This is a genomic window from Pandoraea soli (assembly GCF_902459595.1).
Lineage (GTDB): Bacteria > Pseudomonadota > Gammaproteobacteria > Burkholderiales > Burkholderiaceae > Pandoraea > Pandoraea cepalis.
On sequence record NZ_CABPSG010000005.1, the window covers coordinates 56,784 to 113,149 of the forward strand.

The 56,366-nt window shown below is 62.4% G+C and carries 54 protein-coding genes (2 of these 54 cut by a window edge); 30 read left to right on the forward strand and 24 right to left on the reverse strand.

What is annotated here, in order from left to right; translation table 11 throughout:
* The 5 genes from ubiE to PSO31014_RS10615 form a co-directional block, all read right to left on the reverse strand.
* Positions 1 to 126, reverse strand: partial view of a bifunctional demethylmenaquinone methyltransferase/2-methoxy-6-polyprenyl-1,4-benzoquinol methylase UbiE gene (gene ubiE / locus PSO31014_RS10595; protein WP_150551591.1) — the beginning only. 609 nt of this gene lie to the left of the window's left edge; only the first 126 of its 735 coding nucleotides appear in the window; it begins with the start codon at positions 124 to 126; the stop codon falls past the left edge of the window.
* 58 nt (positions 127 to 184) lie between these two features.
* The gene (locus tag PSO31014_RS10600) at positions 185 to 598 is read right to left on the reverse strand and encodes a gamma-butyrobetaine hydroxylase family protein (RefSeq protein ID WP_150551592.1); all 414 of its coding nucleotides are present in this window, start codon (positions 596 to 598) and stop codon (positions 185 to 187) included.
* Positions 599 to 677: 79 nt separating this feature from the next.
* On the reverse strand, positions 678 to 1,115 hold the full coding sequence (locus PSO31014_RS10605) for an HIT family protein (protein ID WP_246176601.1): 438 nt from the start codon (positions 1,113 to 1,115) through the stop codon (positions 678 to 680).
* 74 nt (positions 1,116 to 1,189) lie between these two features.
* The gene (locus tag PSO31014_RS10610) at positions 1,190 to 2,881 is read right to left on the reverse strand and encodes a Na+/H+ antiporter (RefSeq protein ID WP_150551594.1); all 1,692 of its coding nucleotides are present in this window, start codon (positions 2,879 to 2,881) and stop codon (positions 1,190 to 1,192) included.
* A 52-nt stretch (positions 2,882 to 2,933) separates the two neighbouring features.
* Positions 2,934 to 6,929: a DUF3683 domain-containing protein gene (locus tag PSO31014_RS10615; RefSeq protein WP_150551595.1), complete on the reverse strand. Its 3,996-nt coding sequence runs from the start codon at positions 6,927 to 6,929 to the stop codon at positions 2,934 to 2,936.
* Between the two features lie 574 nt (positions 6,930 to 7,503).
* Here PSO31014_RS10615 and PSO31014_RS10620 point away from each other — a divergent pair.
* Together PSO31014_RS10620 and PSO31014_RS10625 are read left to right on the forward strand one after the other, a co-directional pair.
* Positions 7,504 to 7,962, forward strand: a complete 459-nt coding sequence (locus tag PSO31014_RS10620) for a (2Fe-2S)-binding protein (protein ID WP_130024938.1) — start codon at positions 7,504 to 7,506, stop codon at positions 7,960 to 7,962.
* Positions 7,963 to 7,977: 15 nt separating this feature from the next.
* Entirely contained in the window at positions 7,978 to 10,200 is a 2,223-nt protein-coding gene (locus tag PSO31014_RS10625; protein WP_246176584.1) for a xanthine dehydrogenase family protein molybdopterin-binding subunit, read from the forward strand.
* Between the two features lie 215 nt (positions 10,201 to 10,415).
* Here the strand turns inward: PSO31014_RS10625 and PSO31014_RS10630 are convergent, their stop codons facing one another.
* On the reverse strand, positions 10,416 to 11,015 hold the full coding sequence (locus tag PSO31014_RS10630; protein WP_150551596.1) for a YqaA family protein: 600 nt from the start codon (positions 11,013 to 11,015) through the stop codon (positions 10,416 to 10,418).
* 143 nt (positions 11,016 to 11,158) lie between these two features.
* Here PSO31014_RS10630 and PSO31014_RS10635 point away from each other — a divergent pair, with 143 nt between their 5' ends.
* The 4 genes from PSO31014_RS10635 (at position 11,159) to queF (ending at position 15,233) form a co-directional block, all read left to right on the forward strand.
* The gene (locus PSO31014_RS10635) at positions 11,159 to 11,779 is read left to right on the forward strand and encodes a nucleotidyltransferase family protein (RefSeq protein ID WP_150551597.1); all 621 of its coding nucleotides are present in this window, start codon (positions 11,159 to 11,161) and stop codon (positions 11,777 to 11,779) included.
* Between the two features lie 121 nt (positions 11,780 to 11,900).
* On the forward strand, positions 11,901 to 13,430 hold the full coding sequence (ilvA, locus tag PSO31014_RS10640) for a threonine ammonia-lyase, biosynthetic (RefSeq protein WP_150551598.1): 1,530 nt from the start codon (positions 11,901 to 11,903) through the stop codon (positions 13,428 to 13,430).
* 56 nt (positions 13,431 to 13,486) lie between these two features.
* Positions 13,487 to 14,419, forward strand: coding sequence for a 5'-nucleotidase (locus PSO31014_RS10645; RefSeq protein WP_130024935.1), 933 nt, complete (start codon positions 13,487 to 13,489; stop codon positions 14,417 to 14,419).
* Positions 14,406 to 15,233, forward strand: a complete 828-nt coding sequence (queF, locus tag PSO31014_RS10650) for an NADPH-dependent 7-cyano-7-deazaguanine reductase QueF (RefSeq protein WP_150551599.1) — start codon at positions 14,406 to 14,408, stop codon at positions 15,231 to 15,233. Before PSO31014_RS10645 ends, queF begins: the two co-directional genes overlap by 14 nt.
* 67 nt (positions 15,234 to 15,300) lie before the next feature.
* On the opposite strand, the gene PSO31014_RS10655 is transcribed toward queF, so the two are convergent.
* The 6 genes from PSO31014_RS10655 to PSO31014_RS10680 all read right to left on the reverse strand — a co-directional run bounded on the left by PSO31014_RS10655 (position 15,301) and on the right by PSO31014_RS10680 (position 20,751).
* On the reverse strand, positions 15,301 to 15,822 hold the full coding sequence (locus PSO31014_RS10655) for a CDC27 family protein (RefSeq protein ID WP_150551600.1): 522 nt from the start codon (positions 15,820 to 15,822) through the stop codon (positions 15,301 to 15,303).
* Complete coding sequence (locus tag PSO31014_RS10660) at positions 15,819 to 16,274, reverse strand: hypothetical protein (protein WP_150551601.1); 456 nt, start codon at positions 16,272 to 16,274, stop codon at positions 15,819 to 15,821. Before PSO31014_RS10660 ends, PSO31014_RS10655 begins: the two co-directional genes overlap by 4 nt.
* A 156-nt stretch (positions 16,275 to 16,430) precedes the next feature.
* On the reverse strand, positions 16,431 to 17,123 hold the full coding sequence (locus PSO31014_RS10665) for a pyridoxamine 5'-phosphate oxidase family protein (protein WP_150551602.1): 693 nt from the start codon (positions 17,121 to 17,123) through the stop codon (positions 16,431 to 16,433).
* An 822-nt stretch (positions 17,124 to 17,945) separates the two neighbouring features.
* Complete coding sequence (locus PSO31014_RS10670; RefSeq protein ID WP_150551830.1) at positions 17,946 to 18,332, reverse strand: RidA family protein; 387 nt, start codon at positions 18,330 to 18,332, stop codon at positions 17,946 to 17,948.
* A gap of 45 nt (positions 18,333 to 18,377) precedes the next feature.
* Positions 18,378 to 19,868 (reverse strand): N-acyl-D-amino-acid deacylase family protein, encoded by a 1,491-nt coding sequence (locus PSO31014_RS10675; protein WP_150551603.1) that lies wholly within the window; start codon positions 19,866 to 19,868, stop codon positions 18,378 to 18,380.
* Between the two features lies 1 nt (position 19,869).
* Positions 19,870 to 20,751, reverse strand: coding sequence for a MurR/RpiR family transcriptional regulator (locus tag PSO31014_RS10680; protein ID WP_150551604.1), 882 nt, complete (start codon positions 20,749 to 20,751; stop codon positions 19,870 to 19,872).
* 164 nt (positions 20,752 to 20,915) lie between these two features.
* Between PSO31014_RS10680 and PSO31014_RS10685 the strand changes: the two genes are divergently transcribed.
* Positions 20,916 to 22,187 (forward strand): amino acid deaminase, encoded by a 1,272-nt coding sequence (locus tag PSO31014_RS10685; RefSeq protein ID WP_150551605.1) that lies wholly within the window; start codon positions 20,916 to 20,918, stop codon positions 22,185 to 22,187.
* Between the two features lie 190 nt (positions 22,188 to 22,377).
* Here the strand turns inward: PSO31014_RS10685 and PSO31014_RS10690 are convergent, their stop codons facing one another.
* From PSO31014_RS10690 to PSO31014_RS10700, 3 genes are all read right to left on the reverse strand, one after another.
* Entirely contained in the window at positions 22,378 to 22,926 is a 549-nt protein-coding gene (locus tag PSO31014_RS10690; protein ID WP_150551606.1) for a MarR family winged helix-turn-helix transcriptional regulator, read from the reverse strand.
* Positions 22,927 to 22,930: 4 nt separating this feature from the next.
* Positions 22,931 to 24,526: an MDR family MFS transporter gene (locus tag PSO31014_RS10695; RefSeq protein ID WP_150551607.1), complete on the reverse strand. Its 1,596-nt coding sequence runs from the start codon at positions 24,524 to 24,526 to the stop codon at positions 22,931 to 22,933.
* Positions 24,527 to 24,732: 206 nt separating this feature from the next.
* A complete protein-coding gene (locus PSO31014_RS10700; RefSeq protein WP_150551608.1) occupies positions 24,733 to 25,590 on the reverse strand; it encodes an alpha/beta hydrolase in 858 nt (285 codons plus the stop codon).
* 125 nt (positions 25,591 to 25,715) lie between these two features.
* Between PSO31014_RS10700 and PSO31014_RS10705 the strand changes: the two genes are divergently transcribed.
* The 5 genes from PSO31014_RS10705 to PSO31014_RS10725 all read left to right on the forward strand — a co-directional run bounded on the left by PSO31014_RS10705 (position 25,716) and on the right by PSO31014_RS10725 (position 30,663).
* Positions 25,716 to 26,489: an AraC family transcriptional regulator gene (locus PSO31014_RS10705; protein ID WP_150551609.1), complete on the forward strand. Its 774-nt coding sequence runs from the start codon at positions 25,716 to 25,718 to the stop codon at positions 26,487 to 26,489.
* Positions 26,490 to 26,609: 120 nt separating this feature from the next.
* On the forward strand, positions 26,610 to 27,074 hold the full coding sequence (locus tag PSO31014_RS10710) for a RidA family protein (RefSeq protein ID WP_150551610.1): 465 nt from the start codon (positions 26,610 to 26,612) through the stop codon (positions 27,072 to 27,074).
* Positions 27,071 to 28,462 (forward strand): adenylosuccinate synthetase, encoded by a 1,392-nt coding sequence (locus tag PSO31014_RS10715; RefSeq protein ID WP_150551611.1) that lies wholly within the window; start codon positions 27,071 to 27,073, stop codon positions 28,460 to 28,462. The genes PSO31014_RS10710 and PSO31014_RS10715 overlap by 4 nt, the downstream gene beginning before the upstream one ends.
* Positions 28,452 to 29,072 (forward strand): pyridoxamine 5'-phosphate oxidase family protein, encoded by a 621-nt coding sequence (locus PSO31014_RS10720; RefSeq protein ID WP_174976472.1) that lies wholly within the window; start codon positions 28,452 to 28,454, stop codon positions 29,070 to 29,072. Before PSO31014_RS10715 ends, PSO31014_RS10720 begins: the two co-directional genes overlap by 11 nt.
* Positions 29,073 to 29,289: 217 nt before the next feature.
* Positions 29,290 to 30,663: an MFS transporter gene (locus PSO31014_RS10725; protein ID WP_150551613.1), complete on the forward strand. Its 1,374-nt coding sequence runs from the start codon at positions 29,290 to 29,292 to the stop codon at positions 30,661 to 30,663.
* A 166-nt stretch (positions 30,664 to 30,829) separates the two neighbouring features.
* Here the strand turns inward: PSO31014_RS10725 and PSO31014_RS10730 are convergent, their stop codons facing one another.
* Positions 30,830 to 31,399 (reverse strand): YdeI/OmpD-associated family protein, encoded by a 570-nt coding sequence (locus tag PSO31014_RS10730; RefSeq protein ID WP_150551614.1) that lies wholly within the window; start codon positions 31,397 to 31,399, stop codon positions 30,830 to 30,832.
* Between the two features lie 229 nt (positions 31,400 to 31,628).
* On the opposite strand from PSO31014_RS10730, the gene PSO31014_RS10735 reads away from it, so the two are divergent.
* Entirely contained in the window at positions 31,629 to 32,372 is a 744-nt protein-coding gene (locus PSO31014_RS10735; protein WP_246176602.1) for an SDR family NAD(P)-dependent oxidoreductase, read from the forward strand.
* A gap of 182 nt (positions 32,373 to 32,554) precedes the next feature.
* On the opposite strand, the gene argC is transcribed toward PSO31014_RS10735, so the two are convergent.
* Complete coding sequence (gene argC, locus PSO31014_RS10740; RefSeq protein WP_150551616.1) at positions 32,555 to 33,484, reverse strand: N-acetyl-gamma-glutamyl-phosphate reductase; 930 nt, start codon at positions 33,482 to 33,484, stop codon at positions 32,555 to 32,557.
* Positions 33,485 to 33,620: 136 nt separating this feature from the next.
* Between argC and PSO31014_RS10745 the strand changes: the two genes are divergently transcribed.
* Positions 33,621 to 34,505 carry a LysR family transcriptional regulator gene (locus PSO31014_RS10745; RefSeq protein ID WP_150551617.1) on the forward strand — a complete coding sequence of 295 codons (885 nt, stop codon included), beginning with the start codon at positions 33,621 to 33,623 and terminating at the stop codon, positions 34,503 to 34,505.
* Positions 34,506 to 34,640: 135 nt separating this feature from the next.
* On the opposite strand, the gene PSO31014_RS10750 is transcribed toward PSO31014_RS10745, so the two are convergent.
* On the reverse strand, positions 34,641 to 35,078 hold the full coding sequence (locus tag PSO31014_RS10750; RefSeq protein ID WP_150551618.1) for an Rrf2 family transcriptional regulator: 438 nt from the start codon (positions 35,076 to 35,078) through the stop codon (positions 34,641 to 34,643).
* Positions 35,079 to 35,159: 81 nt separating this feature from the next.
* Between PSO31014_RS10750 and PSO31014_RS10755 the strand changes: the two genes are divergently transcribed.
* From PSO31014_RS10755 to PSO31014_RS10765, 3 genes are all read left to right on the forward strand, one after another.
* On the forward strand, positions 35,160 to 36,137 hold the full coding sequence (locus PSO31014_RS10755; RefSeq protein WP_150551619.1) for an alpha/beta fold hydrolase: 978 nt from the start codon (positions 35,160 to 35,162) through the stop codon (positions 36,135 to 36,137).
* A gap of 892 nt (positions 36,138 to 37,029) precedes the next feature.
* Positions 37,030 to 37,374 (forward strand): ArsR/SmtB family transcription factor, encoded by a 345-nt coding sequence (locus tag PSO31014_RS10760; RefSeq protein WP_150551620.1) that lies wholly within the window; start codon positions 37,030 to 37,032, stop codon positions 37,372 to 37,374.
* On the forward strand, positions 37,364 to 37,882 hold the full coding sequence (locus PSO31014_RS10765; protein WP_150551621.1) for an SRPBCC family protein: 519 nt from the start codon (positions 37,364 to 37,366) through the stop codon (positions 37,880 to 37,882). Before PSO31014_RS10760 ends, PSO31014_RS10765 begins: the two co-directional genes overlap by 11 nt.
* 222 nt (positions 37,883 to 38,104) lie before the next feature.
* Here the strand turns inward: PSO31014_RS10765 and PSO31014_RS10770 are convergent, their stop codons facing one another.
* Positions 38,105 to 38,995: an alpha/beta fold hydrolase gene (locus PSO31014_RS10770; protein ID WP_150551622.1), complete on the reverse strand. Its 891-nt coding sequence runs from the start codon at positions 38,993 to 38,995 to the stop codon at positions 38,105 to 38,107.
* A 176-nt stretch (positions 38,996 to 39,171) separates the two neighbouring features.
* Entirely contained in the window at positions 39,172 to 39,783 is a 612-nt protein-coding gene (locus tag PSO31014_RS10775; protein WP_246176585.1) for a TetR/AcrR family transcriptional regulator, read from the reverse strand.
* 280 nt (positions 39,784 to 40,063) lie between these two features.
* On the opposite strand from PSO31014_RS10775, the gene PSO31014_RS10780 reads away from it, so the two are divergent.
* Complete coding sequence (locus PSO31014_RS10780; RefSeq protein WP_150551623.1) at positions 40,064 to 41,776, forward strand: SulP family inorganic anion transporter; 1,713 nt, start codon at positions 40,064 to 40,066, stop codon at positions 41,774 to 41,776.
* A 187-nt stretch (positions 41,777 to 41,963) separates the two neighbouring features.
* Here the strand turns inward: PSO31014_RS10780 and PSO31014_RS10785 are convergent, their stop codons facing one another.
* From PSO31014_RS10785 to PSO31014_RS10795, 3 genes are all read right to left on the reverse strand, one after another.
* Complete coding sequence (locus PSO31014_RS10785; protein WP_150551624.1) at positions 41,964 to 42,536, reverse strand: NADPH-dependent FMN reductase; 573 nt, start codon at positions 42,534 to 42,536, stop codon at positions 41,964 to 41,966.
* Between the two features lie 188 nt (positions 42,537 to 42,724).
* Positions 42,725 to 43,153, reverse strand: a complete 429-nt coding sequence (locus PSO31014_RS10790) for a GFA family protein (protein WP_150551625.1) — start codon at positions 43,151 to 43,153, stop codon at positions 42,725 to 42,727.
* A 92-nt stretch (positions 43,154 to 43,245) separates the two neighbouring features.
* Complete coding sequence (locus PSO31014_RS10795; protein ID WP_150551626.1) at positions 43,246 to 44,031, reverse strand: IclR family transcriptional regulator; 786 nt, start codon at positions 44,029 to 44,031, stop codon at positions 43,246 to 43,248.
* Between the two features lie 288 nt (positions 44,032 to 44,319).
* Here PSO31014_RS10795 and PSO31014_RS10800 point away from each other — a divergent pair, with 288 nt between their 5' ends.
* Genes PSO31014_RS10800 through PSO31014_RS10810 form a run of 3 tightly spaced genes read left to right on the forward strand, consistent with a single transcriptional unit; the run spans position 44,320 to position 47,844 of the window.
* On the forward strand, positions 44,320 to 45,954 hold the full coding sequence (locus tag PSO31014_RS10800; RefSeq protein WP_150551627.1) for an AMP-binding protein: 1,635 nt from the start codon (positions 44,320 to 44,322) through the stop codon (positions 45,952 to 45,954).
* Complete coding sequence (locus PSO31014_RS10805) at positions 45,947 to 46,726, forward strand: enoyl-CoA hydratase/isomerase family protein (protein ID WP_150551628.1); 780 nt, start codon at positions 45,947 to 45,949, stop codon at positions 46,724 to 46,726. The genes PSO31014_RS10800 and PSO31014_RS10805 overlap by 8 nt, the downstream gene beginning before the upstream one ends.
* A 53-nt stretch (positions 46,727 to 46,779) precedes the next feature.
* Positions 46,780 to 47,844 (forward strand): ABC transporter substrate-binding protein, encoded by a 1,065-nt coding sequence (locus PSO31014_RS10810; RefSeq protein WP_150551629.1) that lies wholly within the window; start codon positions 46,780 to 46,782, stop codon positions 47,842 to 47,844.
* Positions 47,845 to 47,860: 16 nt separating this feature from the next.
* Here PSO31014_RS10810 and PSO31014_RS10815 read toward each other — a convergent pair whose 3' ends face one another.
* Entirely contained in the window at positions 47,861 to 48,763 is a 903-nt protein-coding gene (locus tag PSO31014_RS10815; protein ID WP_150551630.1) for a LysR substrate-binding domain-containing protein, read from the reverse strand.
* Positions 48,764 to 48,913: 150 nt separating this feature from the next.
* Between PSO31014_RS10815 and mdcA the strand changes: the two genes are divergently transcribed.
* The 9 genes from mdcA to mdcH form a co-directional block, all read left to right on the forward strand.
* Entirely contained in the window at positions 48,914 to 50,575 is a 1,662-nt protein-coding gene (gene mdcA / locus PSO31014_RS10820) for a malonate decarboxylase subunit alpha (protein ID WP_150551631.1), read from the forward strand.
* Positions 50,575 to 51,483 carry a triphosphoribosyl-dephospho-CoA synthase gene (locus tag PSO31014_RS10825; RefSeq protein WP_150551632.1) on the forward strand — a complete coding sequence of 303 codons (909 nt, stop codon included), beginning with the start codon at positions 50,575 to 50,577 and terminating at the stop codon, positions 51,481 to 51,483. The genes mdcA and PSO31014_RS10825 overlap by 1 nt, the downstream gene beginning before the upstream one ends.
* Positions 51,484 to 51,494: 11 nt before the next feature.
* A complete protein-coding gene (locus PSO31014_RS10830; RefSeq protein ID WP_150551633.1) occupies positions 51,495 to 51,797 on the forward strand; it encodes a malonate decarboxylase subunit delta in 303 nt (100 codons plus the stop codon).
* Positions 51,798 to 51,809: 12 nt separating this feature from the next.
* Positions 51,810 to 52,664 carry a biotin-independent malonate decarboxylase subunit beta gene (locus tag PSO31014_RS10835; protein ID WP_150551634.1) on the forward strand — a complete coding sequence of 285 codons (855 nt, stop codon included), beginning with the start codon at positions 51,810 to 51,812 and terminating at the stop codon, positions 52,662 to 52,664.
* Positions 52,661 to 53,482, forward strand: a complete 822-nt coding sequence (gene mdcE, locus PSO31014_RS10840) for a biotin-independent malonate decarboxylase subunit gamma (protein ID WP_150551635.1) — start codon at positions 52,661 to 52,663, stop codon at positions 53,480 to 53,482. The genes PSO31014_RS10835 and mdcE overlap by 4 nt, the downstream gene beginning before the upstream one ends.
* Before the next feature lie 179 nt (positions 53,483 to 53,661).
* Positions 53,662 to 54,057 (forward strand): malonate transporter subunit MadL, encoded by a 396-nt coding sequence (gene madL, locus PSO31014_RS10845; RefSeq protein WP_017235504.1) that lies wholly within the window; start codon positions 53,662 to 53,664, stop codon positions 54,055 to 54,057.
* Positions 54,058 to 54,070: 13 nt separating this feature from the next.
* On the forward strand, positions 54,071 to 54,835 hold the full coding sequence (gene madM, locus PSO31014_RS10850) for a malonate transporter subunit MadM (RefSeq protein ID WP_150551636.1): 765 nt from the start codon (positions 54,071 to 54,073) through the stop codon (positions 54,833 to 54,835).
* Entirely contained in the window at positions 54,832 to 55,491 is a 660-nt protein-coding gene (locus tag PSO31014_RS10855; protein WP_174976473.1) for a malonate decarboxylase holo-ACP synthase, read from the forward strand. Before madM ends, PSO31014_RS10855 begins: the two co-directional genes overlap by 4 nt.
* On the forward strand, positions 55,488 to 56,366 hold the 5' portion of the coding sequence (gene mdcH / locus PSO31014_RS10860) for a malonate decarboxylase subunit epsilon (RefSeq protein ID WP_150551637.1). 60 nt of this gene lie beyond the right edge of the window; only the first 879 of its 939 coding nucleotides appear in the window; its start codon is at positions 55,488 to 55,490; its stop codon lies beyond the right edge, outside the window. Before PSO31014_RS10855 ends, mdcH begins: the two co-directional genes overlap by 4 nt.

A 56,366-nucleotide genomic window follows, 5' to 3' on the forward strand; every position in this document is an offset into this window, starting at 1 on the left:
TCCGCCCGACATCAGGTCGTTCATGACGTCGTACTTGCTCGCGACCGAATGGAACACCTCGGCGACCTTGCCGGCCTTTTCCTTCTCGTCGACGGTTTCATAACCGAAGTGGGTCTGTTCGCCCATTGCAATCTCCCAAATTCATGTAGGCGGGCGCCACACGCACGTGCGCACCGCCGGGGCCTCAATGGTGGTGGCAGCCACCCGCAGCCGGCGACGACATCGGCGTGTCGCGACCGACACCCGCTGCCGCGAGCTTGTCCAGGTATTCCTGCCACAGCGCGCTCTGACGCACGCACAGCTCGTAGAGGTAATCCCACGAATAGATGCCGGTATCGTGTCCGTCCGAAAACACGGGGCGCACCGCGTAGTTGCCGATCGGCTCGAGGCCGTTCAGTTCGACATCGCGCTTGCCGGTTTGCAGCGTCTCCTGCCCCGGGCCGTGGCCGCGCACTTCCGCCGACGGCGAGAGTACGCGCAGGAATTCGAACGGCAGGCGGTAGTGTGTTCCGTCCTCGTAGCCCAGTTCCAGCACCTTCGATGTGCGATGCAGCGTCAAGGAAACGGGAATCGGCGTGTCTTTCTCAAGCCCAGCCATGGTCTTGCTCCAGAATAATCGGTCGGTGCGCCGACATGCGACACATCGGCCGGCAGTATAGCCGCTCAGGCCTCAACGGTCATGCCGGCCACGCGGGGAGACGATTCAATTCCGCCACCAGGGCACCGCGCAGGGCGGGTGTCCAGGCGGCGCGCTCGGCGAGCACCGCCGCCGGCACCTCGCGTTGCGGCGCGCTCCAGACCGAGCCGGGAAAGTGAACGTCGTCGCGATATCGCGGAATCACGTGCCAGTGCACGTGCGGCACCATGTTGCCCAGACTCGCCACGTTGATCTTGTGCGGCGACATGACCGTGCGCTGGGCTGTCTCGACGGCGAACACGGCGCGCATCACATGCTCGCGCGCCGCCGCGGGCAGATCGCTCATTTCGGCGACGTGGGCATGCCAGATCACCCGAGCGAAGCCCGGGTAGCCGTTCTCGTTCGCCAGCACCACGCGCAGTACCGGGTCGCGCCATACGACGTCGCCGCTCTCTCCGGTGCAAAACGGACATTCCATCATGATTCTTCCCTCGTTTGCCCTGCCCTCGCCGTGTGCGCCGCAGACGGTTCAGGTCAGTGCTGTCAGTGCTCTCATCGCTTGTTGCGCTTGTAACGTTTGCCGGTGGCCGGGTCGACCGGGCCGAGCGCAAGTTCGGCGAAGTCGATCTCGCCGATCAGTTCGCGCAGCGTCTCGTCGTTGATTCGGTGCGCCATGCGCAGACGCGACAGTTCCCCGCGCTCGGCCTGCAGGGCGGCAGCGCGCAGCCGGCGTTCGACTTCGACCTCACGCACCGCGCGCACGCGCATCTCGTCGTCGGTAGCGTTCGATGCATTGAGCGTGCGGCGATACCGCCCCATCACCCGCGCGGCCGCTTCGGCGCATACGGCAGTGTCGAGTTCGTCGCCCGACTTCGCAATGACTTTTTGCAGCGATTCGACAGTGCGAATCGCTGCCTCCGACGCCGCGAGGCGCGCCTCGCCCATCTCACGATTGCGCGGGTCCTCGACCGGCCAGCGCACGCCACGCAGCAGGAACGGCAAACCGAGGCTGCCGCCGATAAGCGAGAGCAGAATCACGCCAGCGGCCAGGAAAATCAGCAGATCGCGCCCCGGAAACGGCGCGCCGCCCGGCAGGGCCAGCGGCACCGAGAGCGCACCGGCCAGCGTCACGGCGCCGCGCACGCCCGAGAGGGCCGTCACGCCAGTGAAGCGCATGCCGGGCTTCATTGTGATTTCGCCACGTCGCATACCGAGAAAATACATCACGCGCCACGCCACCCACACCCAGCAGAAGCGCAGCACGATGAGCACCGCCGAAATCGCGCCGACGTATCCCAACAGTTGGCCGAGATTGAGCAGCGTTCCCCAATGCGGCTGACCCGGCTGCAGCGCCGCGCGCACGATGTCCGGCAATTGCAGGCCGAGCAGCACGAACACCGCGCCATTGAACACGAATTCGAGCATCGACCACACCCCGTTACCGAGAATACGGGTGGCGGTGCGGGTATTGAGCAAATCGGTCGAGCTGACCGTCATGCCGGCGGCCACGGCCGCGAGAATGCCCGAGAAGCCGAAATGTTCGGCCAGCAGATAGGCGGCGAACGGCATGAGCAACAGCAACAGCACGACCGTCGCCGGCTCTTCGGTGGACGCCGCCATCACGCGGCGATGGAACTGCGTGAACAGCCACGTCACGGCCCAGCCGGCGAGCAGGCCGCCCAGCGCGATGACGAAAAACGAGAATGTGGCGTTGCCGATCGAAAAGAGTCCCGTCGTCGCGGCCACGATGGCGAACTTGAACGCGACCAGGCCCGATGCGTCGTTCATCATCGCCTCGCCTTCGAGCACGTGCATGAGCCGCGTGGGCATCTTCAGGCGTCCGGTAAGAGCGGAGACGGCCACGGCATCGGTTGGCGAGAGCACGCCGCCGAGCGCGAACGCCACGGCGAGCGGAATCGACGGAATCATCCAGTGGATGAAATAGCCCACGCCGAGCACCGTGAAGATCACCAGGCCGAGCGCCATCGCGACGATCGGCACGCGCAGGTGCCAGAACTCGCGTTTGGGCATGCGCCAGCCGTCGGCGAAGAGCAGCGGCGGGATGAACAGCAGGAAGAAAATCTCGGGGTCGAGATCGATGTGCAGCCCCGCGCCCGGAAAAGCGAGCGCGGCGCCCACAGCGATCTGAACGAGCGGCACCGGCAGAAACTTGACGTAGCTGACCAGCACGCCGGTCAGCGCCACCACAAACAGCAGGATCAGCGCGGTGAAGACTACGTCCACGCCGCCTCCGTTGGCCGTCGGTCAGGCATCGGCCGCGCCCCCGAGCGGGCCATCAGACCAGCACGCGTTCGATGCCGCCGTGGTTCGCATCCTTGACATAGTCCACCAGCCACTCGTCGCCCAGCACATGCTTGGCGATTTCCACGACGATATAGTCCGCCGTGATGTCGGCGTCGTCGTTATAGCGCGACAGCCCTTGCAGGCACGACGGGCAGCTCGTCAGAATCTTGACGTCCTCGACCTTGCCGTCCGCGCGCAGCTTCGCCGCGCCCTTGCGCATCTCCTCTTCCTTGCGGAAGCGGATCTGCGTCGAGATGTCCGGACGGGTGACCGCCAACGTGCCCGACTCACCGCAGCACCGATCGTTCTTCTCGATCTTGTAGCCGTCGTGCTCGCTGCCCATCAACTGATTCACGAGCTTGACCGGATCCATCGTCTTGATCGGCGTGTGGCACGGGTCGTGATACATGTAGCGCGTACCGTTCACGCCTTCGAGCTTCACATCCTTCTCGAGCAGGTATTCGTGGATGTCGACGATACGGCAGCCCGGGAATATCTTCTCGAATTCATAGCCGGCGAGCTGATCGTAGCAAGTGCCGCACGACACGACCACGGTCTTGATATCGAGATAGTTCAGCGTGTTCGCCATGCGGTGGAACAGCACGCGATTGTCCGTCACGATCTTCTCGGCCTTCTCGCCCTGCCCCGAGCCGCGCTGCGGATAGCCGCAGCACAGATAGCCCGGCGGCAGCACCGTCTGCACGCCCACGTGCCAGAGCATCGCCTGCGTGGCGAGTCCGACCTGCGAGAACAGACGCTCCGAGCCGCAGCCCGGGAAATAGAACACCGCTTCCGAATCGACCGTGGTCGTCTTCGGATTGCGAATGATCGGCACCACCTTGTTGTCTTCAATGTCGAGCAGTGCGCGCGCCGTCTTCTTCGGCAGGTTGCCCGGCATCTTCTTGTTGACGAAGTGGATCACTTCCTCGCGCAGCGGCGGCTTGCCCACCGTCGAGGGCGGGCGTGCCGTTTGCTTCTTCGCGAGCTTCTTGAAGATGTCCGCGCCGAAACGCTGCGCCTTGTAACCCCAGTCGATCATCACCTTGCGGGTGATGTTGATCGTCTCCGGGTTCGTCGCGTTCAGGAAGAACATGCCGGCGGCCGCGCCCGGATTGAACTTCTTCTTGCCCATCTTGCGCAGCAGGTTGCGCATGTTCATCGTCACGTCGCCGAAGTCGATCTTCACCGGGCACGGCGTCACGCACTTGTGGCAGACCGTGCAGTGATCGGCCACGTCATTGAACTCATCCCAGTGCTTGATCGACACACCGCGACGCGTCTGCTCTTCGTACAGGAACGCCTCGATGAGCAGCGACGTCGCGAGAATCTTGTTGCGCGGGCTGTAAAGCAGGTTCGCGCGCGGCACGTGCGTGGCGCACACCGGCTTGCACTTGCCGCAGCGCAGGCAGTCCTTCACGCTGTCGGCGATCGCGCCGATATCCGACTGCCGCATGATCAGCGACTCATACCCCATCAGCCCGAAGCTGGGCGTATAGGCATTGCGCAGGTCGGCGGGCAGGTCGGGCAGGTCGAGCAGCTTGCCCTTGTTGAAGCGCCCTTCCGGATCCACACGTTGCTTGTACGCGCGGAATTCGCCGATCTCGGCTTCCGTCAGGAACTCCAGCTTGGTGATGCCGATACCGTGTTCGCCCGAGATCACGCCATCGAGCGAACGCGCGATGGCCATGATGCGTGCCACCGCCTTGTGCGCATCCTGGAGCATCTCGTAGTTATCCGAGTTCACCGGGATGTTCGTGTGCACATTGCCGTCGCCCGCGTGCATGTGCAGGGCGACGAACACGCGGCCGTGCAGCACGCGCTTGTGAATCGCTTGCGCTTCCTCCAGGATCGGCTTGAACTCCCCGCCCGAGAAAATCTTGCGCAGTTCCCCGCGGATCTCCTGCTTCCACGACACGCGCACCGTACGATCCTGCAGCAGGTCGATGAGACGGGTTTGCGGTTGCTTGTTCAGCCGATCATTGAGCGCCACGTTGAGGTCGCGAACGCCATGACGGTTGAGCAGCGGAATCGCCTCGGCCAGCGGCAGTTCGAAATGATCGCGCAGGAACACCCAGCGCGCGCGCACATCGCGCAGCAGCGTGAGTGCCGTTTGCACACGATCTTCCAGCAGTTCGGCCGACGGAATCTCGTTGGCGTCGTCTGTCTTGCCCAGCGGCAGATTGCCGGCGTCGAAAAACGCTTCGAGCGCGTCGACCAGTTGCAGCTTGTTCTTGAGCGACAACTCGATGTTGATGCGTTCGATGTGATCCGTGTACTCGCCCATGCGCGGCAGCGGGATCACCACGTCTTCATTGATCTTGAAGGCATTGGTGTGGCGCGCGATGGCGGCGGTACGCGAGCGGTCGAGCCAGAACTTCTTGCGGGCTTCGGCCGACACCGCGACGAAACCTTCGCCGCTCTTGCCGTTGGCCATGCGAATGACTTCCGACGTCGCCTGAGCGACGGCGTTGTCGTCGTCGCCAACGATATCGCCGATCAGCACCATCTTCGGGAACGCATTGCGCTTCGACTTCGTGGCATAGCCCACGGCGCGCAGATAGCGTTCGTCCAGATGCTCCAGGCCAGCCAGAATCGCGCCGCCGGCAGCCGTCTGCGCGAACATATAGTCCTTGATCTCGACGATGCTCGGAATCGCTTCCTTCGCCTGGCCGAAGAACTCCAGACACACCGTGCGCGTGTGCGCGGGCATCTTGTGCAGAATCCAGCGCGCGCTCGTGATCAGACCATCGCAGCCTTCCTTCTGAATGCCCGGCAGACCGGCGAGGAACTTGTCCGTCACATCCTTGCCGAGCCCTTCCTTACGGAAACGCTTGCCTTCGATGTCCAGTTTTTCCGTCTTGAGCAGCACGGCGCCCGGCGCGTAATTGCCGTCGAACCACGTCAACTCGAAGCGTGCGACCGGAATGTCGTGAATCTTGCCGAGATTGTGATCGAGACGGGTGACCTCGAGCCAATTGCCCTGCGGGTCGACCATGCGCCACCACGCGAGGTTATCGAGCGCGGTGCCCCACAGCACGGCCTTCTTGCCGCCGGCGTTCATCGCCACGTTGCCACCGATGCACGATGCGTCGATCGACGTCGGGTCGACCGCGAACACCAGACCGGCACGCTCGGCGGCCTCGGCGACACGACGCGTCACCACCCCGGCGCCCGAAAAAATCGTCGGCACCGGCTGGTCAACGCCCGGCAGCGCCGAGTACTCGACCTCATCGAGCTGCTCAAGCTTTTCCGTATTGATCACGGCCGAGAACGGCGTGAGCGGAATCGCGCCCCCCGTGTAGCCGGTGCCGCCTCCGCGCGGAATGACCGTCAGTCCCAACTCGAAGCACCCCTTCACCAGCGCCGCCATTTCGGCTTCGCTATCCGGGGTGAGCACGACGAACGGATACTCCACGCGCCAGTCCGTCGCGTCCGTCACATGCGAGACGCGCGACAGACCGTCGAACTTGATGTTGTCGTGCGCGGTCGTGCGGCCCAGCACCTTCTTCGCGCGACGGCGCAGCTCGGCCATCTTCGCGAACTCCTCGGCGAAGTCCGCCACGGCGCGGCGTGCCGCCACCTCCAGTTGCTCCACACGGGCGGCGCGTTCGCGGCCGTTCGCATCGGCGTTCGCGGCCACATCCGCGCGGCGACGCTTGTCGATCTCGTTCAGACGGTGGTCCAGCGCGTCGATCAACAGCTTGCGGCGCTTCGGATTGTCGAGCAGGTCGTCCTGCAGATACGGATTGCGGCGAACCACCCAGATATCGCCGAGTACCTCGTAGAGCATGCGGGCCGAGCGGCCGGTGCGGCGCTCTGCGCGGAGTTCGTCGAGGATGTGCCAGGCGTCGGCGCCCAGCAGGCGCATCACGATCTCGCGGTCCGAAAACGACGTGTAGTTATAGGGGATCTCACGCAGTCGCGGCGGCTGGGCGGCGACCGCATGCTTGGCGTCGTGCGGCTCGAAGGCGGGCAAGGGTGCGTTCATCTTGTCGGGCTCGTCAATGCGGCGGTGCATCCGCCGTCGGCGTTCGTCTCGCGAGACGCGCCGAAAGTCAAAATCGGGTAAGCGCAATGGATGCCGGCGGCGGGCGCAATGGATGCGCGCGGGCCGGCAACAGACGATCTGCGGTCAACGAGATCGACGACTGCCGTGCGAAGACGTCGATGACGAATCGTGTCCGATCATCGCGTAGAAACACAGGGGGGTGAGGCAGTTCGTGCGCATGCCCAGATCTTTCTTCCGGCTTGGGAACAGGTTGGTAGGGGAATGTAGCCAGAATTGTACTTCATTGCACCGCAACACGTCGGCGCCGCGCCGAATTCGCCGCGAGGCGCGAGATTCCCCTCCTTCCCGACGCTCCGGCGCGTTCACTGCCGCGTTGACCGCCCCTACACGAGCGCCGGTCCCTTCATATTCCCGCCATATCGCCGCCATTCCTGCCGGCCGCTATATCCGAATCGATACAACGACTTATGACACACGCCTGCGCTGAAACTTTCACCAAATGGGAGTATGTTTTGCCGATCCCCGGTCTCTCCACCCGTCAAGAGGTGTCTCTATGGTCTCGTTTCAACTGAACGGCCGTGCCGTGCAGGTCGATGTCGACCCGGCCACTCCCCTGCTCTGGACCCTGCGCGACGCGCTCAACATGACCGGCACCAAGTTCGGTTGCGGCATGGCGCTGTGCGGCGCGTGCACCGTGCATCTCGACGGTGCGCCCATCCGAAGCTGCATTACCCCGGTCTCCGCCGTCGCGGGAAAAGCCATCACCACCATTGAAAACGTCGGGGCGGACGCCGTCGGGCGTGCTGTGCAGAACGCCTGGGTGAAGCACGACGTGCCCCAGTGCGGCTACTGCCAGAGCGGCCAGATCATGTCCGCCACGGCGTTGCTGCGCGAGAACAAACAGCCCAACGACGAACAGATCGACGCCGCCATGTCCGGCAATATCTGCCGTTGCGGCACCTACGCCCGCATTCGTGCGGCGATCAAAGACGCTGCGGCGTCGCTGGCCTGAGGCGAGGAGATACCCATGCGTGAACTTCGCTTTTCCCCGCGCCCTGGCGTCGCCGTGGGCGACTTCGCCGGCCTGACGCGCCGAGTATTTCTCAAGACCTCAGCGCTTGCGGCCGGTGGCCTCATGCTCGAAATGTCGCTGCCCGGCGCCATGCGAGCAGCCAGCGCCCAGGGCGCGGCCGCCACGCCCGTCGTGCCCTCGGCCTTCGTGCGCATTGCCCCGGACGACACCGTCACCATCCAGGTCAACCGCCTCGATTTCGGACAAGGCGTGCAGACGGCGCTGCCCATGCTCGTCGCCGAAGAACTCGATTGCGACTGGGCCAAAGTGCGCAGCGAGCTGGCGCCGGCGGCCGACGTCTACAAAGACCCCGTGTTCGGCATCCAGATGACGGGGGGCTCGGGCTCCGTCGCGCATTCGTGGCTGCAATACCGGCGCATTGGCGCATCTGCGCGGGCCATGCTCGTCGCGGCCGCGGCGCAGCAGTGGAAAGTGCCGGCGGCGCAGTTGCGTACCGAGAACGGCGTCGTGCTCGGCCCGAACGGCCAGCGCGCCACTTACGGCAGTCTTGCCGCGCGCGCGCAGGCGCAGCCGGTGCCGGCCGATGTCGCGCTCAAGGAACCTTCGGCGTTCCGCCTGCTTGGCAAGCCGACGGGACGGCTCGACGCGCGGGCCAAGTCCATGGGCGTGCCGATGTACGGCATGGACTTCAAGCTGCCGAACCTGAAAGTTGCTGTCGTTGCTCGCCCGCCCGTGTTCGGTGCCAAAGTGAAGCAGTTCGACGCCAAAGCTGCGAGGGCGGTCAAGGGCGTGCGCGATGTCCTTGAGATCCCGGACGACCGAGGCGGCACCGCCGTGGCCGTCATTGCCGATGGCTACTGGCAGGCCAAGACCGGGCACGACGCGCTCAAGGCCACGTGGGACACGACGGGCGTCGAGCATGTCGACACGACTGCGCAACTGGCCAAATACGTGGAAACGGCCAAGACCCCGGGCACGGTCGCGATCGACGCGGACATCTCCAAGCTCAAGGGTGCGCCCAAGACCCTCGTTGCCGAATACCACTTCCCGTACCTGGCGCATGCGCCGATGGAGCCGCTCAACTGCACCGTGCAGCTTTCCGACAAGGGCGCGCAAGTGTGGACCGGCACGCAGTTCCAGACCGTCGACCAGGCCGCCATTGCGCGCACGCTCGACCTCAAGCCCGAGCAGGTCAAACTGCACACACTCATGGCGGGCGGCGGATTTGGCCGCCGCGCGGTCCCGACGTCCGACTATGGCGTCGAGGCGGCCCAGGTGGCGAAAGCGTGGCGGCGTGCGGGGCATCGTGAGCCGGTGAAAGTGATCTGGAGCCGGGAAGACGACATCCGTGGCGGCTACTACCGTCCGATGTACGTCCATCGTGCAGAGATCGGCCTGGATGCCAAGGGCAACGTGCTGGCGTGGGATCACACCATCGTGGGTCAGTCGATTTTGCAGGGCACGCCGTTCGAAAAGATGATGGTCAAGAACGGCATCGACGGCACCAGCGTCGAGGGCATTGCGGGCACCCCATATGCGGTGCCGTTGCGGCTCACCTTGCATAGTCCGCAGGTCAATGTGCCGGTGCTGTGGTGGCGGTCCGTGGGCAACACGCATACGGCGTACGTCATGGAAACATTGATAGACGAATTGTCGAAGGAAGCGGGTCAGGATCCGGTGGCGTATCGGTATGGGTTGATGGGTGACAAGCATCCACGACACCGGGAGGCGTTGGCGTTGGCGGTTGAACGTTCCGGCTATGGAAAGACGGCATTACCGTCGGGCCAGGCGTGGGGTGTGGCGGTGCATGAGTCGTTTGATTCCGTGGTGGCGTACGTTGTCGTAGCGGAGATGCGAAATGAAATGCCGCGATTGGTGAGCGTGACGGCGGGGGTGCATTGCAATTTCGCGGTCAATCCGTTGACGGTGGCGGCGCAGGTCGAGGGGGCGGCCTTGATGGGGTTGGGGATGACGATACCGGGTGCGGCGATCACGATGAAGGATGGAGAAGTTGAGCAGAGCAACTTCCATCAATACATGGTGGCGCGTTTGCCCGACATGCCGGCAATCGGTGTGCACATTGTGGGTTCGGGGGATGCCCCGACGGGGATGGGTGAGCCGGGATTGCCGCCGTTGGCGCCGGCGTATGCGAACGCGATATTTGCGTTGACGGGAAAGCGGATGCGGGCGTTGCCGTTCGACCTGACGAAGGCGTAACGGAGCAGGAGGCAAGGCGTAGCGCAAGCGCACGTCGGGCGGATTGGGTTTGGGAAAGCGTGACGGTTGGCCGGACCGGGGCCCCTTTCTGCAGCGAGTTGGGTTTATGTCTGAGAGGCGGAAAGGGGCCCCGGTCCGGCCTCTCGGGCATAGGAAGAAGGAAGCGCGGGGCAGGACCACCGGTGTGTGTGTCAGTCTAGGCGTCAGCCCGGTCGTCAGCCAATGAGCAGGTGTTTAAAGGGCGCAAAGATGCCGTGCCAAAACGACTCGGGCACGCGCAGCATCAGAAACGTGACGGCGACATAGCGAAGCGTCTTGCCGACGGCGATAAAGAAGAGGCATTCGCGCCAGGACAGTCGGAGCCATCCGGCGAGGGTACAGAGCGGGTCGCCGATCACGGGAAGCCAGGAGAGCAGGAGCAGGGGTGGGCCGAAGCGGCGCATCCAGCGGTGATAGCGCTCGTTCATCGGGGCTTGTCCGTTGGGGCGCTTCGTGCTGGCGGGCTCTGGCATCGGGCCGCCCGCGAGTGCGGCGGTACGGGCGTGTGCGCGTCGGCGGGCTTTCAGGCGAACGAAGCCGCGGCGAGCGGCGAAGCCCATCCACCAGTCGAGCATGCCACCAGCGGTATTGCCTATGCTGGCCACAGCGATGGCGGTCCAGAGCATATCTGGATTGAGCGTCACGTAGCCGAACAGCGCGGGCTCCGAGCCCATGGGCAGAAGTGTGGCCGACAGAAACGACACCAGGAAAATGGCCGGCAAGCCGACGCCGGGCAGGGCCAGCACGCCGAGCAGCCAGGTGATGAACGACTCCATGCAACTCCGGGAAAAGACAAAAACGACCGAAAAAATGGCGGTAACCCTGCCACCATGACCGACCGGACGGTCGGTGCATCCCGCATGAAGGGTACGCACACGCGTTTGGCAGAAACAAAGAGTCTGGCGCATAATGCACGACCATGACCCGACCCTCGACGCCGCCCGTGGCCATTCTACTGGCAGGCGGACTCGGTACCCGCTTCGATGCGGCGGGGCGCCGGAACAAGCTGCTCGCGCCGCTGCCTGGCGATCCTCTGAACCGACCCGTTGCCCTTGCCAGCGCCCACGCGCTGCTGGCCGTATTGCCGCGCGTCATCGCGGTCGTACGCCCGGACTCGGCCGAGTTGGAGAGCGTGCTGTTGCAAGCCGGTTGCGAAGTTGTCATGAGCCACGCCACTCAACGCGGCATGGGCGCAACGCTCGCCGCCGGCATCCGGTCCGGTGTCGACGAAGCGCCGCCCTCGGGGCTCGAACATCTCGACGGCTGGCTCATCGCGCTGGCCGACATGCCCTACATTCATCCGAACACCATTCGCGCGATTATCGGCGGACTCACGTCGCCCGAGGCCATCGTCGCCCCGAGTTACCAGGGACAACGCGGCCACCCGGTCGCGTTCGGTTCTGCCCTGACATCGCGCCTGAGCGCCCTCGATGGCGACATCGGCGCGCGCGACCTGTTGATTAGCGGGCACATTACGATCGTCGATGTCGACGACGCCGGAATCGTGCGCGACATCGACACCCCAGACGACCTTCGCTAGGGCGCGCACTCTCCTTTCCCGTTTTTTCCCGAGAAACCAAGCGCGACCGCCCCGGCGGACGTGCTGGTCTATCATTGTCCTTTCGTTCCTCGATGTGCCTAACCTGAAGAAGCCTTAAATCATGTCCGACGCAGCTCCCGACTATCTGAAGAAGATTCTGACCGCCAAAGTCTACGACGTCGCCAAAGAAAGCGAACTCGAACTCGCACGCACGCTCTCCATGCGTCTGCACAATCGAATTTATCTCAAGCGCGAAGACAATCAGACGGTGTTCTCCTTCAAGATTCGGGGCGCATACAACAAGATGGCCAACCTGAGCGAAGCCGACCGCGAGCGCGGCGTGCTCACCGCATCGGCGGGCAATCACGCGCAAGGCGTCGCGTACTCTGCTGCGCGCCTCGGTTGCAAGGCCGTCATCGTCATGCCCGTCACCACGCCGCAGGTGAAAGTCGAGGCCGTGAAGACCCATGGCGGGCGCGCCGTCGAAGTCGTGCTCGCGGGCGACTCCTACAGCGACGCCTACGCCCACGCGATGACATTGCAAGAAGAACGCGGCCTGACCTTCGTGCCCCCGTTCGACGACCCCGACGTCATCGCCGGCCAGGGCACCATCGCCATGGAAATTCTGCGCCAGCATCAGGGACCGCTGCATGCCATCTTCGTGCCCATCGGCGGTGGCGGCCTGGCCGCGGGCGTGGCGGCCTACGTCAAAGCCGTTCGGCCCGAGATCAAAGTCATTGGCGTGCAATCCGTCGACTCCGACGCCATGGCTCAATCGATCCACGCTGGAGAACGTGTCCTGCTGAGCGACGTCGGCCTCTTCGCCGACGGCACCGCCGTCAAATACGTCGGCGCCGAGACCTTCCGCCTGTGCGCGGCCTATCTCGACGAAGTCGTGCGCGTGGACACCGACCAACTTTGCGCCGCCATCAAAGACGTCTTCCAGGACACCCGCAGCGTGCTCGAACCGTCGGGCGCCTTGTCCGTGGCCGGGGCCAAGCTCTACACCGAGCGCGAAAAGCTCAAAGGAGAAACGCTCGTCGCGATCACCTCCGGCGCCAACATGAACTTCGACCGCCTGCGCTTCGTGGCCGAACGTGCCGAAGTCGGTGAAGCCCGCGAAGCCGTGTTCGCCGTCACCATTCCCGAAGCGCGCGGCAGCTTCAAGCGCTTCACCGAAGTGGTGGGCACCCGCAACGTGACCGAGTTCAACTACCGTATCAGCGAAGCGTCGAGCGCCCACATCTTCGTGGGTATCCAGATGCACAACCGCGACGAAGGCGAGCGCATCAAAGCCGGCTTCGAACGCCACGGGTTTCCCACGCTCGACCTGTCCAACGACGAACTCTCCAAGCAGCACATCCGCTATATGGTCGGCGGCCGCTCCGCACTCGCCAGCCATGAAGTGCTGTACCGCTTCCAGTTCCCGGAGCGTCCGGGCGCGCTGATGACATTCCTCTCGGCCATGAGCCCGAACTGGAACATCAGCCTGTTCCACTACCGGAACCAGGGGGCCGACTACAGCAATATCCTCGTGGGGATCCAGGTGCCCGACAACGAGAAGGCCGCGTTCCGCGACTTCCTCGCCACGCTCGGCTATCCTTACTGGGACGAGAGCGACAACCCGGTCTACAAGCTGTTCCTCGCTTAAGCCGGCCCGATAGACGCCGCCGCTCACCGCCTCACGACAGAAGTTTCGCTGCCACCATGCCGATCACGCTCGAGAACAAACTCGTTGTCGCGATATCCTCGCGCGCGCTGTTCGACTTCGAAGAAGAGAACCGCGTGTACGAGGCCGGGGTGGCCGGCGGCGACGACCGATCGTACCGGCAGTACCAGCTCGACCGACTCGACGTGCCCGCGCGCGTGGGCGTCGCCTTCCCGCTCGTGCAGAAGCTCCTCGCCTTCAACCAGGGCAACGAGATCGACAGCCACCGCGTGGAAGTCGTCGTCCTCTCGCGCAACGATCCCGTGAGCGGCATGCGCGTGTTTCGTTCGGCGCGTCAGGTCGACCTCAAGATCGAGCGTGGCGTCTTCACGCGCGGGCGCGATCCGTTCGGTTATCTCAACGCGCTGGGCGCGCACCTGTTCCTCTCCGCGAACGAGCGCGACGTGCGAAGTGCGCTGGTGGCGGGCTTTCCTTCCGCGCGCGTCTATCCCGACTCGGCGAAAAAAGCCGAGCTGCATCCCGACGAAATTCGTATCGCCTTCGACGGCGACGCCGTGCTCTTCTCCGACGAAGCCGAGCGGGTCTTCCAGCGCAATGGCCTCGACGCGTTCCAGCAGCACGAGACCGAACGTGCCGCGACCCCGCTGCCGCCTGGACCGTTCAAGCCGCTGTTGCAGGCCCTGCATCGCCTGCAGAGCCTGGCGGGCCACGAAGTGCCGGTCAAGATCCGCACGGCGCTGGTCACGGCGCGCTCGGCCCCGGCCCACGAGCGGGCCATCCGCACGCTGATGGACTGGAAAATCGACATCGACGAGGCGATGTTCCTGGGTGGGCTCGACAAGGGCGCGTTCCTGCGCGAATTCGAGCCCGATTTCTTCTTTGACGATCAGACACGCCACTGCGAGTCCGCCGCGCGGGTGAGCCCGACCGGACACGTGATCAGTGGCATTGCCAACCATGACCACGCCTGACCAATCTCCGCTCGGCAAGGAAGTTGCCTACACCGAGCAATACGACCCGTCCCTGCTCTTCGCGATCGCGCGTGCCCCGGCGCGCGCGGCCATCGGCGTACCCGACGTCCTGCCGTTCTTCGGCGCGGACATCTGGAACGGCTACGAACTCTCGTGGCTCAATGAAAAGGGCAAGCCGCAGATCGCGCTACTCACCGCCATGGTGCCGGCCGATTCGCCGAACATCATCGAGTCGAAATCGTTCAAGCTGTATCTCGGCTCGTTTGCCCAAACCAAACTGGCCAACGCCGATGCCGCCCGGGCGTTGATTCAGCAGGATCTGTCCGAAGCCGCGGGCGCGGCGGTACAGGTGCGTCTCGTCGAGCCGGGCGGCTTCGCCAAGCTCGAACTCGACGAACTCGACGGCCTGCTCGTCGATCGGCTCGATATCGACACGGATATCTATTCGCCGGATGCGACCTTGCTCAAGGCCGCGCAGGGCGAAGCGCCCGTGGAGGAAACCCTCGTCTCGAATCTGCTCAAGTCCAACTGCCCGGTGACAGGACAACCCGACTGGGGCAGTTTGCAGATTCGCTACGTTGGCTCGCCCATCGATCAGGAAGGGCTGCTGAAGTACGTGATTTCGTATCGGCGCCACACGGGCTTTCACGAGCAATGCGTGGAAGGCATCTTCATGGACATCCTGCGCCAATGCCGACCGACCCAGTTGGCCGTCTATGCACGCTACACGCGCCGTGGCGGACTCGATATCAACCCGTTCCGCACCAACTTCACGTTGCCGATGCCGGACAACGCCCGCACGGCTCGCCAATAAGTCGAGGGCGAAAAAAAGCGACGGGTTGATGAGGCCCGTCGCCAATCCGCGCACATCTGGAGGGACGTCAGCGCATGAAGCTGACGCGGGCCATCATCCGGCGGGCCGCGTTGCCCACGTTGGCATACTTGGGCAGACCGGCACAGCGTTGCAGCGTTTCCTTCATGGCGCGATAGGCCGCGTCGAACTGGCGCAACTCGATCAGGCACTCGCCGACGCGATACATCGGGCCTGGCGACGCCTCGTCCAACAACGCCGCCGCCATGAACAGCGACAGCGCCGCCTTGGGTTCACCCAGCCGTTGCACCGAGAGCGCCAGCGCCACCGCGTAGTCGGCTTCGAGCGGGCATGCCGACAACAGCGGCGCGAAGCACTCGATCGCCTGCGCGTAGTCGCCACGCTCGTAAGCCCCATAACCGCAGCGATAGGCGGCATCGCACTGCATCGCGTCCCATGCGCCGGGCGTTGGCATGCCCATCGCCGCCTGCTGCTTTTGCGCGTCGCGCACCACTGCGAGCGCCTCGTCGATCTCCTTGGCGATATGCTGCGACGATGGTCGATTGTCCTGGGGAATCTCGAACGTACTCACGGGCGGAATCCTCCCATCGTCGACTCGACTTGCGCCTGTTCGCTCAGCTCCATCGCTTCCCGCGCATCACGTCGCTTCGCCGCGGCGTAGCACACCTGACCGACGCCATACATCACCAGCATGCCCGCCAGGGTGCCCACGGTCCCACCGAAGCCATATCCCAGCTGTCCGACCCCGGTATCGCGAGAGGGGCTACCGACCGGCTTATTGGCCTCGACGCAGACGTAGACGGCGGCCGCGAGTCCCGCCAGTCCGAAGACGAGCGTTGCCAGCCCCGCGAGCCCACTGGTACATCCCACCGTGTTGACGTGGCTCGCGCTTTGAGAGCGCGAACGGACGTCGTCTGGCGTTGGCGGAAAATCGATCACGGCCTGTAGCGCATCGACCGCCTCGACGTCCGTCCGCGGTGCGTGCATCGTCGGCGCACTTCCGGGAATTGCTCCTAGTGTCACAGTCCACCTCCTCTTGGGTTAGGAGATTGAAGACTGCGCGCACTCGACGCCGCCCGCCATCGAAGTCAAACCGTAAACTTTGCGAAACGGGTACCGAAGTGTCCGTCAATGCATGGCCCGCATGTCGCGGTCCTTACGGATTGCGCCAAGCGTTCATCACGCCCCATCAACCCGCCCGAAAAATTCTGGCTTTCCGACGAACTCGGCCAGATAGTCCGGCAACGTCTGCGGCGGAAATCGAGGATCTGGCACGGGCGGTCGAAAGACTGTCGAGCATGGGAGGGTTCCGGTCCAAACCGGAGTTTCCGGCATATAACCCTCGTGATCCGAAAACTCGTTGCGAACCTTCGCGGCCACCTGATCGAGCGACAGCCGAAATACGGCCGTTGAATCAATTTCGTCGTCGCGAACGTCACGCAGCGTTTCCCATCGCCCGGGTAACGTCTGACGAAAGAATTCGCGCATAGCGCCCCGCTTGCTTTCACGGCCACTTATGACCTCCGGTCTCCCATGCAGAATGACTGACCTGAAATTCACCGAGTGATTCATGGGGCTATGACCAAGGACGAGTCCATCCATTAAGGTGACTGATAATGCAACGTCGCCTGATCTACAAGCATTCGCGAACCGCCCGTGTGCAGCGGAATGAAAATAGACGTGCTCCCCATTTCGCCAATAGGTCATGGGAATGATTTGAGGTAGGTCTGCTTCGATAAACGAAATGTGGCACACATAGCCCGAATCGAGAATTGCGTGAATAACTTCCGGCGCATATGATGCCCTGCACGCAATTCGCTTCACGCGATGCGCCTCGGTGGTTGGATAGATTTTTTGGATGTTTGCACTCATAAATAGTCGCGATGAATGGTTAAACTCCGCGGCAAGTACGTATCTGCCAAAGACCCGTGATTTTTTCGGCAGCTCCTCGTTACATTCCCGCCGCCATCAAATTTTTAGCTGACGACATCTAGTACGCCAAATCCTTCCAGCGCCACGGCTAACGTGCGCCTCAACCATTCAGCGTCGAGAAGAAGACCCGCGCTCCCCAGATCATGCGCATCGAGGAAATAGTTATATTCATTATAATTAATTAGTTATACAAACTACAAACTACGATATTCTTACGATTTTTGCAGAGAACAATGCTTCTCACGACAAGGTCAATCGTCGACAGGAATCGATCAGATTCGAAGCCACGCATTGTGCAAGAAAGTGGCTGGCGCCGTATATGGGATGGCTCTTAATCCGATCGACATCCCGAGAACCGACATCGGGGTACGTCCTCGGGGATTGGCATCCTGCCCGGCCGACTTCTCATTCGCGAGGAAGGAAGTGTCGAGTTACTGTGGGTGCGCCAGTGCAGGGAGGGCTCGGGCACATGGAGTCATATGGAGTCGCGCTTCGATGCGTGAACCGAAGCGGGTGATGCAACATCTTCGCCCGATGAGGCACTCGCTCAGAAGCGGTTGCACACCGCAACTCACGGGTGCCGTCAGCGTAACGGGTTTCACTCAGATGTCGGTGGGGCAACTGAACGTGGTCGGGCAGCACCACGCTTGACCGCACCGCGACGCGCCGCCGCAACCCGGGAGATGCGGGCGTGGTCTCTTGCCAGACATAACCCGGTCGGCGCCATCACGTCAGGTGATGCGCCGGCCGCTGCCCGCGCCCTCAGGCGGCAGGCTTCTTGTACGCCACGCAGTCCACTTCCACCTTGCAGTCGATCACCATGCTCGACACCACGCAAGCGCGTGCCGGGGGATGATCGCCGAAGTATTCCTTAAACACCTTGTTGAACGACGCGAAGTCGCGCGGATCGTCGAGCCACACGCCAATGCGCATTACATGCTCGGCGCCGTAGCCCGCTTCGGTGAGAATCGCCAACATGTTCCGGATGGCCTGATGCGACTGAGCAACGATGCCCCCGTCGATCACTTCGCCGTCTTTCATCGGGGTCTGGCCCGAGACGAACAGGAAGCCATCGGCTTCGGTCGCGCGCGCGAACGGCATGCGTTGCCCGCCAGTGCCCTGCCCGCCTTCCACGCCAAATCGTTTGATACTCATCATTGCTCCTTTCGACAAAACGGTTTCACTTTCACTTGTTCAAAGCACCGGCTGCGGCGTGCCGCGACGCACGAAGCGTCCGGCTCGTGCATTCTGCGTAGGAGCGCGATCCTGCCAAGCCAGCACGCCGTTGACCCACACCGCCGCAATACCGTACGCAGGCTGCATGGGATCGGTGAAGGTCGCGGCATCGGCCACGGTGGCCGGATCGAACAGCACCAGGTCGGCCCAATACCCCTCGCGCACCAGCCCCCGGTCCGTCAGACCAAAGCGCTCGGCGGAGAGTCCCGTCATCTTGTGGACGGCCTCGGCCAGCGGGAACAGCTGCTGCTCGCGGCTGTAGCGACCGAGCACACGCGGGAAGGCGCCCCACAGACGCGGATGCGGCAACGGATCGTTCGGCAGTCCGTCCGAGCCCACCACGGTCGCCGGATGCTGCAGAATGCGTCGCACGTCGTCCTCTTCCATGCAGTGATACACCGCGCCTGCCGGTTGCAGTCGTCGTGCCGCTTCCCACAGATCGACGCCCCAGTCGGCCGCGATCGTCGCGAGCAGCTTGCCGCCCTGTTCCGGATGCGGCTGCGACCACGTCACGAGGATGTCGAAGTCGTCCGTCACCTGCTTGAGGTCGAGCGTCGACGAACTGGCCGTGTACGGATAGCAGTCGCACCCGACCGGCTGGAAGCGCTGCGCTTGATCGAGCGCGTCTAGAATCTCCTTGCTGCGTCCCCAGTTATCGACGCCTGCACACTTCAGGTGCGAGACAACGACCGGCACGCGGGCATGACGGCCAATACGGAAGGCTTCATCAAGCGCTTCGAGAATCTCGGCGAACTCCGTGCGCAGGTGCGTCGCATAGAGACCGCCCGCCGCGGCGAGCGGCTCGGCGAGCGCGAGCACTTCCTCGGTCGGCGCGGCATTCGCGTTGGCGTAGGCCAGCCCCGTCGACAAGCCCAATGCGCCATGCTCGAGCGCTTCGCGCAGTTGCGCGCGCATGCCTTCGATTTCGGACTCGGTCGCGGGCCGGTCGAGGCGGTCCATATGGTTGCTGCGCAGCGCCGTGTGACCGATGAGCGCCGCTACGTTGATCGCGGGCTGCGCGGCGTCGAGCGCGGCGACGTAGGCGGCAAACGTCGGGTACTGGAACGCGTCGGCATCGCCCAGCAGGTTCATCGGATCGGGGGGATCGCCCTTGAGCGTGACCGGCGACGCGCTAATGCCACAGTTGCCGACCACGACCGTCGTCACGCCCTGCGAGAGCTTCGGCGTCATGTCCGGCGTGCGGACAACGTTCGTGTCGTCGTGTGTGTGCACGTCGATGAACCCCGGGCTCAATACCTGCCCGTCGCCGCGAATCTGCTGCGCGGCGTGCCAGCCCGCAAGCGCACCGGCGGGGGCGATCGTGTGGATACGGCCGTCGCGCAGCGCGACGTCGAAGCGCGCGTCGGTCATGGGCGCGCCGGAGCCGTCCGCCAGACGTACGTTGGTGATAAGGGTGTCGACCGTTCGGTTCGCGAGGCAGTCAGTCATGTCAGTCTCCCAGGGGCTGGCGATCGCCGCCGCCCCGATGCGTATCGAGTACGTATTTGATTCGCCGCAGCAGCGCTTGGCTCTGCGGCTTGGCGAGCAATGCCAGTTCGGTGGCCAGCACGTCCATCGCCAGCAGCATCGCGTAGCGCGAGGACGACGGCTTGAAAATGAAATCCGTTTCCAGGGCACGGATCGGCAGCACCTCGTCGGCCAACGCCGCGAGCGGCGAGCCGGTCGCCGTGATCGCCACCACCTGCGCGCCGTACTCGCGGGCGATCTCGCAGGCCGAGACCAGCTCTTGCGTGTGGCCGCTCACGGAGAAGGCGAGCACCACGTCGTCGCGCCCGAGCGTGCTGGCGACCATGCGGGCGAGCACGGCATCCTGATAGCTCGCGACCGGGCGTCCGAGCCGCACGAGCCGGTAACGCGCTTCGTCGGCCATCAGCGACGAGCCGCCGCCCATCCCGAAGGCGTACACCATGCGCGCCGACAGTAGCCGGGCCGCCGCGCGACGCGCGGTGTCCGGCTTGATGAGGCTGCGATGCAATTGCAACGTGGTCTGGATATCGTCGGCAATGCGGTCGATGGTTTCCGTCGAGCCGTCCGTCCCGCTCGCCGCGTTCGCGCCGAAAAAGCGCTGTCCGACGACGGCGGCTTGCGCCAGACGCAGCTTGAGATCGCGCACGTCGCGGCAGCCCATCGCCTTGGCGAAACGCGTCACGCTCGCCTCGCTCACGCCCGCGCGCTCGGCCAGCACGTTGATCGACACCGCTGCCGCGCCGGCGACATCGTCCAGCACCACCTGCGCGACCTTGCGTTCCGCCTGGCTGAGCGCCTCGCTGCGCTCGGCAACGCGCGTCACGATATCGAAGGTTTCGGGCATATCTCGGGTCCGCGCGGCCCCCTCGACGGTGGGCCGGGGGTGCCTCGCTGATAGGGTTGGCAATTTTTGTTACTTTATAACAAAATTGCGAAACACAGGTAATTAAAAGCTATTATAGGAGGCATCCAGCGGCCCTATCCGCATCGTCACGGAGATGATTTCCAATGAATGATACAAACTATCAGCACGGCATGATCGATACCCTCAACAAGGGTCTGGGGGCGATGGAAGTCCCGCTCGCCCCGTCCGCGACGGCCGGATTGGGATGGAATTTGCTGAACGAAGACCTGAGCCTGCCGACGGCCGTGCTCTATGAGGACAAGATCCGTCACAACCTCGCGTGGATGCAGCGCTTCGTGCATGAGTACGGCGTGAAGCTCGCCCCGCATGGCAAGACGACGATGGCGCCTAAGCTGTTCCGCCGTCAGCTCGAGGGTGGCGCGTGGGGCATCACGCTCGCTACGGCGCAGCAGACCCACGCCGCGTATCACCACGGTGTGCGACGCGTGCTCATGGCGAACCAGCTCGTCGGCAAGCGCAACATGGCGCTGATCGCCGATTTGCTGAAGGATCCCGATTTTGAATTCTTCTGTCTGGTGGACTCCGCCGCCGCGGTGGAGCATCTGGGCAAGTTCTTCCGCGCGCGTGGCCAGTCGATCCAGGTGCTCATCGAATTGGGCGTGACGGGCGGTCGCACCGGGGTGCGCGACGCCGCGCAGCAGCAGGCGGTGCTCGACGCCTTGGCGCAGTACCACGACGCCGTCAAGCTCGCGGGCGTGGAAGTCTATGAAGGCGTGCTGAGCGCCGAAGCGGATATTCGCGCGTTCCTGCAACGGGCGGTGAGCATCACGCGCGAGCTGGTGGCGGCGGGTCGCATCGAGCGCACGCCGGCGGTGCTGTCGGGTGCGGGTTCGGCCTGGTATGACGTCGTCGCGGACGAGTTCGCGCACAAGAACGTGGGCGCGCCGCTCGACGTCGTGTTGCGCCCGGGCTGCTATCTCACGCACGACGTCGGCATCTACAAGGCCGCGCAAGCGCAGATCGCCACGCGCAATCCGATCGCGAAGCAAATGCGCTCGCAATTGCAACCGGCGCTGCAACTCTGGGCGTATGTGCAATCGATTCCCGAGCCCGAGCGCGCGATCATTGCGCTAGGCAAGCGCGATGCGGCATTCGATGCCGGCATGCCGGAACCGGCGCTGCAGTTCCGTCCGGGCGAGAGCAAGACACCGACGGCGACACCGGCGCATTGGGAAGTCACGGGCATGATGGATCAGCACGCGTACTTGCGTATCGCCCCGGGCGACGACATCCGTGTGGGCGACATGATCGCGTTCGACATTTCGCATCCGTGTCTCACGTTCGACAAATGGCGTCATTTGCCGGTGGTCGACAGCGATTACAACGTCGTCGACATCGTGCAAACGTTCTTCTGATCGCGCATCGGCAACGCAACGCGTATCGCTTCAGCCACTGTTGCGCGCGCTACAACGACAAAGCCGCCCGATGTGAACTGCCCCGCGAGGTTGGACGCGAATCCAACCGTTGGGATGCAGCTCACGATGGGCGGCTTTTTTACGTCCGACACGGTCGCGATGTGCGCAATGGCGTGTCGCGACGAGGCGCTTACGTTCGACTTCGCGACGCGCGTTTGCCGGGTGATGTGGCTAACGCCGGCGGCGTCTCGACGTGCGCGGGTCGCGTCGCATCGCCACTCGACTTCGCGTCCGTATCGGTCGCTTTCGCTCGCGACGCCACCGACTTGAACTGCGCCTCCAGATGGCCGAGCGCGCTTTCCAGCGTTGCGATCTCGGCGGGTGTCATGCCTTCGAGCGCATCGTCGAAGAACGCCTGGCGGCGCGGCGTCGCCTCGTCGTACACGGCCGTGCCTGCGGCGGTGAGCGTGACGTTCGTGAGGCGGTTGTCATGCGGATCGGTCGCGCGAGACAGCCAGCCGAGCGCTTCCATCGATTTCAACTGACGCGTGAGCGACGCCGGATCGAGACGGCAATGTTCCGCGAGAAACTTCTGAGAACAGGTACCCCGCTCGGCCAGCGCGAGAATGATTCGCCAGCGCGGCAGCGGGTGTCCGACCTGAGCGTCGAAGGCGGCCATCATGGCGCGATAGGTCTGGCCGAGTTGCTGGATAACGTTGCGTCTTTGCGGTGTGGGCATCGCATCACTCCCCGACGGGCGGCTGCGGCTTGGCGCCGCGCGTCAGACGAATAAGCGGCACGCGCTTGACGAACCACAGACCGGCGAGCGCTGCCGCGAGCGACATCATTTGCCCGTTGTGGATGGCGGCAACGAGCGACGTGCGCGCCGATTCGATGAAGAGCGCGCCGTTCTGCCCCAGGGGCGCGAGCGCGCTAAGGAACTCGCTTTGCGATTGCGCATTGACGAGGATCTGCGGATCGGAGAGCTGCGGGGTCCATTGCGTGCCACCGTTGGCGGCGAGGGCATCCGTCACACGGCCGGTGTAGCTGTGATTCACGAGCGTACCGACGATGGCCGTGCCGAGCATCCCCCCGATCATGCGCAGCGATTGCATGAGCGCGGTGGCGATGCCCAGGTGCGCGGGCCCGGCGACTTCCTGGGCAAAGACCGTGAGGTTCGGCATGACGAAACCGAGGCCCAGTCCGGCGAACAGCATGTAGGTGGCGATCAGGCCGTGCGGCGTGCCGCGATGCGTGGTGATGACGCCGGCACATGCGAGCGCGAGCAGGAAGAAGCCGCCGTAGAGCATCACGTTTGGATTTGGCAGGCGCGTGATGAGGCGGCCGTTCACGATGCTGCCGACGGTGATACACACGACCATCGGCGTGATCAGCAGACCGGTTTCGCGCGGCGAGAGGCCGAAGCCGCCCTGGAGCAGCAACGGCGCGTAGAACAGCACCCCGAACATGGTGAAGCCGGCGAAGGCCGACAGCACGAAGAGCGGCGCGAGTTTCCTGTCGCGAAACATTTCGAACGGCACGATCGGATGCGACGTGCGTCGCTCCCACCAGTAAAGCGCATACGACGAGATCGCCAACACGACGAGCAACATGAGCACGCCGCGCGAGAGGCCATCGGCGGGCAGCCATTCGACGAGCATTTGCAGGCTACCGAGCGTGGCGGTGATCAGGAGGGCGCCGAGCCAGTCGAGGCTCGCCTTGCCATGCCCGCCGGCGCGCATATGCGGCAGATGGCGGCCGACAAACCACAGACCGAGCAGACCCACCGGCAGGTTGACGTAGAAGACCGAGCGCCAGCCGTAGGCTTCGGTGAGGAAACCGCCGAGCGAGGGCCCGATGGCGTTGGCGATCCCGAAGGCGGAGCTGAGCATGACCTGCCAGCGCAAACGCACGTGGGGATCGGGAAACAGCTCGGGGATGCAGGCAAACGCGGTGCCGACGAGCATGCCGCCGCCGATACCTTGCAGCGCGCGCGCGATGACGAGGAACAACATGCTGTTCGAGGCGCCGCACAGGACCGATGCGGCGGTGAAGATGATGATGGCCGCAACGACGAAGGGCTTGCGTCCGTAAAAGTCGCCGAGCCGACCGAAGATCGGCACGGTGATGACGGAGGTCAGGAGATACGAGGTTGCGACCCAGGCGTAGTACTCGAAACCCTTGAGTTCAGAGACGATGGTCGGCAGCGCGGTACCGACCACTGTCTGGTCGAGCGCCACCATCATCGTGCAGAAACACAGGCCGAGCATCGCCACGATCGATTGCCGGAACGGCAATACCTGCCCCGCCGAATGCGGGGTATTGGGACTGGGAGCCATTTTTTGACGGATCAATGTTTGATCAGTCAATGATTTTAGCACGTTGAGCAGGAGGGGCGATTGGCTCGCGTATGGCGACCGGTGACGATCGCGCCTGGCACGCAATAACGCGTCAGCAGCAACCACTCCCGAGCGGCGGTCGCCGGCCATAGTCCGTCGATCACGAAGATTGCGACGCATGGCCGGGCACGCAATGCCGCAGATGATTATCGGGCGTTGATCATAGAGAGAATCGCGCTCGACAGTTCGCTCCCCGCCTCCCCCACTCGGTCGACGGCATCAAAATGATGGCCGTCACGCTGACGCACGATCTGGACGTCAAAACCGTGGTCGTTCAGTATTGTCTGGAACTGTGCCTGAAGCCGATGAAATTCATCCGACTCGTCTCCGCCCACACTGAGGATGTAGGTGAGGGGCACTTTAGGGAGATGACGGATAGGGCTGAAGGCGACCACGTCATCTTCATCGAGCTGAACCGCCTTGTTCAGATAGCACAGGCGTATCGGCTCAAGGTCGTAAAGACCGCTGATGGCACACGCCCCCTTGATCAAATCGGGAGGGGCATCGTACGACGCCCAGTCAGTGCCTGCCAACGCCGCCGTCAAATGGCCGCCCGCCGAGCTACCGCAAACATAAATTGCGTCGCGATCGATGCCAAGGCTCGTGGCATTTCGGTATAGGTGTAGCATTGCCCGACGATTGTCGTCGACGATATCTCCCATCCGCACATCCGGCGCCAAGCGATAGTTCACGACAACAAAGTTGATGTCGTTGGCCTGATATAGACCGGCCAGCGCGCTGAAATCGGATTTATCCAGCGATTGCCAGTAGCCGCCATGAATGAACACGAGCGTTGGCCGGCCTTGCCTCAGCGCTGGAAACAGATCGTAGGTCTGCTTTGCCTCGCTGCCGTACGCGACATCCCCCCTGAAAGTCTTGGCGCGACGGAAGGCCTCGCCAGTGCGGGCCCAACGAGAAAAAATTTCGAGATGATCGGGAATGCCCGCGCGAACGTTGTACTGACGATCCAACGCCTCTTGATCAAATGAACGGTAAACCGGCATGCTAGCCTCACTTATCGGAATGGAAGTCGATCTCGCGCCGCATCGTTACGGCGCAAATTCCGAATCTAAGAGACACACGACGCCGCGGCGCGCGGACAAGTGTCAAGCTATGACGAGGTTACGCCATGTTCGGAAAAAGTGAGGATCGAGACGATTACCAGCAGATCGCGCGGCCGGTAGGCGGTATGGCTCGCGACTTGCCGGATCGCTTCTTCATCGATTATCACGAACACATCCGTGGGCAACTGATCTATGCAAGCACCGGTGCCATTGTCGTGACCACCGCGAAAGGCAACTGGGTCGTACCGTCGCTTCGCGCTGTCTGGGTACCGCCGAGCGTCAGGCACTGCATGCAGGCCGTCGGCGCGATCGAGATGCGCACGCTTTATTTCGATGCCGATCGTGCCCCGCTTCGCTCAAGCAATTGCTGCGTCGTATCGGTGTCGCCACTGCTGCGCGAACTCATCGACGCCGTCACCCGGATGCCTGTCGACTATGCGCCCAACAGCAGGGATGCGGCCGTCGTAGACCTGCTGTTTCACGAGATTCGACCGCTGAGCATCGAGCCGCTGCACCTCCCCATGCCGTCGGACGAACGCATCGCCCGCATTTGCCGGTGGATTCTTTCGAATCCCGCGGAAGAGACGTCTGTCGCAGCGTGGAGCAAAGTCGTGGGCGCGAGCGAGCGCACCATCATCCGATTGTTTCCCGAACAGACCGGCATGACCTTTACGCGCTGGCGGCAACAGGCCCGGTTGCTCGTGGCCGTGCAGATGCTGAGCGCGCAACATTCCGTGACGGAAATCGCCTTGTCGCTCGGCTACGACAGTACAAGCGCTTTCAGCGCGATGTTCCGCAAGGCACTCGGTTGCACGCCGACGGAATTTTTCAAGCCCTGAGTCCCTTGATGTCGATTGGCGCAATCGCGATAAACGTCTGCATCGCCGCTACATTCCCCACTGCCCGGATCATCCAGAATTGAAAGGCAGCCGCAGCCGCGGCGCCATTCTGGAGATCTCATGAACATCTACGAACGCATCACCGCAGCCGGGCTGGCATTGCCGAGTCTTTCGGTGACACCGGCCCCTTTCAAGCCATTCAAATTGCATGGCAACACGCTCATCGTCTCCGGACAATTGCCGGTGCGAAACGGCGCGCCCGTTTGGGTCGGCAAAGTGCCTTCCGACGTTTCGACCGACGACGCGCGAAGTGCGGCGAGGCTGTGCGTCATGAATCTTCTTGGTTGGGTCCAGGTTGCCACCGACGGACGGTTCGATCGCGTCGAGAGCGTGCTGCGGGTGGGTGGATTCGTCGCGACATCCGAAGGATTTGCCGACGCGCCGTTTATCGTGAACGCGGCATCAGAGCTATTGACGCAGCTCTTCGGCGAGGCGGGAGCGCACGCCCGCATCGCCATCGGTGTGGCAAGTCTGCCATTCAATGCGCCCGTCGAGGTGGAAGCCACGTTCGCCCTCGCCTCATGAGCGCCTCCCCGGGATATGCCGATGTCCTTGTCGGCCTTCAGTACGGCGATGAAGGAAAAGCCAAGGTCGTCGACATGCTTGCTGCCGATTACGACATCGTCGCCCGCTTCAATGGTGGTGCGAACGCGGGCCACACGTTAGAGACCCCACACGGACGCGCCCGACTCGCCCAGGTGCCTTCAGGCGTGTTTCATTCGGGAAAGTTGCTCTACATCGGCTCTGGATGCGTGGTCAATCTGACGAAACTCGCCAATGAGATCACCACGCTTCAAAACGCGGGCGTTCAGTTGGCAACGCGGCTGTACTTGAGCGCACATTGCGCGGTCATTCAGCCCACGCATCTCGAACTCGATGCGGGACAAGGGGCCTGCATCGGCACGACCGGGAACGGCATTGGTCCGTGCTATGCGGACTTGTCGCTCCGTTGGCAGCGCGGCGTACGCACCGTGGTACAGATTCGCGATCTGGTCGCCGACGAAGCGGGCGCGTTCGAGCAGATGGCACGTTACGCGGCTTTACACGACAACTCCACGGAAGCCCAAGCCGCGACAGCCGCCTCGATTGCGGGCATGCGCGCGGCATGGCAAGCCCTGCAGAGCACGATCGTCGTCGCGGACTCGCGATGGCTGACGCGCAGGGTCAAGGGCGGGGCCCGCGTCCTGTTCGAAGGCGCCCAGTCCGTGATGCTCGACGTCAGCGGCGGACAACAGCCTTATGTCACCGCCAGTCATACGGCGCCGGCATTTGCCTTCGTCGGTGGCGATCTTCCCAGTCAATATCACCGCAAGACGATCGGTGTCGCGAAGGCCATTGCTTCGCGCGTCGGCGCGGGGCCGTTTCGCTCCGAATTCGGAGGAGACCAGTCAGCCCGCTATTGCGCAGACGCCGAGCTGCGCGGTATTGGTTGGCGTGAAGAACAAGACCGATTCAACGCTCACGAAATGCTGGGGTCGGAGGATGAGTTCGCGGTCGGCGTCGCCCTTCGCCTGTTGACGAGAGAATACGGCACTGGCAGCGGACGGCCGCGCCGTCTTGGGCGACTCGACCTTGCCGAGCTGGCCGCGGTCATCGAGCGCCATGGCGTGGACGAACTATATCTGAACAAGTGCGACTGCCTGTCGCTGTTCTCAAAGACACGCGACGGTCGGATTCCCGTTCTGGTCGACGAGGCACGGGAAGGTCGGTGGGTTCCGACAATCCGCCACTTCCCCGCATTCGACGCCCTCCCGGATACCCCGCTTGCCTTCTCTTTGCTTCCCTCGTCATTGCAACAATTTGTCCTGGCGGTCCAGGAGATGACGGCATGTCGCGTCGCGGGCATCGGGGTGGGGCCCGGGCGAGAACAACAACTCATCATTTCAACAGGAGATATGGATTATGACGCCTGAATATCTGGATAACGCAATGCGCCGAACGGATCTGACGTGGACCGATTGGCCTGCCATCGAAGCGTTTTTGCGCGACGAGCTGATCTGTCGTGTGGCTGTGAACGACAAGCCGTTTCCCTACGTGGTGCCACAGAGCTTTACGTTTACAGGCGACGCCTTCCTGATTCACTGCTCGCGATTCGGAAAATTTTCCCAACTGATCCAGGAAGATCCGCACATTGTCATCGTGATCGATCGCCCCGTCGCATTGCTCAAAGCGCCCAAAGGGCAGAACACCAGTCTTGAGTACTACAGCGTCATCGCGCGATGCAAAGCTTTCACCCGCATGGAAACACAGGACGTGATTGCGCATCAGAACCAGGCATTGGGGAAATTTCGCCCGGAAAACGACTACACCGCCATCGAACCGGGGGCCGCGAATCAGATCGTGGCCATTCGATGTCTGATCGAGAGCCTGAGCGCGAAGAAGCGCATTCTCGCAGACGGCCAGTATTCGCCGCCGGGCCAGCCTCAAGCACCTTACGTTCGCTATCCGTTCGAGCGGGGGGCGTGCGTATCGGGCCTCCCGGAAGGAGCCTTCGATCCTCATCGTTTCAGTCGCACAAAATAATCGCGTTGGGAATCGCGTTGGGCAGTTTGGGCACGCGCGCCGTCGCTTGCGTTGCAGCGTTCCGCGTGATCCCGTAGCGTCATCTTGGCGTAACTCCGATTGCATACGACATTTTCCCGCGCGCCTCACTAGTTTTGGCGGCCCACATTGACGAATGTCGGTACCGATCTCCGGTACTGACATATTCCACGGGATCGGCAAAAACGGAGGAGGTTGAATGAAAATGCAATCGATTGAAGTCGGTCGTGTAACGGCTGCCCAACGCCTGGAGCGACTGCCCGTCTGTGGGTATCACCGATGGCTGTTTCTCGTCATAGCGCTAGCGTTCTTCTTCGACAATATCGATCTGGCCACCATGACGTTCGTTCTCGGATCGATCAAGGCCGACTTCGCACTTACCAATGTGCAGGCGGGGATGATCGGTAGCGCGAGCTTCGTCGGCATGGCGATCGGCGCAATCTGCTCGGGCATTGCTGCCGACCGCTTCGGACGAAAGCCGGTGTTTCAGATCAGCATGGTGGTCTGGGGACTGGGCAGCGTGCTCTGTGCCATCGCATCGGGGCCGGTCGAGTTGAGTGCGTACCGGTTGCTGCTCGGGATCGGCATGGGAATGGAGTTACCGCTCGCGCAAACCTTGCTGTCGGAGTTCATTCCCACCGACAAGCGAGGTAAATATCTGGCGTTGATGGACGGTAATTGGCCCATCGCTTTCATCAGTGCCGGACTGCTTTCCTACTACGTCCTGTCGCACCACGGTTGGCGCGTCTTGTTCGCCCTGGAGGCCGTGCCCGCGCTGTTCCTGTTCGTCATTCGCCGCTATGTACCGGAGTCGCCTCGTTGGCTGGAATCGCAGGGACGGTATGCCGAGGCTGATGCGGTTGTGGCACGCGTGGAGCAGTCGGTCATGCGCCGACTTCACCTGAATGTCCTGCCCCACGTTCCACCGATCGCCGCGGAGAGTCTGCTCGAGGAGCGCGGCATGCGAGTCATATGGTCGGCGAACTACCGCGTTCGCGCGCTGGTCGTCGGTACGCTCTGGTTCTTCGCGCTTCTCGGATTCTACGGTTTGAATACATGGCTTGGCGCGCTGCAGCAGGCGAGCGGGGTCGCAGTCACGCAGTCCGTTCTGTTCACGGTCTGTATCTCGCTCGGCGGCATTCCCGGCTTCCTTGTCGCCGCGTGGTCGGTAGAACGTCTAGGGCGAAAGTTGACGTGCGTCGGCACGCTCGTTGGCGGCGCGTTCGCCACCTATGTTTTCGGCCAGGTGTTGCAGGCCGGGGCTGACCAGTGGCCGAGTTATGTGGCAGGGGCGAGCATGCAATTCTTCGCATTTGGTATGTGGGCGGTCCTCTATGCCTATACACCGGAATTGTTTCCTTCGCGGGCGCGCGCCACGGGGTGCGGATACGCCTCGTTCTGCGGTCGAATCGGCGCGTTGTTGGGCCCGACGCTCGTGGGGGCGATCGTCACCTGGTCAACGAGCGACGCCGTATTTCTGTTCGGGGCGGCTTGTTTCGGCATTGCCGCCGCGTGCGTTTGGTTCTTCGGCGTTGAAACGAAGGGCATTCAACTGGAGACGGTCTCGACCTGATCTGTTCGCTCGCGCGTGGTTGCGGAGCGTAACGCTTCGCCCCATCTCCGCACGACCAAATAGCAGCGTCGGGGCCTCGACGCACGGCACGTAGCGCGCGCAGCGGGTTGCCCACCCTGCGCGCGGCAACGTCCGGCGACTTTGTTTGGATGTTGAACTGCCCGACTTAGGGATGAATGGTTTCACCGCGATTCAGCATGCCGATGAACTCCTCGATCCTGCGCCCCCGCGTCGCGGGCTTTTTGGCATTCTGTATCCGAAACAGGATCGCATAGCGGTTTCGGCCGCTCAGCGTCGCAAAGAACGCGCTGGCCTTGGGATTGGCATCCAATGCGACCTGCAGGTCGTCCGGCACGACCGAGTTGCTGGCCGATGCATAGGCCGCCTCCCAGCGGCCGTCCGCTTTGGCTCGCTCGATTTCCCGCATGCCGGAAGGCGACATTCTGCCTGCGGCGATCAGCGTTTCGGCCCGCTCTTTGTTGAGCCGGGACCAGATACTTTTTGCGGAACGTCGCGTGAAGCGTTGCAACCAGTATTCATCACATTCAGTCTTTTTTTGACCGTCGATCCAGCCATGACAAAGGGCACTTTCCAGCGCCTGCTCGTACGTCAATGTCTGCTGCCCGGCGCCCTTTTTGGCCAAGCGTAGCCATATCCCGGTCGACGTACCGTCGTTTTTCGTCAACCAGTTTTCCCATTCATTCTGGTCAAGGCATGTCAGACGAGGTTCAGTCATGGAGAGACCTGAGTGATTGCATTCACGCAGCGAGGCTTCTTCATTCGCCGTTGCCGGCGGGCAGGTATCGGCCAGTTTGAGACGATCGACACAGTAGCCTCGATCGTCGACAATCGAGGGACGAACATCAGGTGGCGTCCGTCATCGATCGGCCTTTACGGTCATCATGTCAAAGGTCATGAGTACGACCTCCGCCATTCCAAGAACGCTACACTTTATACCAGCCTCCGTGAAAACTCCGTCCCCTGTCGCTCTTGTCACTGGCTCGACTTCTGGTATTGGTGCCGCGATCGCGCGGCGACTTTCAAAAGACGGCTTCTCAATCGTCCTGCATTCGCGCAGTTCGGCGCCTGCAGGTCATGCGTTGGCCCGGGAACTCGGAGCGGCAGCTTATGTGCAAGCCGATCTGGCCGATGACGCGGACAGAGTAAAGCTCATCCGTGAAGCGATTGCCGTATGGGGCCGACTCGACGTTCTGGTCAATAACGCGGGGATCAGTCGCGTTATCCCCCATGGGGATCTGGCAGCGGCCACGCCGGACGTATGGCGGGAGCTACATGAAGTCAATGTTGTTGCCCCGTTCCGCCTAGTAACCGAAGCGCAATCCGCACTGCGTGAAGCGGCCACACGCGGGAAGCCCGGTTGCGTCGTAAACGTGAGTTCACATGCCGGCGTCCGACCAAAGGGGGCGTCCATACCTTACGCAGCGACTAAAGCGGCGTTAAACCACGTGACTCGCTTGCTCGCTGTTTCGCTTGCCCCAGACATTCGCGTGAATGCTGTCGCTCCTGGTTTGGTCGATACACCTCTCACGGCGGACTGGACGCAAGCTCAGCAACTTTGGAAGGAACGGGCGCCTATGCGTAGGGCAGCTAGTCCCGAGGATATTGCTCAGGCTGTTGCATTTCTAGTCGACTCAGATTATCTGACGGGGGAAATTCTGCTCTCGGATGGGGGATTGAATCTCACGTAGCAAGCGCGTGACGACTGACTGGCTGCTTTGGAGAAACCTGAAGGACTGTTGTGGGTCGGACACAGCCCGTGGACCGATACCCCTTACCGAGCAGAACGAATCGTTCGACGGCCACAAACAGATGCGCCAACCGTCGTTGGCACATCCGCTCGTAGCCGAACGCCATCTCAAGCCGGCGACACCTAGTGCGCCGCGAGCATCAGGTTCAGGTTCTGAACCGCGGCGCCGGACGCGCCTTTGCCAAGGTTGTCGAAAACGGCTGCCAGCAAGATATGTCCGTCGTCCACGTTTTGAAACACGCTTAATTGCATGTCGTTCGTACCGTTCAGCACTTGTGGATCCAAGTGCTCCACGGCGTTCGATTCATGCAGCGGCAAGACCCGCACGTGATCCGCCTCAGCATAGTGGCGAGCAAGGGTGGTGTGTAGCGCCGCGCCGTCCACGCCGGGTGCCAGCAACCGCACCGCCAGGGGCACCGTCAGCACGATGCCCTGACGGAACGCTCCGTATGCCGGGACGAAAATAGGACGCTGCGCGAGCCCCGCGTGCTGTTGGATTTCCGGCGCGTGCTTGTGCGCGAGTTTCAGGCCATAAACCTGGTATGACGGCGCGTTAGCGGCGCCCGCCCCCTCATATTCCTCCACGCCCGCCCGTCCGCGCCCGGAGTAGCCGGAGACCGCGTGAATGCTGATCGGGTAATCGCGCGGGATGAGCCCGGCCTGCACCAATGGCCCCAGCAAGCCAAGCGCACCAGTCGGATAGCAACCGGGGTTGGTGACGCGGCGTGCGCTGGCAATTCGCTCGGCCTGCCCCGGCGCCATCTCCGGAAATCCGTAGACCCAGTCCGGCTGTGTCCGGTGCGCGGAGCTGGCGTCGATGACCCTAACCGCAGGATTGACAATCGCGGCCACTGCCTCGCGTGCCGCGGCATCCGGCAAACAGAGGATCGCGATGTCGCAGGCGTTGATGAATTCCGCGCGACGCCGCAAATCCTTGCGCTCCGCGGCATCAAGCGTCATCAGTCTGATGTCGGTCCGGTTACGGAGCCGTTCCTGGATCAGCAACCCGGTGGTGCCTTGATCGCCGTCGATGAATACAACGGGAGAGCTCATGCGTGAAATACTCCGTTGACTTTGAATGGTAAGCAGAAAAAATGAGCACGAGTCCCTATATTCCGCGGACGGATAGAATAGGGAAAGTTGAATTTCATAACGTGATCATTCAGTTTTTCTGACTTCGTACGCCGACATGCGAGAAATCAGCCTGGACCGCTTGCGCACCCTCGTGGCCATCGCAGACCGCGGCTCATTTGCCGAGGCGGCACGTGCATTGCACCTGGCACCGCCAACGGTCAGCCTCCACATCGCGGAACTTGAAGAGCGCATTGGAGCGCCTCTTCTGTCGCGCAAGCGCGGACATGTCAGGCCGTCGGCGATAGGCGAGGTGCTGGTGGAGCGCGCGCGTCGCTTGCTGGCGGATGCGGAGCAGGCGTTGGCGGATATTCAACGCCAGGTGCAGGGACTCGAAGGGCGCGTGCGGATCGGGGCTTCGACTGGCGCGATCGCGCACCTGTTACCGCAAGCGCTTGAGGTGCTGCGCCAGCACCATCCCGCCATCGACGTTCACGTTGCAGTGCTTACGTCACGGGAAACGTTGTCCGGACTGGTGGATGGAACGCTGGACGTTGGGCTCGTTGCGCTGCCTCAGCCACCCGAGGCTGGACTCGTGATCACGCCTTGGAGGCGCGACCCCGTGATGGCTTTTGTGCCGGCACATTGGCAGTGCCCCGCCCGCGTCACGCCCGCATGGCTCGCTGGCCAACCGCTCATTCTCAACGACGCGACAACGCGTCTTTCGCAACTGACGGCGGAGTGGTTCGCGACCGGGGGGCATCAACCGGTGCCCCGCATCGAGCTTAACTACAATGACGCGATCAAGAGTCTGGTCGCGGCAGGATACGGCGCCGCGCTGTTACCCCATGAGGCGACGGCGCCATTACCCGACAAGCGCGTCGTCATGCGCCCATTGCGGCCGGCGTTGTGGCGCCGGCTCGGCATTGCCCATCGCGCGGGGCACATCGAGCGCTCCACGCAACACGTACTTGATGTGTTGCGGGATTTGCGAATGGCATAGGCGTTGCGCTGCGTGCTTCACACTCGACACAACATTAACGAAGCATGACGGATGGACGTGCGGCTCGAAAGCACAACGCACAGTGTAGCCAACCGATCCTGAGCGCGCCCGCATCGTGTTTCATTGCGCTGGAGATCACTTAAACCTTTTGCCCGACTTCGAACTCGTCACGTCGTACGCAATCTCGATAACTCGCTTCTCCCCAAGCAATCGCAACAAGGTGCTTTCTGTTAAATCCAACGCCTCGTTGATGTGACAGTTCACAGCTGCCTCCACCGGACACTCGGGATTGTCATCAGACGGGCCGATCACGAACGGCGCGGTGTGCCCAATGGCCTCATACACGTCTCTTACCGTGAGATCGTTTAGGTCGCATGCGAGAACCCATCCGCCGCCACGTCCACCGGTCGAATTCACATAGCCTGATTCGCGAAGTGCCGCCATAGTTCGTCGAACAAGAACAGGGTTCGTGTGAAGCATCAGCGCAATCGTCGCAGAGGTAGTCACACCTCCACGAAGGTGCATGTGTATGAGGATGTGCAGAAGTCGAACCAGCCGGGTATCGGATTGCATGATGGAACGTTTGTTTATACGTAACTTATAATGTTACACTTAATGAAGGTCCTTTGTTAAACCGCCTCCGCAAGATCAATCATGCCCGCATATCGTCGAAGATTTCTGGAAGCCAACGGAATTCGCATGCACGTCGCAGAGCAAGGCGACGGTCCTTTGGTGCTCCTTTGCCACGGCTTTCCGGAGACATCGCATGCCTGGCGCCATCAACTGGATGCACTTGCACATGCCGGTTTCCATGCGATAGCGCCAGATCTGCGCGGTTACGGGGCCAGCGATTGTCCAGCAGCAATCGAACAGTACACGACGCTGGATGTTGTCGGGGACTTGGTGACGCTGGTCGATGTGCTTGGAGCACGCGACGCCGTCATCGTGGGCAACGACTGGGGTGCGACCGTCGCCTGGCAGGCTGCGTTGCTTCGGCCCGACCGCTTTCGCGCAGTCGCAGCGCTGGGCGTGCCAATGATCGGCCGGGCGCCGATGATGCCAAGCCGGCTCTTTCCGCAGACCGACCAAGTGTGGTTCTATACGCATTATTTTTCCGAACCTGGGTTGGCCGAAAGCGAACTTGAGCGCGACATTGCCACGACACTACGAAAGATCTATTTTTCCGCATCCGGCGACATTGGGGAACGCGACACCAATACACCCAATCCGTTTGGACTCTTGCAGAGAAAAAGTGGGCTGCTCGACGCCTTGATTAACCCGCCCCAATTGCCCGCGTGGCTCTCACACGCCGACCTTGAAGCGTTTGTGCAAGCATTCAGCGTTTCTGGCTTTCAAGGCGGATTGAATTATTACCGCAACCTGGACCGCAATTGGGAATTGCAATCCGCATTTGACGGCATGCTGGTCGAGGTTCCTGCCCTTTACCTCGTCGGCGAGCGAGACCCTGGCCTGGCGATTCCGGGTATGCACCAAATCATCAGAGGCATGTCCGAGATCGTGCCAAATCTGGCGGGAACTCAAATCGTTCCGCGAGCCGGGCATTGGTTGCAGCAGGAGGTGCCGGAACTCGTCAACGCAGCCTTGATTGCGTTTCTCCGAGATCTTCGTTGACCGCTTGCGCGATTTGACAGTTTGACTACGGTCAACGGACATTTCGCTCTCGAATCGGATCGTCGGAGAAGGGGCGGAAACGGCCGGTCACATAGGACCGTTACCGGCCAGAAGCAGTCTCTCGAACACTATCGATCATGAATCTTCAATCAATCGGCGTCCAGGTAACTAGCACTCGAACCGTCGGCCAGTGCGTTTGGCATTCTTGCTCGCTAACCACGATGCACCTGCATGACGTCCTTTCGTTGCTGCCAGTCGGCGGCGAGCTTTCTGTGCCGGATGTTGGGCTGGCGGAGTGCTTTCGTGAGGCTCGACGCGGAGTCGACGGGTTCGAAATCAAGCGCGGCTGCCACGGGGCGCACGGAACCTGGCGCTCGGCATCACTGGTAGAGGTTGAAGCGTGGCTTCTTCCTGGCATAGAGGTTGCGGCGCGTGCACGCCAGTTGGGCTACGAATTAGCTGCCGTGATGCTCCCAGCGTGATTCAAAGTCGCTTCAGTGAGTGACTGCAAAGGGTCGCAAGCAGATGCTTGTGATAGGCCGCAATCGGCCAGGACGCGCATCGGACGTGGCTCCTATCAGCAATAAGTCAAACGGCGACTTTGCGTCCGCCATCGGCCATTCGGCAACGCATTTTGATCGCTTGATTGTTTCAATCGGTTGGCATCGGTGCAGCCGCATGACTTGGCGTGCGCTAATCGTTTCCGTATCAACGGGGCTTCATGCGCGAGCCGCGTCAAGACGTCAGCGAATATGCGCCAGCTTTCCCCAAAAGACAGCAGCCAACGACCTCAGCATCGTAGGCAAGTTCGTCCGACACCGCGAACGCGCGCCCAACATGCCCCCAAGACTTGCTATTGCGCCTCCCGATAAGCTCACGTATAGTTAGCCAAATGGATAACTATGGAATTGCGCTGAACTCGGTCTTTCACGCACTGGCAGACCCTACGCGCAGGGCAGTTATTCAACGGCTCGGCGTAGGGCCCGCGACGGTGAGTGAGTTGGCAGAACCCTTCGACATGGCTCTGCCGTCATTCATGAAGCATGTGCGGGTACTGGAAGACACCGGCTTGATTCGCTCGAGCAAGGCCGGCAGAACTCGCACATGCATGCTCGATCGCCAGAATCTGGCGGCCGCCGAACGGTGGTTTGCCGAGCAGCACGCGATCTGGGCAAGCAGGTACGACAACCTGGACAACTTGTTGGAAAAACTCCAAGGACAAGACAATGAAAGCTGACCTTCGATTTGATTTCGTCGTCGACATGAAAAAAAACAGCATCACGGTGAGGCGGGAATTCGCAGCAGGACGCCAACTGGTGTGGGATTGCCATACAAAGCGTGAATTGCTCGACCAATGGTTCGCGCCCAAGCCGCTCACCACCCGGACAAAGCACATGGAGTTCAAGGAAGGCGGCTATTGGCACTACGCCATGACGACTCCCGACGGGGAATCATTCTGGAACCGTCTGGACTACCAGGCAATCAATCCGATCGATGGCTACGTAGCGCTCGACGGTTTTTGTGATGAAACGGGCGTCGTGAATCCCAGCCTGCCGAGGGCACGCTGGGACGTCGCTTTCGCCGATGCGAAAGAACGGACTCTTGTGACCACCGTTGTGCTCTACAACTCGCCGGCCGATGTGCAAAAAGCCATCGAGATGGGATTGAAGGACGGTCTGACGGCCACCCTCGAACGACTCGACGAGTTGCTGCTCACCATCGTACCGCCAGAAGCGCGCGTATAAGGACTACCGTCAGCCCCCTGGCCAACAGCGGAAAATATCCATCACTTTCCGCGCTTGGCCAGACGGCGACAAGGCGATCAACGCCCCCATCGCAGACAATCGGCACATGGGCGAGCCGTGGACCCGACTGGCGTCTGGGGCAACGGTGAGGTACAACGGTGCCCGGCGCGCAGGCGGAAAACACACAGATTCGCGTGCGACGAGCGGCAGGTCATCCGTCATTCAGACTGAACCGAAGAACCTCGCCAAGGCGTGCGCTACGGCCTCAGGCTGCTCCTCGGGCTGAAAGTGTCCGCAATTCACGATGGTCTCGCCGCTCACCTCATCTGCGAATGGGTGGAGTGCAGCCGACATATCCGGGATCGACCCCTGGTCTGCACTGAGGCCGAGTACCGGCATCTTGAGCTTCCGGTCGTGCGACAGCGCACGGTTCTGTTCGACCGAAAGCGCCGCGGCGCGATAGAACGCGAGCCCCGCGCGCATTCCGCCAGGCGCGCAGTAGGTCCTCAGATACTCGGCAATTTCGTCCTCGCCGTAACATGCCGGATTGGCCGCCTTGCTCCAGAAGAACCATTCGAGATAGGCTCTTTCCCGACCGGCAAGCAGAATCTCCGGAAGATCCGGGACGGCGTGAAAGGAGAAATGCCAAGTCTTCCACGACAGCTTGGAAGACGACGGCAGCATGTCCGGGAGGGTGATGCCTGGAATGCCCGCATCCATCAGCGCCAGCGCCTCGACTTCCTCGCTGAATAGGTGCGCGTACGGAAACGCCACCCATGCGCCGACGTCATGCGCGGCGATACTGTATCGCTTGATGCCGAGATGATTCACAAGGTCGTGCACACGTTGTGCGACGGTTTGCGTGTCATAGCCGTCGAGCGGTCGATCACTATCGCCTTGGCCCGGCAAATCGATGGCGACGACACGAAAGTCGTTGCCAAGCAACGGCATGACCTTGCGCCACGCGTACCAACTCTCGGGAAATCCGGCGATGAGGACGACGGTACGTTCTGCCTTCGCGCCACCGTCGACATAGTGGAAGCGCAGGCCATTCACGGTAGCAAATCGATGTTCAAAACCGGCGGGAGCGGCCGGCAGTACGCCATGTGTCATGACGGAGTCCTTTTCGAATAGCGCAGCGCGCCGGTCATCGCTGTCAGTGCGATCACGCCACATACGCTGCCGGTGTATGAACAGATGGAAAGGTCGGTGCTGCCTTCGCTACGCGGTAAGCCGCGACTGGAGGTGAGCCCGACCGGCACGAGCGCAAAAAATCTAGCGGTTCATGGTCACTCCAGGACTTTGAGTGCTAGGGCAACAAATGCGTCCGCATCATCGCTGAATGCACTGGCTTTTCCGAGCACGCGCATGCCCTGCAACAGCGCAAGCAACACATCTGCCACGGTCGCGGGATCGCTTGCGGTAGTGATCGAGCCGTCGGCCTGCCCTTGGGCGACCAGTCTGGCCAATAGATCTCGACGCTGCGCAAGCTGGCCCCGCAACGCATCGCCGACCCGAGAGAATTGAGGCAGCTCGGCGACGCCCGCCACCAGCAGACAGCCGAGTTTGCCCTCCTTTCCTTGGCTCAGCCGGGCATATAGGCCAAGCAGCGCTGTGATGCTGGCGCGTGCGTTCTCCGCGCCTTTTATCATGGCGCTGACCTCCGCCTCGCGCCGGGCGATATAAAGCTCGAGCGCTTTGGCAAAGATCCCTTCCTTGTCCAGATACGCCTTGTAAAGGCTTCCGGCCGTCAGGCCGGTAGCCTGCTGGAGATCGCTAATTCCGGTGGCCGAATATCCCGAAGCACTGAATAGCGCGATGGCGCGACTAAGCACTCGCTCTTCGTCGAATTCTCTAGGCCGCCCCCGGGGCCGGCTTGCAACAGCCTGGATCATCTTCATCGCATCTATTTAGGAAACGATCACATCCTAAATTCTCTTTCTCATGTTGTCAATCGGCCGGGAGACAGGCTATCTCGAGGCCTGGCAGGATGGGCATGCGGAGCGCCTATCGCGTCGAATTCGCCTGGACAACGGACGCATGCAGCCGGCAAAACTCAACTTGCGAGTGCCGTAACGAACTCGAGGAATCTTGTTACGAACAAATCCGGAGATAATGGCTCGTCAGCGTGTGACGCCTTGACTGTTATCAACCGCCGTAAATTCGATAACGCCCCTCGATATGACTATCGATACCGGCCATGCCGCCGCCGTACAGCTTCAGAAGCCATCCACTTATACGAGTTCGGTCGAGGCGCCCCCACCACGACGGGTTCGTATTGGGCGTGACGTACTGGCCGGCGTTTCGATAGCAGGACTCTTGCTGCCCGAGGCCATTGCCTATGCGGGTATCGCTGGACTTCCACCGCAGGCGGGCCTGATTGCGCTGCTCACCGGGCTGGTCGTCTATGGGCTAACGGGCAGTAGCCGATTCGCGATCGTATCGGGAACATCCTCATCCGCAGCCGTGCTCGCCGCCACCGTGGGGGCAGGCGACGGGGGCATCGGTGCGCAGCTCGCCTACGCCGCCGCCCTCGTTGCGGCGACGGGCATTCTTTTCCTGCTGGCCGGCGGGGCGCGTTTGGGCGCCATGTCGGACTTTGTCTCGAAGCCGGTCTTGCGCGGCTTTGCGTTCGGACTGGCGCTGACGATTGCCATCAAGCAACTGCCGACGATACTCGGCGTGCATTCGCATTACACCGATACGCTGCGAATTGCCTTCGATCTTGCTCGGCAAGCGCCAAGTTGGAATTTCTTTAGCGTGGCGCTGGGGGCGGCTGCGCTGGCCATCCTTTTCGGGCTGGGCCGAAGTGCCCGCATGCCGGCGACGCTGGCTGTGATTGTGCTAGGCATCGCGTTGGGGTACCGGATCGACTGGCATGCACATGGCATTGGCACCGTTGGCGCGATCGATTTTCACGATATGACGGTCGGCCTGCCACGGTTCGACCGCTCACAGTGGCTGCAAACCGCGGAACTCGCGTTTGCGTTGATGCTGATTCTGTATGCGGAATCGTACGGGTCGATCCGCAGCTTCGCGCTAAAGCATGGCGATGTCGTGTCGGCCAACCGGGACCTCATGGCGCTCGGCTGCGCAAATCTTGTCTCCGGATTACTGCACGGGATGCCGGTGGGTGCAGGCTACTCGGCGACTTCCGCCAACGAAGCCGCCGGCGCGCAGACCCGCTTCGCGGGGTTATTTGCCGCGGCGGTCATTGCGCTGATCGTGCTGATGCTGTTACCGCAGTTGTCTCGCACGCCTGAACCGGTGCTCGCTGCGATCGTCATTTATGCGGTCAGTCACTCATTGCACCCGGACGTGTTCAAGCCGTACTGGACGTGGCAACGTGACAGACTTGTCGTAATAGCGGCGCTGCTGGCTGTGCTCGTGTTTGGCATACTTCACGGCTTGCTGGTCGCCATCGGGGTGAGCCTTCTGCTAACACTGCGTAACTTGTCTGAGCCGGCGGTCTCGGTGCTCGGGCGCCTGAGAGATAGCCACGATTTCGTCGACATCTCCGCACACACGGACGCGACACCCATCCCCGGCATCACGATCGTACGGCCAGAGGTTCCCCTCTTCTTCGCCAATGCCGAACGCGTGCTCAGTAAGGTGCGTTTAATGCTGCGGGGGCAGTCGACGTCGGTGCAGACGGTAATGCTGAGTCTCGAAGAAACACCCGATGTCGATAGTTCAGTGATCGAAGCGCTGCGCATCTTCTCCGCCGAATTGACGTCGCGTGGACAGCGGCTGCTCCTGGTGCGGCTCAAGCCGCGCGCGCTGGCCGTGCTTGAGCGAGCCGCCGACGAGACGCTGCCGCGTAGCGCGCTATGGGAGTTGAGCGTCGATAAATGCGTGCAGTCGCTTGCGCCTGAAATGGGCCAGAAGGGCTGACGAAAACTCCGGAGAAGAGGCTCGCAAACGGCATTTCTTGCCGTAACGATTCAGCCGGCCCGCGAGGCGGCGTGTATCGAATGAGACTCGAATGTTTGGATCTGCCCGCGTCGTTTGATGCAGTAAGCAGACATGGCTGCCGATTTTTTGACAGGTCGCTGCGGTCGCCGTAGATCGCTATCGGCCATCAAGAGACGTTCGAGACGGCATGACTTCCATGCCCACATGTCTGTTGAGAATGAACCGTAGCCACGAAAGCCAGCAGAAATCCGCTCATCTCAGACTGCCACTCAGGTAACTTCAGAATGTTTTTGATTTCCTGTGGCGTTTTGCCGATCAGCGGGATGCGCAAAAATACGTCGTCGAGAAATCTATCGCTGACAGTGGACAGAACTAGCCGGAGCGATCCGAGCATGTCATCGCCGCGATGAGATGCATGTGCCAGCGCAATGGGCTTTCCAATGACTTCGAATCGCGAGACCATCCAGTCTATTGCATTCTTTAGTCCTCCCGGAATAGCGCGAACGTACTCGGGGCTGGCAATAATGAGTCCCTCGCATCCGGACACGAGCGTCAGGAATTCCAGCACTTCGGCTGGCGTCTGTTGCCCTTCCAGGTCAGGGGAAAAGACCGGCAATGTGTCGAGGCGATGGAATACCGATATCTCGACGCCCTCAGGGGCAACGTCTTTCAATGCCAACAGCAGCGCCGTGTTGACGGAATCACGGCGGGCACTGCCGGAGATGGTTAAGAGCTTCATCTGGTTTTCCTGGCGAGACAATCACCTCCTGGGCGGAGGGCTGACGATTTGTGGGGTCGCGTTGAGCCAAGCCAAGCATGATAGAGAAAAGCGGACATTCCTGCGATTCTCACGGATGTTCGCTTGGGGTTGTGGATTCAACAAAGAGTAGACCTTCGCCCGTTTGTGTGTCGACGTCCTCAGCCTGACTAACCAACGTAAGTCGGTCCGTCCCATCCATCGAGGTACTTTGGCAGTTTGTCATCCACGTCGATGATCCTATGCCGATAGAACAGATGCATCGTCGCCCGCATTGGTTCGGGCAACTCACCGCCCGCCGCTCGCGCAACAAAGCTGTTAGGAATGACTAACATGCCGAGGCGGTTCGTGCCAAACACTGTTTCGCCGCAATGGGGGCAAAACGCGCGCGACAGTTGCTTTGTCGGATGTGCAAATTTCGAGAGGCTACCGGTGACCACCGCGACTCGCTCGGGTTGCCATGCAGTTGCCGACAACATCGAAGTCCCGTAGAAATCCCGGCAGGACTGGCAATGACAGTTCGCTCTTGCTTCCGGTTGGCCTTTTAACTGGATATTGACGGTGCCACACAGGCACCGCAGGGAGTTTGGTTCGGTCATATTGGCTCCGAGTTGTGAGGCGGAAGTATATATAGTTGAATGCTCGGTTTGAGCAAGGCGCACTGTCACCTGCCGGCTGTGGATTCAACCGGTCACCCCGCCGACGCCCCTTTCGCCGCAGCAACAACAAGCGGCACAAGCTCTGCAAGCGCCGCCTTTTCCGAATACCGTGACGACAGCGTCGAGAGGTTAATCGCGGCGATGGCGCGACCCGAGAAATCGAAAACAGGTGCAGAGATCGACAGGCTGTCTTCATCGAAGCTCTTCGCCGTCAATGAAAATCCTGCGCTGGCCACCTTCGCCAGCATCGCAACGATATCGTCGTCATGCTTACCCGCGAATCGCTCACGCGCGGCGTCGGGCATGCGTGCGATGAGGGATCGCACCTCGGCTTCGCTGCGTTGGCACAGTAACACCTGACCGGATGACGACGAGAGCGCCGCAAAGCGGCTGCCCACCGACAACGTGATCGACGCCAGATGCACGCTCGGCACATTGCCAATGACCACGATCTCGTCGCCGTCCAGTTCCACCCACGAAACCGTCTCGCGTGTGTCTTTCGCCAATTGCGACAGCAATGGATAGCTACGCTCGAGCGCGGCATTCGCGCCGATCATGCTGTGTACGAACCGGAACACCTTGGCGGAAACGGAATAGAGCTTCGACGCGGGATCGCGTCGCAAATAGCCGAGGCGGTGCAACGTGTAGACGAAGCGTTGCGTTGCGCTTCGCCCAAGACCGCTCATCTCGGTGATATCGGCAATCGACAGTTGCTGGCTCGACTGATCGAACGTCTCCATCACACGCATCGCCTTGGCGACCGAGGCAACGTAAAGACGCTCGTCCAGCTCGGCTTCTTCGGACAGGGGCAAGGTCAAGATCGCGACTCCTCGACACGAACGAGAGAACTTTCATCGGGCGGCACGGCCGTCTCCCCCACTGGCGAGACGCGTCGCGCTCATACGCGCCCACACACGCTTACGTGCGCCCAAGTGCAGCCACGGGTAAACCACACCTTTGCGATGAATATTCTCGCGACTAGGATTTAGTGAAATTGGAATGCAATTTTTGTAATTACATCCCAATTATACGAATTCCGACGTCAAACACAAGCGATGTCGACATTCATGTTCATCCACTCGCGACATCGTTCCTATCACCGCCCCATGAGCCAGCCCACACCCGTCTTGCACACGCACGTCGACATCGCTTCGGTGCCGGACGAAACCATCGCGGCCACCCTCGCCCGCCGCGCCGAGACAACCCCCGACGCGGTGTATTGCCGAATCAACGACGACGTCATGACGCTGGGAGAGTTGGCACGACGCGTCGATCGCCTGGCCGACGTCCTGAGCGCGCAAGGGCTGCGTCATGGCGACCGGGTTGCGCTCATGCTGCCGAGCCACCCCGATCATCTCGTTGCGATCTTCGCGCTGACCAAGCTGGGGCTCGTACGTGTGCCCGTCAATGTCCATCTCGTCGGCGCGTCGCTCTCCCATCTGTTCGACCATCTGGCGCCCAAGGCCTTGTTGGCCGACCGCCAATATGCCGAAGCCCTCGGGCACGACATCGACAAGGTCGATCAGATGCTCTGGCGCGATGAGGTCTTCGCGAACCACTCGAACATGGATGCCGATGCGGACGCAGATACAGACAACCGCAGCGACGCCAAGCATTCCGTCGTTGTCGCCGACGACATCCTTGCCCTCACGCCCAGCTCCGGCACCACGGGCGCCCCCAAGGGCGTGCTCAAATCGGATCGCACGCTTCGCGCCGGCGCGATGGCTATCCTGCGACTGACGGGCGCGCAACCCGGCGACACGTTCCTGCTCTGGGAAGCATTGCACCACGGCGCCGGGGTTGCGGTTGCAATTTCCGCGCTGCTCGGCGGCACACAACTGGCGATGGTGGAGCGCTTCAGCGCGTCGCGTTTCTGGGACGACGCGCGACGTTACGGCGTCACGCATATCCACTATCTGGGTAGCGTTCTGCCGATGTTGCTCAACCAGCCACCGCGAAGCGATGACCGGCAGCACAGCGTGCGTGTCGCCTGGGGCGGCGGTTGCCCCGCGGAACTCTGGACGTCGTTTGCGCAGCGCTTCGGCGTCGAGATGCGAGAGGGCTACGGCCTGTCGGAACTGACCACCTTCGTGACGGTGAATCCCGACGGACCGGCGGGGTCGATCGGCAAGCCCCTCACCTATTTCGACGTCGCGCTCACCGACGAGAGCGGGCACCTCGTGGCACCGGGCGAGATCGGCGAGATCACCGTGCGGGGACGCGTCCCCGGGCTGGGTTTTCTCGGCTACTTCCGCAATGTCGACGCTGAATCGTCGGCCCGACGCGGCGAGTGGTTTCTGACCGGAGATCTCGCGCGCCAGGATGCGCACGGCTACCTGTATTTCGCGGGGCGGCGCAAGGATATGGTGCGTCGTCGCGGCATCAATATCGCCGCGTGGGAGGTCGAGCGCGTTTTCGCGGAACATCCCGCCATCGAAGAGACCGCGCTCGTCGGCGTGCCATCCGCCCTGGGTGAGGACGAGCTGAAGTTGTTCGTGCGACTCCGGGCCGGACACGCCGTTGCACCGCTCGACTTGATCCAATGGTGCGAATCACGAATGCCTTATTTCCAGATTCCGCGCTACGTCAGTTTCATCGACGAGTTCCCCAAAACCCCGACGCAACGTATCCGCAAGAACGATCTCGCGCGCTCGGTCGACGGGGTATGGGATCTCGAGTCGTCCGGCTACACGCTGGCGAAAACTCGCACCAGTGCTCGCGACAGAGGCCGTCATGCCTGAGCTGATCGTCGAAGCGATCCGCCCCGGTGTCATCATCGTGCGCATCAATCGCCCCGAAAAGCGCAATGCCTGCAACCGGGCGGTGTGGCAAGGCATTGCCGACGCCGTCAATGGACTCGCGCAAGGCAACGAAACGCGCGCCGTGATCCTGACCGGCACGGGAGAACATTTCTGCGCCGGCGACGACATCCTTGCCTACAACGCCGCCAAATCCTCTCCGAGCGCCGCGCAGCAGCACCGCGATGCCATCGAGGCGGCATACAAGGCGCTGCTCGACGCCCCGTTCCCCGTGCTCGCAGCGGTACGAGGGGCCTGCGTCGGTGGCGCGGTCAGTCTTGCGATGTGCTGCGATTTCCGAATCGCCCATACGTCGGCGCGCGTATCGATTCCTGCGGCAAAGCTCAGCCTTGTTTACCCCACGGCGCATGTGCAGCGTCTCGTGCACCTCGTCGGTCTGTCGTCCGCACGGCGTTGGTTGTACACCGCCGAATTCGTCCATGCCCAGCGCGCGACGCATGCCGGCTTCTTCGATCTCATGACCGATGGCGATGTCGTCGAAGCAGCGATCGTGTTTGCAGGTCCCATGCTCGACAAGGCGCCGCTGTCGTTGCGTGGAAGCAAGATGCAGCTCAACGCGATCAGCACGGATACGCTCGGCGACGTAGGCGCCGCCTTGGACGCGCAGATCGCCACGATTGAAAACTCCGAGGACTATCGCGAAGCCGTGCGGTCGTTCCGCGACAAATCCATGCCTCGATTCACGGGACGCTGACCCAACGGTGCCCCTTTGTCCCCATCCACCGCCTCACGCATAGGAGCGTCAACATGAGCAGCACCCACAGTGTTAAGCGCCGCGCCATCATCAAGTCGATCGGCGGACTTGTCGCAACCGGCGCACTCTCGCCAATGGCGCGGGCGCAAAGCGACAAACGCATCGTCGTCAGCGACCCCGGGGGGCCGTATGCCCTCGCCTATCGCAAGGCCTTTTACGATCCCTTCGAGAAAGCCACCGGCATTCAAGTCGTCAACATTGCACGAGACTCGCAGCCACTGGCGCAGTTCTCCGCGATGGTGAAGACCAAGAACTTCATGTGGGATGTCACGACACTCACACTGTCAGCCGACGTGTTGCCCCTCGAAGAACAAGGCTTTCTCGAACCGATTGGTCTGGACAGCAAGCAATTCCCCGGCTTGCTGCCCGACGCGGTGCGCCCCGATTGGCTCGGCGTCAACGTTTATGGCACCGTTCTCGCGTATCGCAAGGACAAGTACGGCGCCAAGGGCCCGACGAGTCTTCGCGATATGTGGGACGTGGCCCGTTTCCCCGGCTCGCGATCCTTGCGCAGAAGCCCGGTCGACTCGCTCGAACAGGCCTTGATGGCCGACGGCGTGCCGCGCGACAAGCTCTACCCGCTCGACGTCGACCGCGCCTTTCGCAGCCTCGACAAGATCAAGCCCCATGTCGCGGTCTGGTGGAGCACCGGCGCACAGGCCTCTCAACTCCTTCAAAACGGCGACGTGGACCAGATCATCACCTGGACGTCGCGCGCGCAGGCGTCCATCGACAGTGGCGCCCCGGTCGCCATCGTCTGGAACGACGCCACTTACGCGATCGAGGGATGGGGGATTCCGAAAGGCTCGCCGCGCGCCGAATTGGCGAAGGCCTTTGTCAGGTTCTGTGCCGACCCGGTACGCCAATCCGTCATGCCCCAATACGTGGCCACCGGCCCGACGAACCGCGATGCCTTCAAGTTCATCGATCCGGCGCGTGCGGCCCTGCTGCCGACCGCGCCTGACAACGTCAAGCTCGCGGTCAATCAAAACGCAGCATGGTGGGACAAGAATCGCCGGGCCGTCACCGAGCGCTTCAACAACTGGTTGATTGCCTGATCACACGACGCAACGCCTACGCCCTGAGCATGCGACATTCCGCGCTCAGGGCGAGCAGATTCGGATCGCGCTCGCGGTTCTTCGCAAGCACCAACACGATATTCTGGCTGCGCGCATAGCGTTGCGTGAGCGGAATCAACTGCACCTTCGGACTGAAATCCGCAACGCGTCGCGGCAGCAGCGCGTACCCGATGCCACCGCTCACGAGATTGATCAGCGAAAAGATATCGCCCACCTGCATGGCAATGTCCGGCGCGAATCCCGCGAGATCAAAGGCCGATTTGAAATCGTGATACGTCGCGAATTCGTCGCCGAGCGACACGAACTTCTCATGGCGCACGGCCCTGAGGTCGATGGCCGTCTCTTTCGCATACGGCGAGCCCAGCGGCGCCGCGAAGAGAATGTCGTCCTCGAACATGGGGATGACCAATAGGTCCGGACTCTTCGGCGGTGCGCCGAGGGCAATGACGATCGCGTCCAACAGACCGTCGTCCAGCTTGGACATCAGATCGCGATTCGACCCCAGCGTAAGATCGATATCCAAAGCAGGTCGGCGCATTTTCAACCCGACCAGCAATCGCGGAATCGTCCCGACCGTCATCGAGTACAGCCCGCCGATCTTGAGTCGCGTCGACGTGAATCCGGCCGCCTCACGCGTGCGCTGCACACCGGTCTCGCACTCGCTCAACATGCGTGCCGCATGCTCGGAGAACACATACGCCGTCGCCAACGGAATCAGCTTTCGACCGTCCTTCTTGAACAACGGACACCGGAGCCCGGCCTCCAGCGAGTGGAGCGCACGGTGCACGCTCACCGTGCTCTGACCCAGCACTTCCGATACCCGGGCCATATTCCCCAGCGCCATGAACGCCTGAAAGACTTCCAGCTTCTTCAGGGTGATGCCGTCGTCAATTGCCATGCTCGCGCCTCATTTCGTTTCAGTACGTTCGCTTCGAACCGCCCAATTATTACCCTAAAGCTAACGAACAGACACCTAAGTTGATTGAAACGATGGGTTTTGACGCATAGGTTAGAGGCTACTGACGACTCAATGGCTGGAGCCTCCGACATGCAAGAGATGCCCACAATCCCGGCGAAATGGCGTCGCCGGCGCGACGAAAAAGCGCGCCGCCTCGCGGCCGCCCGCAGGATCGCCCACGGCAAGGTGATCGAGACCGGCGACATCGTGGCGGCCCTGCAAGCGCTGATCGCACCGGGCGACCGCGTGGTGCTCGAAGGCAACAATCAGAAGCAGGCGGATTTCCTCTCGCGCTCACTGGTGCAAGTCGATCCGGGCATCGTGCACGACCTGCACATGATCATGCCCAGCGTGGGTCGCGCCGAACACCTCGATCTCTTTGAAGTCGGCATCGCCCGGAAGCTGGACTTCTCCTTTGCCGGACCGCAGAGCCTGCGCATCAGTCAGTTGCTCGCCGACGGACAGTTGGAGGTCGGCGCGATCCACACCTACATCGAGCTTTACGCGCGGCTTGTCGTGGACTTGATCCCGAACGTCGCCCTGGTGGCAGGCTTCAAGGCCGACCGCGCCGGCAACATCTACACCGGCCCCAGCACCGAAGACACACCGGCGCTCGTGGAGCCTGCGGCATTCTCCGACGGCATCGTGATCGTTCAGGTCAACGAGATCGTCGACGACGTGACCGACCTGCCGCGCGTCGACATTCCCGCGTCGTGGGTGGATTTCGTCGTCGTGGCCGACAAGCCGTTCTTCATCGAGCCGCTGTTCACGCGCGATCCCCGACTGGTCAAACCCGTGCACGTCCTGATGGCGATGATGGCCATTCGCGGCATCTACGAGCGTCACAACGTTCAGTCGCTCAATCACGGCATCGGCTTCAACACCGCGGCCATCGAACTCATTCTGCCGACCTACGGCGAGCGCCTCGGACTCAAAGGCAAGATCTGCCGGAACTGGACGCTCAATCCCCACCCGACCCTGATCCCCGCCATCGAATCGGGATGGGTCGAAAGCGTGCATTGCTTCGGCACCGAGCTTGGCATGGAGCGCTATGTGGCCGCGCGTCCGGACGTTTTCTTCACCGGTCGCGACGGGTCGCTTCGCTCCAATCGGATGCTCTGCCAACTGGCCGGTCAGTACGCGGTCGATCTGTTTATCGGTGCCACGCTGCAAGTCGACGGCGACGGACACTCGTCCACGGTGACGCGTGGTCGGTTGGCCGGCTTCGGTGGCGCACCGAACATGGGACACGATCCGCGCGGGCGCCGTCACGCCACGCCGGCCTGGCTCGACATGACGCAGCCGGACACCCTGCTCGAACGCGGCAAGAAACTGGTCGTTCAGATGGTGGAGACGTTCCAGGAAGGCGGTAAGCCAACGTTCGTCGAAACGCTGGACGCCGTTGCTGTCGCCAAACAAAGCGGCATGCCACTCGCCCCCGTGATGATCTATGGCGACGACGTGACCCACCTGCTCACTGAAGACGGCATTGCCTACCTCTACAAGGCACGCTCGCTGGAAGAGCGCCGCGCCATGATTTCGGCGGTGGCCGGCGTCACCGCGATCGGCCTGAAGCACGACCCGGCCGATACGGCCAAGATGCGCAGCGACGGCCTTATTGCCTTGCCCGAGGATCTGGGCATTCGTCGCACGGACGCGAGCCGCGAGTTGCTCGCCGCCAAGAGCATCGGCGAGCTGGTGGAATGGTCGGGGGGCCTCTACGACCCGCCCGCGCGCTTTCGGAGCTGGTAATGGACAAGACCCTCATTCGACGGATCGAGTCGCCGTCCCAGCCGATCGAGATCGCAACGAAACTCGCCACGCTCGTCGAGTCCGCGCTGATCGACGAAGTGACGCTCTCTCCCAAGCCGGGCCTCGTCGATGTTCGCGGATGCGGCGCGCATCACGACCTCACCTGGGGCTTGATGGTGCAGTCGGCCAATGTCTTGCGGCCGACGTTCGAGGCCATGGCCAAGGCCGGTGTGTTGATCGAAAACCCAATGCGCCTGCGCGAGCAGATCGGCCGTCTCGGGCGCCTGGGGGAAACGGCAATGCTCGCGGCAACCCGCGGCGTGAACACCCACCGCGGGGCCATCTGGGCACTGGGCCTTTTGATTACTGCCGCAGCGCAATCGCCTAACGCGCTGAGCGCCCATGCCGTCGCGCGTCGCGCCGCAACGCTCGCGCGCCTGCCCGATCGCTTTGCGCCATGTGCCACTGGGCATAAAGGCGAACGCGCCTGCCTCGACTATGGCGTGGGCGGTGCGCGAGGTCAGGCATGGGCAGGCTTTCCGCACGTGACGAAAATCGCGCTGCCCGCACTCAGGCGAGCCCGCGCGGCAGGCATGCGCGAGGACCATGCCCGTATCGACGCCCTGCTCGCGGTCATGGCCACGCTGGATGACACGTGCGTCCTCGCTCGGGGTGGCCCCGACGCGCTGCATGCGATGCAGGCCGGCGCGAGCGCCGTTCGCGCAGCCGGTGGCCTGTCGACGACAGACGGCCGACGCAAATTTCGAAATCTCGAATCCGACATGCTGGCCCGACACATCTCGCCAGGCGGTGCCGCCGACATGCTGGCCGCCGCCCTGTTCCTCGACCGGCTATCCGCAAAGGGGTCGTCGTCGCGGCTTAACGAATCACCGTTTCTGAGTCTTTAGGAAGCACGTCCATGGAAACGCTTCAATTTCATTTCTCCGGCGGCGCACCCAGTGCGGGCCGAGCCTGCGTCGGTGTCGTCGGGTCGGGCGACCTGGAAGTCCTGCTGTCTCCGGGCGAGCCGGGGCGCATCCGCGTCGAACTCACGACCTCGGTCAACGGCCTGTCCGCGATCTGGCAAGCGCAACTCGAGCGCATCTTCGCATCGCACACTTGGCCAGCGCTGAACGTGGAAATCAACGATTTCGGCGCTACGCCGGCCGTCGTCCGCCTTCGCCTCGAGCAGGCGCGCGAAGCCCTCGAATCTCCTCAATAAGGGCCCATCGAGATGACGAATACTCCGATACAACGAGACAGCTTCATCGAACGCGACGCGCGCCGTCGCGCCCTCGCCCTGCTCGACCCCGGCACGTTCCGCGAGCTTCTGGATCCGTTCGAGCGATTGTCCTCGCCCTGGCTGCCCCGGCAAGGCATTGTTGCGCAAGCGGACGACGGTGTGGTCGTCGCCCGTGGCACGCTCGATTCGCAACCGGCAGTCGTCCTCGCCATCGAGGGCGCCTTCCAGGGCGGAAGCATGGGGGAAGTCTCCGGCGCGAAAATCGCGGGAGCCCTTGAGCTTGCCGTCGAAGACAACCGCCGAGGCATACCGACACGCGCGGTCATCGTCTTCGAGACGGGCGGCGTGCGTCTGCAGGAAGCCAATCTCGGCCTCGCTGCCATCGCGGAAATCCACGCGGCCATCCACGAACTCAGAACGTTCGGCCCCGTCATCGGCATCTCCGCCGGCGTGGTCGGCTGCTTTGGCGGCATGAGCATCGCCGCCGGCATGTGCAGCTATCTGCTGGTCACACGCGAAGCACGGCTCGGGCTGAATGGGCCCTCCGTCATCGAGCAAGAGGCTGGCGTCGACGAATACGACTCACGCGATCGGCCGTTCATCTGGGGTCTGACGGGCGGGGAACAACGAAAGGCGACAGGGCTTGTCGACGCCTGCCTCGACGACGACACCGCGGCGATTCGCGCGCAGGTGCTCGCGTGGCTGCGGGCCGACGCCCCGACGCCGCAGCGCAGCGAACAAATCGAGTACTACCTTGAGCGACTGATGCACGTCGATGTGACGAATCAGCCCACGCCCGAAGACGTGCGCGCGCTTTACGCCGCCCGCGCAGGAGACCTCTCATGAGCCGTTCCGAACTTTCCTCGCGAGGTGCCGTGTGGATGCACGCGTTGACGTGCGATGCTGCGCACCGCGCCGTCACCCATGACTACGGCGGCACGTTGCAGGTTGTGGATGCCTTGCTCGCCGAGTCCCCCGCTCGCTTCATTGCCGTGGTTCCGGACGCGAACAACCGCTTTCCTCGCGCACGACATGGCGAAGTCGGATTGATCGAAGGATGGCAACTGGCGCGCGCCGTGCGGGGCGTGATCGCACGCGACCGGGACAGCGAGCGCAAAGCCGCCATCGTCGCCATCGTCGATGTGGCGAGCCAGGCTTACGGACGCCGCGAAGAAGCCTATGGCATTCATCTCGCGCTTGCGGCGGCGGCCGATGCCTATGCCGCGGCGCGTGTGGCAGGACACCCGGTGATCGGGCTCATCGTCGGGCGAGCGATGTCCGGCGCGTTTCTCGCGCATGGGTATCAGGCGAATCGTCTCGTCGCGCTCGACGACGCGGGCGTGATGGTTCACGCCATGGGGAAAGAGGCTGCCGCGCGCATTACACAGCGTTCGGTCGACGAACTCGAAACACTGGCCGAGGCCATTCCCCCGATGGCGTACGACATCGCCAACTTTGCGTCGCTTGGGCTGCTGTGGCGCCTGCTGAAGGTCGGTTCCGCCCAACAGCCCGAGCCGGACGACGTCGCTGAAGTGCGGCGCGTGCTGGCGCAAGCGCTCGCGGACATTCAGAGAGATCCGTCGCACGGTCTTTCCAGCCGACTCGGCGCGCCTTCCCGACAGGCCTCATCGACGGTACGCGAACGACTGAAGTCACTTTGGTAGTTCGCCCCCGACCGCCCGGCGAGAGCGCCGGGCCATCCTTAAGACTCACCGCCGCGCGCCTGGAGAGCGATTGTCGGCCCAGATATCCGATTCCCGTTTCACCCCTGAATCCGACGACTCGACGCTTGCCATAACACCAGAAAAGACAGTTCGTCATTGCTTCAACCAGGAGACAGCTTGTGATTATTTACGGTACGACCCTGCTCGCGATTTGCCATCTCGCGGGCATTTTCCTTGGCGACCTGCTCGGTCAGGCCATTGGCGTGAAAGCCAATGTCGGCGGCGTCGGTATTGCCATGCTGCTATTGATCTTCGCTCGGCTCTATCTGCATCGGCGCGGCCTCATGCCCGCGGCAACCGAAGCCGGTGTTTCTTTCTGGGGCGCAATGTATATCCCTGTCGTGGTCGCCATGGCCGCGCAGCAAGACGTTGTCACCGCCTTGCGAGGCGGTCCCGTCGCGCTGCTTGCCGCCGTGGGCGCCGTGCTGGTCTGCGGCGTCGCCATTGCGCTGATCAACCGAACGGGCAACGCGCAGCCGCTTCCGCCGCTGTCCGAGACGGCACAGAACGCTTGAGGGAGGATCAGTCATGCTATCCATGTTCGAGAAAATATTGCACCACAACGGATTGGTCACCGCCTTCGCCCTCGTGGGCATCATCATGGGGCTTTCCATGTGGGTGTCCCGACGGCTGACATTCGGGCGCGTACACGGTTCGGCCATCGCCATCATGATCGGCCTGGTGTTGGCCTATTGGGGCGGCGCCGCCTCGGGCGGACAAAAAGGACTTGCGGACGTCTCGCTGTTCAGCGGTATCGGACTGATGGGCGGCGCGATGCTGCGCGACTTCGCGATCGTTGCCACCGCGTTCGAGGTACAGGTCTCGGAAGCCCGCAAGGCCGGCCTGATTGGCGTTGTGTCCCTGCTGCTCGGCACCGTGCTGCCCTTCACCGTTGGGGCATCGCTCGCCCATGCGTTCGGCTACACCGACGCCGTGAGCATGACCACCATCGGCGCAGGTGCCGTGACCTACATCGTCGGCCCGGTGACGGGCGCCGCGATCGGTGCCAGTTCCGACGTGATGGCCCTGTCGATTGCCGCCGGGCTCATCAAGGCCATCATCGTCATGGTCGGCACGCCGTTTGCCGCCCGCCTGCTGGCGCTGGACAACCCGCGCGCCGCCATGGTGTTCGGCGGCCTGGCAGGAACGGTCAGCGGTGTGTCGGCGGGACTCGCCGCAACGGATCGCCGACTCGTGCCCTACGGCGCGCTCGTCGCGACGTTCCATACCGGCTTGGGATGTCTGCTCGGACCGTCGGTCCTGTTTCTTGCAACGAAGGCCTTTGTGCAATGACATCTGTCGGCGCTGTGCAAAGGCCACCGCTACGGCCCCACGATCTTCTCTGGTGTGACGATGTCGCGTTCCCGGAGGGGATCGCGGTGCCGGGGTGGGTGGCTGACGCACTGGCAAGCGGTACGCCTGCCGTCGTGCGCAGGGCACCGCTCGCGCAACCCGACCTCGTACCGGTCGGGTTGCGCGGATCGTCTCGCGACCAGCGCATCCCGGCGCACGTGTCGCGCCGATCGGTGCGCCGCATCGTTACGCCGGAATCGCTGCTCGATCGCGTCGCCGGGATCGAGCCCACAACACCGCTGCCGTGCCTCAGAGCCCTTCGTGATCTCGCCCCGGCCCTCAACGCGCTGGGATTGCATTGGGGACCCACGGGCGGCGTCGGCTTTGCGCTGGCCACTGGCTTGCCGGCCCTGCATCCGCAAAGCGATCTCGATGTCCTCATTCGCCTGCCGTTCCCGCCATCGGACGTGCAATGCGACGCGCTCGCATGGATCGCGCGCGACAGAGCCTGCCGGATCGACATCCAGATCGACACGGGACGCGGCGGCTTCTCGCTTCGCGAATGGCTACGCTCGCCGCCTCGCACGCTGGTGAAAACCGACCGAGGTCCAAAGCTGGTTGCAGACCCGTGGGGCGATGTCGGAGACACGGCGTGAGCGTCTTGTTCACCTATCCCGGTCAGGGGGGGCAGCGCCCTGGCATGCTGGGCGCATTGCCCGACACGCCCGAGGTCCAATCAACGCTGGCCGAAGCGCGCGATGCCACTGGCATCGATCCGATGACGCTTTGCAGTGCAGCGTCGCTACGCTCGACCACCGCCGTGCAGTTGAGTCTGCTGATCGCGGGGGTCGCCATGACAAGAGCGCTCGCCGCGCAAGGGGCCACACCGGACCTTGTGGCGGGCCACTCGATCGGTGCCTGGACGGCAGCCGTCGCGGCGGGTGCGTTGGATTTCAGGAATGCGCTGGAGCTCGTGCACCTGCGAGGCCGCTTGATGGAGACGGCCTATCCGCGCGGCTATGGCATGACGGTGATTACCGGATTGTCCGCAGCGGCGGTGGCTGACATTGTGGAGGCCGTTCACACCGACGCCTCGCCCGCTTACGTCGCGAATCTGAATGCCGAGCAACAAATCGTGGTGGCGGGCAACGATGCCGCGCTGGATCGTGTACAGGCGCTGGCGTCGAAAGCCGGTGCCGCACAGGCGGCTCGACTGGCAATGACGGTGCCGTCGCATTGCGCGTTGCTCACGGCTCAGGCGAGTACGTTGGCGGGAGCCACGGCGAAGGTTCGCATCCAGCGGCCAAAGATGACCTACGTCAGTTGCACCCGGGCGCGTGCGCTTTTTCGTCCCGACGACATTGCAGACGATCTCGCCTGGAACATGGCCCGTCAGGTGAATTGGTATGACACCGCGCGTCACGCATATGAGCGCGGGGCACGGCTCGCCGTGGAAATGCCGACGGGCGGCGTTCTGACCCGGTTGACACGGCCGATATTCGGGAACGACGGCGCCGTCGACAGTGCCAAT

What these genes read in the sequence shown, in the direction of transcription:
- PSO31014_RS10600 (WP_150551592.1), bottom strand. Translation starts at nt 598, where the DNA reads ATGGCTGGGCTTGAGAAAGACACGCCGATTCCCGTTTCCTTGACGCTG.
- PSO31014_RS10605 (WP_246176601.1), bottom strand. Translation starts at nt 1,115, where the DNA reads ATGGAATGTCCGTTTTGCACCGGAGAGAGCGGCGACGTCGTATGGCGC.
- PSO31014_RS10615 (WP_150551595.1), bottom strand. Translation starts at nt 6,929, where the DNA reads ATGAACGCACCCTTGCCCGCCTTCGAGCCGCACGACGCCAAGCATGCG.
- PSO31014_RS10620 (WP_130024938.1), top strand. Translation starts at nt 7,504, where the DNA reads ATGGTCTCGTTTCAACTGAACGGCCGTGCCGTGCAGGTCGATGTCGAC.
- PSO31014_RS10625 (WP_246176584.1), top strand. Translation starts at nt 7,978, where the DNA reads ATGCGTGAACTTCGCTTTTCCCCGCGCCCTGGCGTCGCCGTGGGCGAC.
- PSO31014_RS10630 (WP_150551596.1), bottom strand. Translation starts at nt 11,015, where the DNA reads ATGGAGTCGTTCATCACCTGGCTGCTCGGCGTGCTGGCCCTGCCCGGC.
- PSO31014_RS10635 (WP_150551597.1), top strand. Translation starts at nt 11,159, where the DNA reads ATGACCCGACCCTCGACGCCGCCCGTGGCCATTCTACTGGCAGGCGGA.
- ilvA (WP_150551598.1), top strand. Translation starts at nt 11,901, where the DNA reads ATGTCCGACGCAGCTCCCGACTATCTGAAGAAGATTCTGACCGCCAAA.
- PSO31014_RS10645 (WP_130024935.1), top strand. Translation starts at nt 13,487, where the DNA reads ATGCCGATCACGCTCGAGAACAAACTCGTTGTCGCGATATCCTCGCGC.
- queF (WP_150551599.1), top strand. Translation starts at nt 14,406, where the DNA reads ATGACCACGCCTGACCAATCTCCGCTCGGCAAGGAAGTTGCCTACACC.
- PSO31014_RS10665 (WP_150551602.1), bottom strand. Translation starts at nt 17,123, where the DNA reads ATGAGTGCAAACATCCAAAAAATCTATCCAACCACCGAGGCGCATCGC.
- PSO31014_RS10675 (WP_150551603.1), bottom strand. Translation starts at nt 19,868, where the DNA reads ATGACTGACTGCCTCGCGAACCGAACGGTCGACACCCTTATCACCAAC.
- PSO31014_RS10680 (WP_150551604.1), bottom strand. Translation starts at nt 20,751, where the DNA reads ATGCCCGAAACCTTCGATATCGTGACGCGCGTTGCCGAGCGCAGCGAG.
- PSO31014_RS10685 (WP_150551605.1), top strand. Translation starts at nt 20,916, where the DNA reads ATGAATGATACAAACTATCAGCACGGCATGATCGATACCCTCAACAAG.
- PSO31014_RS10690 (WP_150551606.1), bottom strand. Translation starts at nt 22,926, where the DNA reads ATGCCCACACCGCAAAGACGCAACGTTATCCAGCAACTCGGCCAGACC.
- PSO31014_RS10695 (WP_150551607.1), bottom strand. Translation starts at nt 24,526, where the DNA reads ATGGCTCCCAGTCCCAATACCCCGCATTCGGCGGGGCAGGTATTGCCG.
- PSO31014_RS10700 (WP_150551608.1), bottom strand. Translation starts at nt 25,590, where the DNA reads ATGCCGGTTTACCGTTCATTTGATCAAGAGGCGTTGGATCGTCAGTAC.
- PSO31014_RS10705 (WP_150551609.1), top strand. Translation starts at nt 25,716, where the DNA reads ATGTTCGGAAAAAGTGAGGATCGAGACGATTACCAGCAGATCGCGCGG.
- PSO31014_RS10710 (WP_150551610.1), top strand. Translation starts at nt 26,610, where the DNA reads ATGAACATCTACGAACGCATCACCGCAGCCGGGCTGGCATTGCCGAGT.
- PSO31014_RS10715 (WP_150551611.1), top strand. Translation starts at nt 27,071, where the DNA reads ATGAGCGCCTCCCCGGGATATGCCGATGTCCTTGTCGGCCTTCAGTAC.
- PSO31014_RS10720 (WP_174976472.1), top strand. Translation starts at nt 28,452, where the DNA reads ATGACGCCTGAATATCTGGATAACGCAATGCGCCGAACGGATCTGACG.
- PSO31014_RS10725 (WP_150551613.1), top strand. Translation starts at nt 29,290, where the DNA reads ATGAAAATGCAATCGATTGAAGTCGGTCGTGTAACGGCTGCCCAACGC.
- PSO31014_RS10730 (WP_150551614.1), bottom strand. Translation starts at nt 31,399, where the DNA reads ATGACTGAACCTCGTCTGACATGCCTTGACCAGAATGAATGGGAAAAC.
- argC (WP_150551616.1), bottom strand. Translation starts at nt 33,484, where the DNA reads ATGAGCTCTCCCGTTGTATTCATCGACGGCGATCAAGGCACCACCGGG.
- PSO31014_RS10745 (WP_150551617.1), top strand. Translation starts at nt 33,621, where the DNA reads ATGCGAGAAATCAGCCTGGACCGCTTGCGCACCCTCGTGGCCATCGCA.
- PSO31014_RS10750 (WP_150551618.1), bottom strand. Translation starts at nt 35,078, where the DNA reads ATGCAATCCGATACCCGGCTGGTTCGACTTCTGCACATCCTCATACAC.
- PSO31014_RS10755 (WP_150551619.1), top strand. Translation starts at nt 35,160, where the DNA reads ATGCCCGCATATCGTCGAAGATTTCTGGAAGCCAACGGAATTCGCATG.
- PSO31014_RS10760 (WP_150551620.1), top strand. Translation starts at nt 37,030, where the DNA reads ATGGATAACTATGGAATTGCGCTGAACTCGGTCTTTCACGCACTGGCA.
- PSO31014_RS10765 (WP_150551621.1), top strand. Translation starts at nt 37,364, where the DNA reads ATGAAAGCTGACCTTCGATTTGATTTCGTCGTCGACATGAAAAAAAAC.
- PSO31014_RS10770 (WP_150551622.1), bottom strand. Translation starts at nt 38,995, where the DNA reads ATGACACATGGCGTACTGCCGGCCGCTCCCGCCGGTTTTGAACATCGA.
- PSO31014_RS10775 (WP_246176585.1), bottom strand. Translation starts at nt 39,783, where the DNA reads ATGAAGATGATCCAGGCTGTTGCAAGCCGGCCCCGGGGGCGGCCTAGA.
- PSO31014_RS10780 (WP_150551623.1), top strand. Translation starts at nt 40,064, where the DNA reads ATGACTATCGATACCGGCCATGCCGCCGCCGTACAGCTTCAGAAGCCA.
- PSO31014_RS10785 (WP_150551624.1), bottom strand. Translation starts at nt 42,536, where the DNA reads ATGAAGCTCTTAACCATCTCCGGCAGTGCCCGCCGTGATTCCGTCAAC.
- PSO31014_RS10790 (WP_150551625.1), bottom strand. Translation starts at nt 43,153, where the DNA reads ATGACCGAACCAAACTCCCTGCGGTGCCTGTGTGGCACCGTCAATATC.
- PSO31014_RS10800 (WP_150551627.1), top strand. Translation starts at nt 44,320, where the DNA reads ATGAGCCAGCCCACACCCGTCTTGCACACGCACGTCGACATCGCTTCG.
- PSO31014_RS10805 (WP_150551628.1), top strand. Translation starts at nt 45,947, where the DNA reads ATGCCTGAGCTGATCGTCGAAGCGATCCGCCCCGGTGTCATCATCGTG.
- PSO31014_RS10810 (WP_150551629.1), top strand. Translation starts at nt 46,780, where the DNA reads ATGAGCAGCACCCACAGTGTTAAGCGCCGCGCCATCATCAAGTCGATC.
- PSO31014_RS10815 (WP_150551630.1), bottom strand. Translation starts at nt 48,763, where the DNA reads ATGGCAATTGACGACGGCATCACCCTGAAGAAGCTGGAAGTCTTTCAG.
- mdcA (WP_150551631.1), top strand. Translation starts at nt 48,914, where the DNA reads ATGCAAGAGATGCCCACAATCCCGGCGAAATGGCGTCGCCGGCGCGAC.
- PSO31014_RS10825 (WP_150551632.1), top strand. Translation starts at nt 50,575, where the DNA reads ATGGACAAGACCCTCATTCGACGGATCGAGTCGCCGTCCCAGCCGATC.
- PSO31014_RS10830 (WP_150551633.1), top strand. Translation starts at nt 51,495, where the DNA reads ATGGAAACGCTTCAATTTCATTTCTCCGGCGGCGCACCCAGTGCGGGC.
- PSO31014_RS10835 (WP_150551634.1), top strand. Translation starts at nt 51,810, where the DNA reads ATGACGAATACTCCGATACAACGAGACAGCTTCATCGAACGCGACGCG.
- mdcE (WP_150551635.1), top strand. Translation starts at nt 52,661, where the DNA reads ATGAGCCGTTCCGAACTTTCCTCGCGAGGTGCCGTGTGGATGCACGCG.
- madM (WP_150551636.1), top strand. Translation starts at nt 54,071, where the DNA reads ATGCTATCCATGTTCGAGAAAATATTGCACCACAACGGATTGGTCACC.
- PSO31014_RS10855 (WP_174976473.1), top strand. Translation starts at nt 54,832, where the DNA reads ATGACATCTGTCGGCGCTGTGCAAAGGCCACCGCTACGGCCCCACGAT.